Source organism: Pseudomonas sp. NPDC088885, from assembly GCF_044750025.1.
Classification (GTDB): Bacteria; Pseudomonadota; Gammaproteobacteria; order Pseudomonadales; family Pseudomonadaceae; genus Aquipseudomonas; species Aquipseudomonas rustica.
This window is the reverse complement of the sequence record NZ_JBIVJB010000026.1, coordinates 22,352-63,395: the sequence shown is the minus strand read 5'-3', so window position 1 is coordinate 63,395 and position 41,044 is coordinate 22,352. Positions and strand designations below refer to the sequence as shown.

The 41,044-nt window shown below is 55.9% G+C and carries 37 protein-coding genes and 5 pseudogenes; 10 read left to right on the top strand and 32 right to left on the bottom strand.

The window, feature by feature from the left end; translation table 11 throughout:
* Both ACIP1X_RS13725 and ACIP1X_RS13720 read left to right on the top strand, forming a co-directional pair.
* A pseudogene (locus tag ACIP1X_RS13725) lies at positions 1 to 148 on the top strand (gluconate transporter); the annotation flags it as partial.
* 68 nt (positions 149 to 216) lie between these two features.
* Positions 217 to 341: pseudogene (locus tag ACIP1X_RS13720) on the top strand (transcriptional regulator); the annotation flags it as partial.
* A 54-nt stretch (positions 342 to 395) separates the two neighbouring features.
* On the opposite strand, the gene ACIP1X_RS13715 reads toward ACIP1X_RS13720, so the two are convergent.
* The 5 genes from ACIP1X_RS13715 to ACIP1X_RS13695 all read right to left on the bottom strand — a co-directional run bounded on the left by ACIP1X_RS13715 (position 396) and on the right by ACIP1X_RS13695 (position 5,450).
* Positions 396 to 1,340 carry an alpha/beta hydrolase gene (locus ACIP1X_RS13715; RefSeq protein WP_400752786.1) on the bottom strand — a complete coding sequence of 315 codons (945 nt, stop codon included), beginning with the start codon at positions 1,338 to 1,340 and terminating at the stop codon, positions 396 to 398.
* Between the two features lie 77 nt (positions 1,341 to 1,417).
* Entirely contained in the window at positions 1,418 to 2,440 is a 1,023-nt protein-coding gene (locus ACIP1X_RS13710) for a transketolase family protein (RefSeq protein ID WP_400752776.1), read from the bottom strand.
* Positions 2,437 to 3,285, bottom strand: a complete 849-nt coding sequence (locus tag ACIP1X_RS13705; protein ID WP_053123166.1) for a transketolase — start codon at positions 3,283 to 3,285, stop codon at positions 2,437 to 2,439. The genes ACIP1X_RS13710 and ACIP1X_RS13705 overlap by 4 nt, the downstream gene beginning before the upstream one ends.
* Before the next feature lie 17 nt (positions 3,286 to 3,302).
* Positions 3,303 to 4,601, bottom strand: a complete 1,299-nt coding sequence (locus ACIP1X_RS13700) for an MFS transporter (protein WP_053123164.1) — start codon at positions 4,599 to 4,601, stop codon at positions 3,303 to 3,305.
* Positions 4,602 to 4,700: 99 nt separating this feature from the next.
* Positions 4,701 to 5,450 carry an SDR family NAD(P)-dependent oxidoreductase gene (locus ACIP1X_RS13695; RefSeq protein WP_053123162.1) on the bottom strand — a complete coding sequence of 250 codons (750 nt, stop codon included), beginning with the start codon at positions 5,448 to 5,450 and terminating at the stop codon, positions 4,701 to 4,703.
* Between the two features lie 195 nt (positions 5,451 to 5,645).
* On the opposite strand from ACIP1X_RS13695, the gene ACIP1X_RS13690 reads away from it, so the two are divergent.
* Positions 5,646 to 6,563 carry a LysR substrate-binding domain-containing protein gene (locus ACIP1X_RS13690; protein WP_400752783.1) on the top strand — a complete coding sequence of 306 codons (918 nt, stop codon included), beginning with the start codon at positions 5,646 to 5,648 and terminating at the stop codon, positions 6,561 to 6,563.
* A gap of 72 nt (positions 6,564 to 6,635) precedes the next feature.
* On the opposite strand, the gene ACIP1X_RS13685 is transcribed toward ACIP1X_RS13690, so the two are convergent.
* The 4 genes and pseudogenes from ACIP1X_RS13685 to ACIP1X_RS13670 all read right to left on the bottom strand — a co-directional run.
* Positions 6,636 to 7,310, bottom strand: a complete 675-nt coding sequence (locus ACIP1X_RS13685) for an HAD family hydrolase (protein WP_400752771.1) — start codon at positions 7,308 to 7,310, stop codon at positions 6,636 to 6,638.
* 86 nt (positions 7,311 to 7,396) lie between these two features.
* Positions 7,397 to 7,579 (bottom strand): hypothetical protein, encoded by a 183-nt coding sequence (locus ACIP1X_RS13680; RefSeq protein ID WP_400752769.1) that lies wholly within the window; start codon positions 7,577 to 7,579, stop codon positions 7,397 to 7,399.
* A 257-nt stretch (positions 7,580 to 7,836) separates the two neighbouring features.
* Positions 7,837 to 8,157 (bottom strand): hypothetical protein, encoded by a 321-nt coding sequence (locus tag ACIP1X_RS13675; RefSeq protein WP_053123158.1) that lies wholly within the window; start codon positions 8,155 to 8,157, stop codon positions 7,837 to 7,839.
* A 294-nt stretch (positions 8,158 to 8,451) separates the two neighbouring features.
* A pseudogene (locus ACIP1X_RS13670) lies at positions 8,452 to 8,710 on the bottom strand (short chain dehydrogenase); the annotation flags it as partial.
* 184 nt (positions 8,711 to 8,894) lie between these two features.
* Between ACIP1X_RS13670 and ACIP1X_RS13665 the strand changes: the two are divergent.
* Positions 8,895 to 9,134: a hypothetical protein gene (locus tag ACIP1X_RS13665; protein ID WP_042559149.1), complete on the top strand. Its 240-nt coding sequence runs from the start codon at positions 8,895 to 8,897 to the stop codon at positions 9,132 to 9,134.
* 569 nt (positions 9,135 to 9,703) lie between these two features.
* Here ACIP1X_RS13665 and ACIP1X_RS13660 read toward each other — a convergent pair.
* From ACIP1X_RS13660 to ACIP1X_RS13635, 6 genes are all read right to left on the bottom strand, one after another.
* Positions 9,704 to 9,922 (bottom strand): hypothetical protein, encoded by a 219-nt coding sequence (locus ACIP1X_RS13660; RefSeq protein ID WP_053123318.1) that lies wholly within the window; start codon positions 9,920 to 9,922, stop codon positions 9,704 to 9,706.
* Between the two features lie 129 nt (positions 9,923 to 10,051).
* The gene (locus tag ACIP1X_RS13655) at positions 10,052 to 10,822 is read right to left on the bottom strand and encodes a transporter (protein WP_400752780.1); all 771 of its coding nucleotides are present in this window, start codon (positions 10,820 to 10,822) and stop codon (positions 10,052 to 10,054) included.
* Positions 10,823 to 10,991: 169 nt separating this feature from the next.
* Positions 10,992 to 11,510 (bottom strand): hypothetical protein, encoded by a 519-nt coding sequence (locus ACIP1X_RS13650; protein WP_400752764.1) that lies wholly within the window; start codon positions 11,508 to 11,510, stop codon positions 10,992 to 10,994.
* A 50-nt stretch (positions 11,511 to 11,560) separates the two neighbouring features.
* A complete protein-coding gene (locus ACIP1X_RS13645) occupies positions 11,561 to 12,856 on the bottom strand; it encodes an OmpP1/FadL family transporter (protein ID WP_400752762.1) in 1,296 nt (431 codons plus the stop codon).
* Between the two features lie 151 nt (positions 12,857 to 13,007).
* Positions 13,008 to 13,679 (bottom strand): DUF3313 domain-containing protein, encoded by a 672-nt coding sequence (locus tag ACIP1X_RS13640; protein ID WP_400752759.1) that lies wholly within the window; start codon positions 13,677 to 13,679, stop codon positions 13,008 to 13,010.
* Between the two features lie 86 nt (positions 13,680 to 13,765).
* Entirely contained in the window at positions 13,766 to 15,796 is a 2,031-nt protein-coding gene (locus ACIP1X_RS13635) for an alkyl/aryl-sulfatase (protein WP_400752757.1), read from the bottom strand.
* A gap of 427 nt (positions 15,797 to 16,223) precedes the next feature.
* Between ACIP1X_RS13635 and ACIP1X_RS13630 the strand changes: the two genes are divergently transcribed.
* Complete coding sequence (locus tag ACIP1X_RS13630) at positions 16,224 to 17,045, top strand: alpha/beta fold hydrolase (protein ID WP_400752754.1); 822 nt, start codon at positions 16,224 to 16,226, stop codon at positions 17,043 to 17,045.
* On the opposite strand, the pseudogene ACIP1X_RS13625 reads toward ACIP1X_RS13630, so the two are convergent.
* Positions 16,994 to 17,107 (bottom strand): annotated as a pseudogene (locus ACIP1X_RS13625) (DUF1206 domain-containing protein); the annotation flags it as partial. The gene ACIP1X_RS13630 and the pseudogene ACIP1X_RS13625 overlap by 52 nt on opposite strands.
* Before the next feature lie 839 nt (positions 17,108 to 17,946).
* Positions 17,947 to 18,309 carry an antitoxin Xre/MbcA/ParS toxin-binding domain-containing protein gene (locus ACIP1X_RS13620; protein ID WP_400752753.1) on the bottom strand — a complete coding sequence of 121 codons (363 nt, stop codon included), beginning with the start codon at positions 18,307 to 18,309 and terminating at the stop codon, positions 17,947 to 17,949.
* 253 nt (positions 18,310 to 18,562) lie between these two features.
* Between ACIP1X_RS13620 and ACIP1X_RS13615 the strand changes: the two genes are divergently transcribed.
* A complete protein-coding gene (locus ACIP1X_RS13615; protein WP_400752750.1) occupies positions 18,563 to 18,973 on the top strand; it encodes a hypothetical protein in 411 nt (136 codons plus the stop codon).
* Positions 18,974 to 20,256: 1,283 nt separating this feature from the next.
* On the opposite strand, the gene ACIP1X_RS13610 is transcribed toward ACIP1X_RS13615, so the two are convergent.
* The 8 genes from ACIP1X_RS13610 to ACIP1X_RS13575 all read right to left on the bottom strand — a co-directional run bounded on the left by ACIP1X_RS13610 (position 20,257) and on the right by ACIP1X_RS13575 (position 29,929).
* Entirely contained in the window at positions 20,257 to 20,697 is a 441-nt protein-coding gene (locus tag ACIP1X_RS13610) for a TetR family transcriptional regulator (protein WP_400752748.1), read from the bottom strand.
* Positions 20,694 to 22,574: an integrase gene (locus tag ACIP1X_RS13605; RefSeq protein WP_400752745.1), complete on the bottom strand. Its 1,881-nt coding sequence runs from the start codon at positions 22,572 to 22,574 to the stop codon at positions 20,694 to 20,696. Before ACIP1X_RS13605 ends, ACIP1X_RS13610 begins: the two co-directional genes overlap by 4 nt.
* Positions 22,571 to 24,250 carry a hypothetical protein gene (locus ACIP1X_RS13600; protein WP_400752744.1) on the bottom strand — a complete coding sequence of 560 codons (1,680 nt, stop codon included), beginning with the start codon at positions 24,248 to 24,250 and terminating at the stop codon, positions 22,571 to 22,573. The genes ACIP1X_RS13605 and ACIP1X_RS13600 overlap by 4 nt, the downstream gene beginning before the upstream one ends.
* Positions 24,250 to 25,395: a tyrosine-type recombinase/integrase gene (locus ACIP1X_RS13595; protein WP_400752742.1), complete on the bottom strand. Its 1,146-nt coding sequence runs from the start codon at positions 25,393 to 25,395 to the stop codon at positions 24,250 to 24,252. Before ACIP1X_RS13595 ends, ACIP1X_RS13600 begins: the two co-directional genes overlap by 1 nt.
* Positions 25,396 to 25,535: 140 nt before the next feature.
* Entirely contained in the window at positions 25,536 to 26,699 is a 1,164-nt protein-coding gene (locus tag ACIP1X_RS13590; protein WP_400752740.1) for a DUF4350 domain-containing protein, read from the bottom strand.
* Entirely contained in the window at positions 26,696 to 28,243 is a 1,548-nt protein-coding gene (locus ACIP1X_RS13585; protein ID WP_400752738.1) for a DUF4129 domain-containing protein, read from the bottom strand. Before ACIP1X_RS13585 ends, ACIP1X_RS13590 begins: the two co-directional genes overlap by 4 nt.
* Positions 28,230 to 29,207: a stage II sporulation protein M gene (locus tag ACIP1X_RS13580; protein WP_212543905.1), complete on the bottom strand. Its 978-nt coding sequence runs from the start codon at positions 29,205 to 29,207 to the stop codon at positions 28,230 to 28,232. The genes ACIP1X_RS13585 and ACIP1X_RS13580 overlap by 14 nt, the downstream gene beginning before the upstream one ends.
* Positions 29,204 to 29,929 carry an RDD family protein gene (locus tag ACIP1X_RS13575; RefSeq protein ID WP_212543904.1) on the bottom strand — a complete coding sequence of 242 codons (726 nt, stop codon included), beginning with the start codon at positions 29,927 to 29,929 and terminating at the stop codon, positions 29,204 to 29,206. The genes ACIP1X_RS13580 and ACIP1X_RS13575 overlap by 4 nt, the downstream gene beginning before the upstream one ends.
* 180 nt (positions 29,930 to 30,109) lie before the next feature.
* On the opposite strand from ACIP1X_RS13575, the gene sbcB reads away from it, so the two are divergent.
* Positions 30,110 to 31,540: an exodeoxyribonuclease I gene (gene sbcB / locus ACIP1X_RS13570; protein ID WP_400752736.1), complete on the top strand. Its 1,431-nt coding sequence runs from the start codon at positions 30,110 to 30,112 to the stop codon at positions 31,538 to 31,540.
* A 97-nt stretch (positions 31,541 to 31,637) separates the two neighbouring features.
* On the opposite strand, the gene mvaT is transcribed toward sbcB, so the two are convergent.
* Positions 31,638 to 32,015, bottom strand: coding sequence for a histone-like nucleoid-structuring protein MvaT (gene mvaT, locus ACIP1X_RS13565; protein ID WP_007933316.1), 378 nt, complete (start codon positions 32,013 to 32,015; stop codon positions 31,638 to 31,640).
* Between the two features lie 337 nt (positions 32,016 to 32,352).
* Here mvaT and purU point away from each other — a divergent pair, with 337 nt between their 5' ends.
* Together purU and ACIP1X_RS13555 are read left to right on the top strand one after the other, a co-directional pair.
* On the top strand, positions 32,353 to 33,201 hold the full coding sequence (gene purU, locus ACIP1X_RS13560) for a formyltetrahydrofolate deformylase (protein WP_007912774.1): 849 nt from the start codon (positions 32,353 to 32,355) through the stop codon (positions 33,199 to 33,201).
* A gap of 85 nt (positions 33,202 to 33,286) precedes the next feature.
* The gene (locus tag ACIP1X_RS13555; RefSeq protein WP_400752733.1) at positions 33,287 to 33,463 is read left to right on the top strand and encodes a hypothetical protein; all 177 of its coding nucleotides are present in this window, start codon (positions 33,287 to 33,289) and stop codon (positions 33,461 to 33,463) included.
* Between the two features lie 73 nt (positions 33,464 to 33,536).
* Here the strand turns inward: ACIP1X_RS13555 and ACIP1X_RS13550 are convergent, their stop codons facing one another.
* The 5 genes and pseudogenes from ACIP1X_RS13550 to ACIP1X_RS13530 all read right to left on the bottom strand — a co-directional run.
* Positions 33,537 to 34,532: a YbhN family protein gene (locus tag ACIP1X_RS13550; protein ID WP_400752730.1), complete on the bottom strand. Its 996-nt coding sequence runs from the start codon at positions 34,530 to 34,532 to the stop codon at positions 33,537 to 33,539.
* Complete coding sequence (locus tag ACIP1X_RS13545) at positions 34,529 to 35,305, bottom strand: DUF2334 domain-containing protein (protein ID WP_400752727.1); 777 nt, start codon at positions 35,303 to 35,305, stop codon at positions 34,529 to 34,531. The genes ACIP1X_RS13550 and ACIP1X_RS13545 overlap by 4 nt, the downstream gene beginning before the upstream one ends.
* The gene (locus ACIP1X_RS13540; RefSeq protein ID WP_400752777.1) at positions 35,298 to 36,389 is read right to left on the bottom strand and encodes a glycosyltransferase family 4 protein; all 1,092 of its coding nucleotides are present in this window, start codon (positions 36,387 to 36,389) and stop codon (positions 35,298 to 35,300) included. Before ACIP1X_RS13540 ends, ACIP1X_RS13545 begins: the two co-directional genes overlap by 8 nt.
* A gap of 221 nt (positions 36,390 to 36,610) precedes the next feature.
* Positions 36,611 to 37,375 (bottom strand): methyl-accepting chemotaxis protein, encoded by a 765-nt coding sequence (locus ACIP1X_RS13535; protein WP_371262383.1) that lies wholly within the window; start codon positions 37,373 to 37,375, stop codon positions 36,611 to 36,613.
* A 93-nt stretch (positions 37,376 to 37,468) separates the two neighbouring features.
* Positions 37,469 to 38,500, bottom strand: a pseudogene (locus ACIP1X_RS13530) (cache domain-containing protein); the annotation flags it as partial.
* A 186-nt stretch (positions 38,501 to 38,686) separates the two neighbouring features.
* Between ACIP1X_RS13530 and ACIP1X_RS13525 the strand changes: the two are divergent.
* Positions 38,687 to 40,174 (top strand): helicase HerA-like domain-containing protein, encoded by a 1,488-nt coding sequence (locus ACIP1X_RS13525; protein WP_159812540.1) that lies wholly within the window; start codon positions 38,687 to 38,689, stop codon positions 40,172 to 40,174.
* A 143-nt stretch (positions 40,175 to 40,317) separates the two neighbouring features.
* Here ACIP1X_RS13525 and ACIP1X_RS13520 read toward each other — a convergent pair whose 3' ends face one another.
* On the bottom strand, positions 40,318 to 40,773 hold the full coding sequence (locus ACIP1X_RS13520; protein WP_053123114.1) for a DUF721 domain-containing protein: 456 nt from the start codon (positions 40,771 to 40,773) through the stop codon (positions 40,318 to 40,320).
* Between the last annotated feature and the right edge of the window lie 271 nt (positions 40,774 to 41,044).

Genomic DNA, 41,044 nt, shown 5'->3' with positions numbered 1-41,044 from the left:
GAACCATGCGGGCTTCTGGATGGTGAAGGAATCCTTCGGCATGACTATGGGCGAAGCCACCAAGACCATTTCGGTGGTTCAATCCATCGTAGCCGTGGTCGGTTTGATTGTGGTGTTGATGTTGAATGCAGCTCTCACGGTGATTTGAGTCAGGATCTGTTCGCAGGTAGTTACTCTGCCCGAGCGAGTTAGCCGAGGGTGGGGGATAGAGTTACGATTAAGGTCTATAAAAACCCTCACACTGGTGAAGTCGTCGAAACCAAGGTGGCAACCACAATCAACTGAAAGAATGGAAAGCTGAGTACGGTTTCACCACCGTTGAGTCCTGCCTGACCAAGTGATTTTGGTTTGAATACAAAAGGGCCCAATTGGGCTCTTTTTAGTGTGCAATACACCTACGCGCTTGCTATGAAACGCCGCAATGCTCTAATGATATCGAGTGCTGCCTGGTCAGTAATGCGTCCAGGATTCTGGTCGAACATGTGTGGAGCCCCCGGGTACACATGATGCTCTAAGGCTACGCCTGACCGAGAAAGTCTTAATGCAAAGGTGACGTCTTCCTCCAGGAATAAATCCAGAGCACCTACCGATATATAAGTCGGTGGCAAATCCCTCAGGTCTGCCTGCATCGCAGGTGAAAACAATCCTACTCTCTCATCATCAAGTTCATAGTTTCCGCGAAGGCAACTCCAGCAGAATTGGTTGGCGTTGGGCTGCCAGCCAATTGTGCCCGTGATGCTGTTCTTGTGAAGTGAGTCCTCTATGCCCGAGCGGTAATCCAGCATCGGATAGATTAGGACTTGGCCTGCGATGGGGTATACACCTCTGTCTCGAGCAAGGATAGACAGGGCAGCTGCCAAACCACCACCAGCAATGTGCCCCATTACGACCAATTTGCGAGTGTCGATATTGAGGGCGTGCCGATTCTCGAATAACCAGCCAAGAGCCGTGTGGCAGTCTTCGAGGGGAATAGGGAAGGGATGTTCGGGCGCAAGGCGGTAGTCTACAGCGACTATGACCGCCTTCAGCTCCTCAGCCAGATCGGCCAAATAGTCATCTGCCATTTCAGGTTGCCCGAGTACAAAACCGCCTCCGTGGATGTAAAGGATTACAGGAAGAGCTTTGCGCTCCGCTACGACATCAGGCCGGTGAAAGCAAAGGCGCAAACCCTCCCCGTCGTGAGTGGTCGTCCAAAAGATTTCACACCGCGCTAGTTCTGACGATTTGAACGTCGCATGGACACGTTTTCTGATGGCAGGCAGCGTATCCAGCGTCCACGTTTCCTCGCCAGGAGTCAAAAAGCTTCGGAAAGCGGGATCAAGCAGCTCATGTGGTTTCAACGTTCCGCCCCTTTTTTTCATGTGAGGAGGCGCCTCAAATCGAAGCGCCCTTCACGATGAACTACAACAAGATGGAGCTACAACCAGGCTTTGATTTCCGCACAAACGGCTGGCGTTGAGATGCCATATCGGTCGTGCAGAGTCGGTAGTGCGCCAGCGTCCAGGAATGCGTCGGGTAAAGCGATTTGCCGGAAGGTAGGCGTCACTCCATTACGCAGAAGTAGGCCGGCAACAGCCTCGCCGAGTCCACCGATAATTGAGCTGTTCTCGGCGGTTACTACCAGGCGTCCGGACTTGCGGGCCTCGGCCAGGATGGTCTGCTCATCCAGCGGCTTGATGGTTGGGACGTGCAGCACTGCAACATCGATACCGTCTGCCTGGAGCTGCTTTGCCGCTTCCAATGAACGCATCGTCATTAGCCCCGTAGAGATGATCAGGACATCGTTACCAGTGCGCAGAGTCTTGGCTTTGCCAATCTCGAATTTGTAGCCGTACTCGTCCAGCACCAACGGGACATTGCCACGCAGTAAGCGCATGTAGACCGGGCCTTGATGCGCAGCAATGGCGGGCACGGCCTGCTCGATTTCCAGTGCGTCGCACGGATCGACGATCATCAGGTTTGGCATAGCGCGGAAGATCGCCAGGTCATCAGTGGCCTGGTGGCTTGGGCCGTAACCGGTGGTTAATCCGGGCAAGCCGCAGACAATCTTGACGTTAAGGTTTTCCTCAGCGATGGCCATGCAAATGAAGTCATACGCACGGCGCGATGCAAACACCGCATAGGTAGTGGCGAACGGTACGAAACCTTCCCGAGCCATACCTGCAGCGGCGCTCATCAGCAACTGTTCGGCCATGCCCATTTGGTAAAAGCGATCCGGGTGAGCCTTGGCAAAGATGTGCAGGTCGGTGTACTTGGACAGGTCAGCGGAAAGGCCGACGATATCTGGGCGCTGATCCGCCAATACAGCCAATGCGTGTCCGAACGGGGCCGACTTAGTCGCTTGGCCTTCAGAGGCAATCGAAGCGATCATCGCCGAGGTGGTCAGGCGTTTTTTGATTGGCTCGCCAGTTGAAGTCGGCGTGTTAGCGGCGTTGCTCATTGGTCTTTTCCTTCTTCAAGGTTGCTCAGTGCCAGATCCCATTCGTGCTCTTCCACGCGGATGAAGTGGGTTTTCTCGCGGTTTTCCAGGAACGGCACGCCTTTGCCCATTTTTGTGTCGCAGATAATCACGCGGGGTTGGGCGGCTGGATGATTGCGCGCGGTATCGAAAGCGGCGACGAGCGCATCAAGGTCATTGCCATCGACGCGCTGAGTGAACCAGCCAAACGCCTGCCAGCGATCAACGATGGGTTCGAACGAGAGGATTTCGCTGGAGTAACCATCGGCTTGCTGGTTGTTGACGTCGACGATGGCGATCAGGTTGTCGAGTTTCCAGTGCGAAGCCGACATCACAGCTTCCCAGGTCGAGCCTTCATTCAACTCGCCGTCTGAGAGCAGGTTGTAAACGAAGGAGGGCGAGCCCTTACGCTTGAGTCCCAGACAGGCACCGACCGCGATGCCAAGGCCCTGACCCAGGGAGCCACCAGTGATTTCCATGCCCGGGGTGTAGGCGGCCATGCCCGACATCGGCAGGCGGCTGTCATCCGAGCCGTAGGTTTCCAGCTCATCGAGCGGGATGATTTCAGCTTCGATCAAGGCTGCATAAAGCGCAATGGCATAGTGACCGATAGAGAGGTAGAAGCGATCTCGCTCTTCCCAGTCGGGATCTGCAGGCCGATGGTTCATCGCATGGAAGTAGGAGACTGCCAGCAGGTCGGCAGCACCGAGGGCCTGGCCAACATAACCTTGGCCTTGAACTTGACCCATTCGCAGCGCATGGCGGCGAATGTTATGCGCGCGTTCAACCAAGGTCGTGGATGAAGCGAGTGAAGGATTAGTAGTCATGGTGAAACTCCATTAACTCAACGATTGACCAAAGCGGCGGGGATGCGCAGTACCAGAGCGGCGCCTGCGAACAGCACACCCGTGATCAGGTACATGCCAATGGCACTGGAGCCGGTGATAGTGGTGATCCAGCCAATCAGATAGGGCGAGCAGAACCCGGCAAGGTTGGCAAAGCTGTTGACCGCTGCGATGCCGGCGGCGGCGGAAACGCCTCCGAGTAATGTGGTCGGCAGCATCCAGAACAATGACGTCGCAGACAAAATGCCGGATGCGGCGAGGCAAAGGCTGAGGATGGACAGCGTTGGATTACCGCCCATTAGTGCCGCCAAACTTAGGCCGATTGCGCCGGCAATCATCGGCACGATGAGATGCCAGCGGCGCTCGCGATGTTTGTCACCACTGCGTCCCACCAGCAGCATGGCGGCAATGGCACAGAGATAGGGCAGGCTGGTCAGAAAGCCGATGTGCAGAGGGTCGGAAACGCCTGAATTACGCACCAGAGTGGGCAGCCAGAAGGTGATTGCGTACTGTCCCATCACCACACAGAAGTAGATCGCAGCCAGTAACCACAAACGACGGTCGCGAATGAATTCGCCGACGGAGGCATGGGTGACTTTCTGTTGGTCGTCTTCGGCCAGTTCTCGAGTGATCAAGGCTTTTTCTTCGTCGTTGAGCCAGGTGGCCTGATGCACCCCGTCCTTCAGGTAGCTCAAAACCAAAAGACCAACGACAACGGTCGGCACGGCCTCAAGAACGAACATCCATTGCCAGCCCGCCCAGCCATGCATGCCGGCGAAGTGATTCATGATCCAGCCGGAGAGGGGGCCTCCCACCATCCCCGACAGAGGAATGGCGATGAACCACAACACGGTCATGCGTGCGCGACGATAGGATGGAAACCAGTAGGTCAGGTAGAGCAAAAGGCCAGGCGCGAGACCGGCTTCGGCAATGCCTAGCAGAAAGCGAAGGGCATAGAACTGCCAGGCGGTTTCGACGAAGGCAAACATCGCCGAGACGATGCCCCAGGTGATCATGATGCGTGCGATCCAGACCCTCGCACCGACCTTGTGGAGAATGATGTTGCTGGGGACTTCACAGAGGAAATAGCCGATGAAGAACATGCCAGCGCCTAGTCCATAGACCGTTTCGCTGAGCGCCAGATCGTTCATCATCTGCAGCTTGGCAAACCCGACGTTGACGCGATCAAGGTAGGCGCACAGGTAGCACAGCATCAGAAAAGGCATCAGGCGCCAGGCCGTTTTACGGTAGGCATTGGAACGCACGGACGAAACCGCTTCGAGCGACAGGGTTGTCATGATGGTCTGATCTCTTGTTTTTATTGACCGCCGGGACATCAAGCCCGACGTGTCGTCGATCCAGAACCGCACGGGCCGCGCAGGCCCGCCCAGGTGTACTCAGTGAATTAGCATGCCGCCGTTCACATCCAGCGTGATACCTGTGAGGTAAGAGGACAGGTCGCTGGCCAAGAAGAGGGCTGCGTTGGCGACATCCTGTGCGGCGCCGAGTCGGCCCAGGGGAATACCGTCGATGATCGCGTGGCGGCGATCATCCTGCATCAGGCCCCCAGTGATGTCGGTGTGAATCAAACCAGGGGCGATGGAGTTGACGCGAATATTGTCCGGCCCCAGTTCACGTGCCATGGCTTTGCCCAGACCCAATACGCCAGCCTTCGCCGCACTGTAATGAGGGCCACCGAAGATGCCGCCGCCGCGCTGAGCAGAAACGGAAGACATGCACACAATGCTTCCGGAAGATTGTTGGCGCATGACTGGAATCACGGCCTGCGACATCAGCAGGGTACCGCGCAGACTGACGTCGAGCACCTTGTCGTAGTCTGAAGGGCGTATGTCCAGAGTCTTGAGTGGCTGAGTAATGCCGGCATTGTTGACGAGGACGTCAATGCGACCGAAATGCTCGATGATTTTGGCAACGACCTGCTGAACCTGCGACTCGTCAGCAACGTTGGCCGCCAGACCGAGATGACCTTCGCCTAAGGAAGCAGCGGCATCACGGGCAGCGGATTCATCCAGGTCAAGGATCACGACGTGAGCGCCTTGTTGCGCAAACGTGGTCGCTGTAGCGCGGCCAATGCCACGGGCAGATGCGGCACCAGTGATGATTGCGACTTTGCCTTGGAGAAGCATGGAGGAGTACCTCAAATTGTTTTTATTGGGTCGATCCGTCAAGAACCGATGACTCAGCTTGTTCTCCAAGGGTGGTCTGAGCAATAACGCGAATGTCACTCGATGCTGAAAAAAATTCAGCACTCGTCAAGGCAGTTGTCAGGTGATTGAATGAAAGACAAATCAAATAATCGTCAAAAAATGCAGTGGGGTGCCATGCGCACAGATGCTGATACACCAATCATCCTGCCACCGCTGAGAGCAATTCAGGCCTTCGAGCAAACGGCGCGCTTCGGAAACGTTGCCAAGGCAGCTGAAGTATTGGATTTAACGCCATCAGCTGTTAGCCACCAGTTGGCCAAGCTTGAGGGGATGATTGGCAGGCAATTATTCGTTCGAGCGGCCCGTGGTGTCTCCCTCACTCCGGTGGGGGAGCAGTACCTGAAAGAAGTCTCCGGGATCCTACATAGCCTTGCAGTGGCAACCGAACGCGCGGCCAGCGATGTCAGTCTCGATTGTCTGCGGCTGCACTCATCGCCCAGCTTCGGCCTGCTCTGGTTGATGCCGCGATTGGAAGCGTTCCGTGCAAGTCATCCCGATATCCAGCTCAACTTGTCATGTTCTTACGAGTCACTGCACTTCAGCCGGGACAAGATTGATGTGGATATCCGCCATGGGATGCCCAACTGGCCAAGCTATGAGGTTCGCACGGTTCAAAATGAAAAATTCGCCGTACTGACATCACCGAAATTGCTGGCGCTACGACCTGTCCGAGTGGCGTCGGATCTACTCGATTGTGATTTGGTACTGTCTGAAGCCACACTGCTGAAGTGGCCACAATGGTTCGCCCAACATGGTTTGGCTCGACCGGAAAGACCCTACACATTGAGTTTCGACCGATCCTATATGTCACTTGAGGCCGCTAGCCACGGGCTTGGATTCGCGTTGGAGAGTACGCTGCTCGCGCAAAAGTACCTCGCGTCCGGAGCGCTAGTAGAAGTTGCGCCAGAATCCCTCAGCGCTCCAGTGGCCGCTCACCATTTAGTCTTCCCAAAGGCGCATTCCGGCTTTCCGCGTGTGCGGCGCTTTTTAGAGTGGATGGAAAGTGAGTTGGGACATGAATTCACGTATTGAGTGGCGCGTAAGAATCTTAGAATAGAAAGTAAGATTCCGTGACTGTACTCAAGCCGCGTGCCTGCCGATGGCTCACGGACGGGAAGCCACCTCATCCAAGTGCCGCAGCAGTCCCAGAGGATCCTCGTAGACGCGGAGTGCACCAGCACGTTCAAGCTCTCCAGTGTCGTAACCACCAGAAAGCAGCCCTATACCCGTTGCCTTACAGCGGCGTGCGGCAAGCATGTCCCAGATGGCGTCGCCTATCACCAGGCAATCTTCGATGGGTACATTGAGTTTGCTTGCAGCGGCGGGGAAAAGGTCGGGATCGGGCTTGCCATACTTCACGTTATCACGGGTGATGAGATTGACCTCCGCGATATCCACGCCCAATGCCTTCAGATTGATCGCCGCAGTGTCCATGCCACCGCTGGTCGCAATACACCACTTGAGCTGATCGCGGTTTAGCGTATCGAGAAGCTCTACAGCGCCAGGGAGAGCGGTTATCTGGTCTTGCAGACCCTTGTAGGCTTCAGCATGTTTATCGCTGAGTCTTTTAGCTTGGTCTGGTTTGATTTCCAGGCCGGTCTCACGGGCTAACATCTTGAGCATCAGCCCGCCGCTCATACCGATTTTTCTGTGAATTCGCCACATGGCCAACGGTATGTCTTCTGAGTCGAGCGCGGTTTTCCACGCGAAAACATTCTGGTAAACGCTATCAGTCAACGTGCCATCAAGATCAAATATGAATGAGGTTTGCTGGCGCATACGTGACACCTCCGTAAAGCAAATTTCAGGTAGTAGATGTCGCGTATTGGAAATATGGGTCGCATCGAACACCAAGGGAGCTGACGTTAATCCTTGAGTCTTTCCAAGTCGGCTGGGCCGGGTTCCACACGTGGTTCGTCGCCAAGAAACTCATCTTCCCTAACAACTCGTTCGTCATCTGTTAAGCCTGTTTCTGACACGTCTGAGACGAGAGCAGAATCTTTCAGTGCTTTGCTGTTTTTGGATGAAACGGAGTTTTTTTCAGTCATGAGATTTCTCCTCGACGCTCGAAATTTGAAGCGTTCAATTTTTCGAAAGCACATGGTCTGAGTCGTTCCGTCTTTCGCAAATTTCGAAACGCTGCAGCCGTAGAGCATGAATGGCAGTGCGGTTTGCTTTGCCTTGCTTCCGCTTTTTCGACGAGGTTTTTAGCGCGAACAGATTTGGTTCAAGTAGAAAAAGGGCCCTTGAAGGTCTTTTTTTATCTGCCGGCAGTGTTTATTGGAAATTTACCTTGAGCCAAAGGTTAATCAGACTCACGAAGCAAGCTGAACCATTCAGCATAAGGGGAGTTAGTGACCCGGAATCTATTGAAATCAGGACTGCCATCAGCCCACCAAACAGCGCCCCGCTCACCAAGCGCTACTTTGGCCACTTGTACCTTCTCCCAAGCGCGCTTTAGCTGCGATTCGTCCTCCGAATCTTTCGCTTTCTTCACCTCGCGTCGAGCTGCCATGAGTGCATCGACAAGACGCTGGCGCACGCCCTCTTCCAATGACGGGTTTGAACAGCGCCACAACTGCCCTTGGACAACGAAGTAACGACCGTCAGGGGTCACAGGATGCATTTTCTCACCTCTGATTTTTCCAAGGGCGCTGTACCAGGGAATTCACGAAGGACGACTACCTCAGCTTTCGGATAGGAAGGCGTTTAGCTTGTTTGACCCCAAAGAGTATTCCCAGTAATAGCGCTGCTCCCGCCGCCAGGAGTATGGGATAGGGATGTTTACCCGACATCCAGACGCCCTCAACTCCTTGTTGAACGCTTGTTGAAGTAGGGCGATGTCCCGATGACGATGGATTACGACTGATCGAAATGTCAGAGGGATCGATCTCTGCTTCGTAGGGCATTTCGTTCAAAGGTAAACGCGCACCGTCTGCAAGAATGAGGGTTAGGTCTTCTACAGTGCCGGCGAGTCGATTGGGGAATACTGGCTCACCCGTGGGATCAAGCTCATCGTAATAAAACTGCTGTCCTTCCAGCCAACCAATCGCCGTCATCAATTCGGGGCCAAGGTAATATTTCCCGTCGAGGAAGAAGCCTGGGAAATGTCGTGTGCGTTCGAGACTTTCTACGATGTAACGCTCGCCTGCCTTCATACCGGTTGCTGGGTTAATCATGATGAAGCCCTCAGATTCGCTGGTGTTGCGATAGAGGATGGGGTGTGGCGCAACGTTCCATCGAGATGACTGAAAGGCTGAGTGGCGGGGAGGTGACGGTCGGTAAGCCAATAAATCGAACACTCGAAATACAAACCCTCTCCAAGCTACATGCCCCCACCATTGAGGGTACTGAGAGGTGTGTATGAATAGCGATCCAAAGCTGCAAGGTGGGATGGGTGAGGATGACCCTATGCCGACATCGCCTGATCCATTGAGCCCAGGCCGCACCGAAGTTGATCCAATGAAAGAGGAAGGAGTTGACGAACTTCCGGATAACGAAGGTGAGCGCCCGCTTGATGATGACGACGTCGGGCTCGACCCTGAGCGTGTGCGGGAGGAGACGGATAATGCGGTGATGGATAATCAGCAGGATCCGCGTTAATCCTCGGACACCCCTTGCACAATCCTCAATTGAGTTGGCCAGGGAGGGCAAACTCGGATGGAGTGCATGCAGAACTGGACAGTTGATTACATATTTGGCGCAAAAAAAGACCCGCGATGGGGGACGGGCCGGGAATCACTAAAGGAGCTGTCACAACCGTACACCTGCAAATGTGAAATTATCGTGACGGGTGTTTCAGCGTTTTTCAGAATCAAGACTATTCAAGGATACGGGAGTGGCCTCCTGTAGCGAGCTCGGCAGCTGGTCTTCCAGTTTGGGGAGAGCTACTTCTACAAGGGGCCACTGGGTCGCGAAGCTCTGATTTTCTGTCGAAGCAGAAAGCTTGTGATGCAGATATTGGATGTGCTGCCTCACAAAATGAGCTGAGTAAGCTGCGGTTGAGATGACGACCGCTACCCCTAGAATGGCAATCGTCCTGAAGGCTGACATGGAGCTTCCTTATGTACATCAGTCAACTCAAGCATAGTGCGTGCATTGGAAACGCGGCACAAGATCCTCGAAAGCCAACCCGGCTTGATCATGAATTGCATACAGAACGAGGTCGAACCTTACGATTGACGTAGACGGAGGATTGCGTCGGTAATTCCCTGAGCATTTTTGTCGAGCGTTTCCATCGCTGCATTTGCGTTGGCTGCAGCGTCTCCAGCTCCATGTTCAGATAGCCACTTCGTAACCTCTTCAATGGCTGCGCATATTGCATGCTGGTTGTGGAGCAGCAGTGTGAGCGCGTCTGCTGTATTAACGTTTGCTTCAGAGTTGGCTCGCATCGTTATCGTCCGTAATAATTGATTCATTGACTCTGTCCATCGGTTGCGAACATGAACTACACACCCGTTCAATTGATTCCCTAATTAACGTGATATCAGCTAACAATGGAGACCGGGCTCTCAGTTTTTTTAGCGTGGAAACAACATCGTAACGGCAAAACGAAACCCCCAACCCTGCGGCCCGTCCTCCGGACTATCGATCCAGTAACGGGGCCCGGCCTGCACTGTTAGCGGCTGACCCCCGATCTTCAACAATTGAGTGACTGTCAGATTCACCGGCACCGACCATTCGCGAGATTGCCAATTGTAAGTAGATTCGGTATTCACGCCCCACGTGGTCAATGTGCTTGTGGTGTAGGAGAGGAAAGGCTGTAGGAAGGTCTGATTGACCTTGTCCTTATCGTTTGGCGGGCTGCCGTCTAGGCCCCAGATGTGATTAGCAAGTATGCCGTGAGTCCAGCCATTTTCCTGTTTCAACGCGACAACAGTCGGGCCCGCTCCCCACTGCTCGCTACCGAGTAATTCATCGCTGCCCGTAGGAATCAAGATCGCGGGGCCAGCACCGAGTATCCAGCCGCTTTCGGTAGGTTGTTTAGGAGAGAAGAAAAAGCTTTGCGTGATATCACCAACGCCGGACTTGTCCGCTGCACCGTTAGGCGCCAGACCATGTTGATCGATGACCGGTAAGATGGTGCGAGAAATGAGGTTCCAATCGTCGTTGAGTGTGAATGGAAGCACAGGTTGGATATTTGTGACGCTGTGCATGCCCTCACCGGTGGGCCCCATTTTTTGATCCCAGTTGTACTGCACTGGCAGGCTGTACATGGCCGCTACGGGATTGAGTGCTTTTTTGGCCAGCTCTGCAGAATCCTCCGCTTCGGCGATAGGCATAAAGCACATCGAAGCGATCAAAGCCGGGTACGTGTACTTCAATTGAGATTTGATTTTCATTGCTGAGCACCTGGAATCGGCGAAAAAACGCGTGATGTGGATACGGGTTTAGGTGTTGATGGACATTGATTGGAAAGCGCCTATGGAGCCTTTTGCAATACTCAATTTATTCGACGTTTCACGGTTCAGAAATTGGTGTAGGTAGAGGGCCCAAAAACATTCTTTTCAAACGGCCACGCCCTAATGCACGTGCCAACTCCGACATGACGCAATACACAAATATCAGGGTAATGAGCAGAATCTGCACTGCCCAGAATTGAGGCCAGTTCATGGACGCCCACAACGCAGAGTTAGCATCCATGAAGGATGGTGCCTCTTTCCAATATTCGTAGAGTCGTTCCAGATAGTGAACAACCAACGCGACCAAGGCGTACATGACGGTCTTCCAACTGACATTCCAGATCAGTGGCTTTTCAGGAAAGCGATTAATGAAGGGAAGCATATCAGCGACTAGGACGGACTTCCCGAGCACCAACGAGGCGAGCAAGATCGAACCTGAGACTGGAAGCGAAACGCCCGTGCCCTTCATCATAAGTGCACGGATGGCGGCTACGATATGCAGTATCACGAAGAAGAAAATGGTCGGCGGTATCGCCTTCATTACTTCGTGCTTTATAGTTTGCATGACAGCTTTCATATTAAACCTCCAATAGTGCCGCAGACGCATCAGAGAATTGAAGTATCGTCTCAGAAGCGCCAGTTCGCTCCACCACCAATGATGTGCAAGGCCGAATTACGGTAGGTTCCCGAAAGGCTGTCGCCCGAGCGCGCCTTCGTTTGCTCGACCTCCATATCTCCCAGCCAAACCAATGTATAGGCCGCGTGTATGTCCAGCCCTTCATCGACTTGGTAATTAATACCTGTGGCCAGACGCCAAGCTTCCCCCATAGGGTTGTCAACGGTGCGGTCTTTATCGTCGACCGCCGAAGTGTCGTAACCTACACCCATGCTCCAGCGTAGCTTTGAGGTCGCCTGATATTGGGCCCCAACAGAAGCGTGCCAAGTATCCTTATACTTCCGGTCAGCGGAACGGCTTACGTCGGCAGCGTTGGCGTCAACTTCAACCCCGATGTTGCCAAACTCGCTCCAGTCCTGCCAACCGAGACTGCCCAGCAGCTTCCACTGCGGATCGAGATCGTGCGCGACACTGACCACTACCGTCTGCGGAACCGACATGTCCAATTCCAGAGAGTCAACATTCAAGCGGCGTAACGCTGCGTTGATGATCGGGTTATCGACTTTGCGCACGTCGGGCTTATCTTTGAACTCCAAGTCGATTTTGCTGGTATAGGCGAGACCAATCTGGGTGCGCTCGCTCAGCCTGTAGAGTAAACCGAAGTTAACCCCTACTCCGACGTCGGTATCCTTGTACTCAAGCTGACCATCAGGGCTATCGCGCAACCCAAGAAGGTTGTTGTTGATAGCTGTCTCGTTCCGGTAATAGCCGTACATGATGCGGGGGCCGATACCAATGGAGAGGTCATCTGTGAATTTGTGTGCGAGCGTTGGTTGAAATGAGATGCCGATGATCGCTGCTTCTTGGTTGAAGTAGCGACCAGCCCAGTCATCGTCATAATCAAGTGCTAGCCCAAAGTTGCCATACATGCCGAAGCCAATGGCGGAGCGGTCATCGATTTGATGGCTGATAAAAAAACTGGCGCCTGGCAGGTATTGCAAGGCGTTGCCGCCTTCATTGCCGTCGAACTGATTGCCACTGTCGCGAGAGAAACCCAAATCACCCAGAATGACCTGCGCATTTGCGCTGATCTGGGTGCCTGACAACTGAGTAATACCCGCCGGATTGCTCATGAGCACGCTGGGATCGGTTGCGAGCGCTGCGGATCCTGCATTAGCCAGACCATTACCTTCCTGCCCCGCCTCATAAACCAGGATACCGCCTGCACAAGCGTCCCCTGTGATCAAGCTCAAGCCTAAGGCCAATGTAGAAAAGCCAAACCTGCCGGAGTGATTGTTTCGAAACATACGCATCCTCTGCGAGGGGTCATGCCCAGACGAACTTCGCTTCTTTCTATTGAAGATCAGTTAGAAATTCGGTCATCAGTATCGTGTCTGCGTTGTAGATAGCGCATTGGTACGCTGAAGTTCGGCAGAACAATCTGACGACCGGATTCCATTACTTGTTCTTGAGTAAATGGAAGGATTTGGCAATATCCTGAGCCCACACATCTAGCACGGCTTTAAAGTCATTCGCCTGCATGACTTGGGCGGAGTTATCCAGATCCGCACCCGCGCCCTTACGCACTACTTCTGCGACCACTCTGCTATCACTACCGTCGAGAAATGCAGCTTCGGTCGCTAGGCTCGTATCTTGGTCTCGGATACCGGTCGCCGCACTGACGCCTGCTGCGACCAAGGCGATTGGGATCACCTCGTAAGGACGAAGGCCTTTGGTTTCTGCGCTCACAGCTGTGATAGCTGGTCGCACCACAAGTACACCTGGGCCAGGTGCGGAGGCTAAAGTTAGCTCCCGCGAAAATGCGTTTTTAAGGGTTTGATCGTAGTATTGGGTGATGCCTTGCAATGTCTTCAGCGGCAATTTCGCCGTAGGTTGAGGTTTAGGATAGAGCTGGCTCGGTTCGATATAGACGCTGGTGTAGTGCTTTACATCCACTTTCGGATCAATCCAGCGCATCACAGCCGCTCCCGAAGGCGACTTGTCTTCTTTCAAAATACTATAGTCCTTTAAAAACCCAGAATACTGAGTGGGATCTACGTATTTATCGGCGCATCCGGAGAGAGCCACCGTCATTAAAACCAAAGATGCGGACAATGATTTGATTTGCATATGAATGCTCCAGACGATTCTATTCATCTTGCATGATGTCGGCAGCATTCTCACGCTGCCGACATTCAAACTTCACGGCTACTTTTTTAAGGCGTTACAATGTTGAACCAGAATTCGAAGTTGTCCATGTAGGACACCAGTTCCTCCAGTTTGCCTTGCGCACCGTCAACTTTGATATCACCGGAGGCTATTGCATCTTTCAAAGTAGTCTCCTTCAAAACGATCTTGTTAAGAGTGTCTCGAGTGAGAGTGATTTTTGCATCGGCGTCCTTGGCTTCAACGCCTTCAGTGTGATTGAGCACACCATTCTCCATTTCCACCGAGTATTTCTTTTTCAGGTCAGTGAAGTCGAAATTGAGCGATACACGTTTGCCATCTGCTTTTGACCCATCCAAGCGCATTGCCAGGAAGTCAAAGAACAAGTCCAGATCCATGGCTCGCACGGTGTCAGGACTGGCGGTATCAGGTGTTGGTAGCTTCATCACACCTTCGCGCAGCTCTTTGGCACCGGTGAGATAGAAGTTACGCCATGGCCCACTTTCAGCTTGGTAACCCAGTTGTTCCAGTGCGTCGGCTTGCATATTTTTAGCCGCTTGGTTGCTCGGGTTTGCAAACACCACATGGTTGACCACTTCCGCGACCCAGCGGAATTCGCCCTTATCGAAGTATTCTTTCGCTTTCTTCAGAACGGCATCTTCGCCACCCATCATCTCGACATAATGTTTGGCACCTTCCACCGGCGGCAATTCGTTCAAGGTTGCTGGGTTACCAGTGAACCAACCCATGTACAAAACATAGGTCGCTTTGACGTTATGGTTCACCGAACCGTAGTACCCACGGTTGGAGAACTTGTTGGCGATTTCCTTCGGTAGTTTGAACTGCTCCGCGATCTCGACCATGGTGTAACCCTTGTTGATCATGCGCAGGGTTTCATCATTGATGTAGCGGTACATGTCGCGCTGGGAAGACAGTTGCTCGCGGACTTCCTTGTTGCCCCACACTGGCCAGTGGTGCATGGCATACATCACTTGAACGTCGTCGCCCCACAGCTTAAGTGCCTCGTTCAGGTATTTCGACCATGGCAGAGGCTCGCGGATCTTCGCGCCACGCAGCGAGTACGTGTTGTGAAGGGTATGGGTGGAATCTTCTGCAGTGTTGAGTGCTTTCTTTTCCTTGATGTAATAAAGCATCTCGGCAGGAGCTTCACTGCCCGGCGCATAGAGGAACTGATACGTCAGGCCATCGATGACGCGAGTTTCGCCAGTCTCCTTGATGATGTCGGTAGGAGGAATCAGTGAAACCGTACCTGCCGACGTTGTGGTGCCCAAACCGGCGCCCAGTTGACCGGTTGGGGTAGGTGGCAGCAAGTTGCCGTACATGTAGCTGGCCCGACGACTCATTGCCGTACCGGCCATTACGTTCTCGGATACTGCATGCTCTACAAACCCAAGCGGAGCATAAATCTTCACCTTGCCAGCCTTCACGTCCTCTTCATTTACTACACCACGCACACCGCCGTAGTGGTCAACGTGACTGTGGGTGTAGATCACTGCCACCACAGGTTTTTTCGGGCGGTGTTGGTAGTAAAGATCCAGCGCGGCCTTGGCGGTTTCGGTAGAAATCAGCGGATCGAAAACGGTAATGCCGTCTTTGCCTTCAACGATGGTCATGTTCGACAGGTCGTAGTTGCGAACCTGGTAGATGCCATCGGTTACTTCGAAGAGCCCGGAGATATTGATCAGTTGGGACTGACGCCATAGGCTCGGGTTCGTGGTATCCGGCGCTTTTTCGCCTTCTTTGATGAAGTTGTATTTAGCCGGATCCCAGATCACATTGCCCGACTGACCTTTGATCACGCCGGTAGGCAGCGGCGCGATGAAGCCCTTGTGCGCCAGTTCGAATGAGGTTTTGTCATTGAACGGCAGCTCTTTGAGCAGCGCCTCATTGGCCGTTTTGGTGAATTGTGTTGCCGGTTTCGGCTTCTCAGCTTCCGCTGCAAATGCTTGGGATGCCAAGGCAAATGCCGTTACGAACGAGCACATTAGCCCTACGCCTCTGAGAGGTCGTGCAACCCCATGGGAATGAATCTGAGCTATTGAATTCTTCGCCAACTTCATCGTCCGTGCTCCTTGTTAGTCGGAATGCGCTAAACCTAAAGTGATAAGCGCAGGCACAACTAAAAGTAGTAGGCACTGGGAATTTGTCGAGAAGTCCATTCATTTCCTTACGTTACAGTCGCATCCCTAGGAAAAAAATGAGAACAGATCGACCATTTGTCACGAGGCTGTGGTGTTTGCAAGCCAGAGGTTTTTTTCGTTTTTTCCTCCCTTTTAGGGGAGCGCATTTAGCTAGATCGCGAGTTGAAGATAATGACGAGAACAAGACTCAAAAGCCTGTTGTAATTGGGGCAATATCAGCGTCCATCCTGCTTGATTCTTAAGGGAGAAGCCCATGGCCGATAAATCAGCGGCTGCGGTTTTCTTCGGAACTTCCCCCTAACTCTCCCCACTACTGCCTCCCCATTGCGTGCAGCAAGGAGAAAGCATGACAACGCACAGGCTAATAGCTAAGGGCTTGCAGTTGAATGTTTCTATCTGCGGTCAAGGCTCGCCGCTGCTTTTGCTCAATGGTTTAGGTGGCTTGATTCGTACCTTCGATCCGTTGCGCGATGAACTGGAAGACTTCACGACCATCACGCTGGACGTGCCAGGGGTCGGCAAGTCGCAAATGCCCCGTTGGCCCATTCGCCTGCCGCGCCATGCCGACGTGATTGCAGAGATGCTCCAGCAATTGGGAATCGACCAGGTGGATGTGTTCGGGGTGAGTTGGGGAGGTGCACTGGCTCAAGAATTCGCTCTTCGTCACCCGAGCATGGTACGCAGGCTGATCCTCGCAGCTACCTCCGCCGGCCCGGTTATGCTGGTGAAGCCCGCCGACATAGTGGATTTTTTTGGCAGCAGCAAAGGTGTCCAACTGGACAAGAGAGAGGGCTCGCGTAATTCGATACAGACACTACTGCGCTTCGGTGTAGTGAAAGGCATGCTCACCGTTAATCCGCGCGCTTATTACTACCAGCTCGCTGCATTGGCCGGGTGGACAAGCTTGCATCGGCTCTTCCGGCTGCGAACACGCACGCTGATCCTCACAGGCGAGCGCGACACCCTCGTGCAGGTATATAACGCGCATATACTGCGACGCACTATTCGCCGTGCCGAACTACACATTCTTGAGGGCGAGGGGCATTTTTTCGTGGTCACAAGCGCAAAGCGAACTGCCGAACTGATACGAGAATTTCTCTGCCAGCGGCACGATGACTTCGTCGAATCTTGCACTGCCAGCAAATCGAAAATACCGATGATCAAATAAAGCACTCCTCGGGCGGCGTACCTCCCCAGAGCGAGTATTACAACGCTGCGTTGCGCCGGCATAGGATCCATTTTCGAGAGTGGTTCAAGCGCAGACCCGCCTCGCTGATTAGGGTTCTTTTCCTCTGGGTATGCTGCAACATATTAACCCCGAAGGTCAGGGGCTGGATTACTTCAGCAGCTAGACACGACCTCACTTAATGTCCCTTAAAAGGGACACTAACCTAGCTTTTGCCACTTAGTGACCCAGTTTGGGGTCGTTAACGGATGTCTGTTTAGCGCTCAAAAATTAGCGCGGGGGAGCGCTGCGACTGAGGCCGATTCCCTGGTGCCAAAATCTGCTGTCTCTAAATGCATAGCGGAAAATACCGGTTCCCGGCAAGTAGAAGACAGCCTTGTTAAAATAGCTGATTGGAAATGGAGCAATGGGGGCTGGTCTAGTTCACAAGGCGGGGGCGAGCACGATCTAATGCTGTCCTGCCATCGCTCCTTCGAGCCTACGGCTCGGCTCAATACATCAGCAAGACCGCATCTCAACGCACGAATCGCTTCAGTGACCGTCGACTCGCTATCACTTTCCCCCGTATCTCGTCAGGGTCAATCGACATGCCGCCATCAGGTGTCACGCGGAGAGACTGCAGCTTATTAAGGGCAGCAACGAAGGCGCGATCCCTCGCTTGCTCTGAGCTAGATCTTTTGTCAGCCCACACGAATTCAACGCATCTTCTACACAAGTTCATACCGTTCTCCATTGACGTCGACTGCTCATCACAGAGCTTCAGCAAAAGATATCTGGGATCTACTACTCTCAGCGACGGGCGCTGATGTGCTGGGCCATAAAAGCTTAAGGCGCGGTGGTCAATCGGCATGCATTGACCACCTGGCCGGCTTCACCGCAGGTGTTAGGTGAGTGAGCGATTAGCCGCTAGATATTGGACAACTTGTTCGAGACCCGTTCTGCTTTTGATGAGGCCACGAGGTCGACTACACAGTCCACGATTCTCGCTGCCGAGCCAGTTTCTTGCATTTCGCTCGTCACCAACGGCTGCGAGTAATGACTGATACACCTCAACTAAAAGCAAAGCACGGCTCCACGCGTCACTGCCCGGACGAAGCAGTTCATGTCCATGGCGTAAAAGCTGCACCGAGGAAACATCCTCGCCTAAGACAGCTGAAAGTTCAGCGTCAGCAATCCCCAGCCCTTCGCCGGCCCGGATAAATGCTTTGCTAAGTACAGCGCTTTCAGCGTTCGAAGCGGATTTCATGCTCCACCATATGATCGGTGATGATTGGTCTGTAACGTAACTCTACGCTCTGTAACGCTGCTTACGTTACAAGTCAAAAGTTACGTTACAGTCTGTGATAAAACTCAAAAGGCAAGCGGAGCGCGCAGGCGTGCGGGATGTCAGCCCGAAGGGCCGAGACGTAGTATGCTACGGCTCGGTTTACGACAGCCCTCCGCCAACGGCGGCACGCCACTACCGAAGCCCAGCTTCAACCGACCTGAAGGAGGCTGAAATGACCCACGATGAACTCCGGAAGCTGGAAAGCGCCAGGCGAAAAGCCCTTCGGGAGATCGCCAGATTCCTTCCTGGTGATTCGGAGGCAGCCGACGCCTTGGCCATCCTTGATGAGCTCGACGATAAAGAGCTAAGCGGCGAATCCTTCACCGATAAGCCACTTGAGCTCAACGAGGTTCGTGACTCTGTCCCAGTGCAGCCTCACCAGTGCGGCCTCGACATAGTATTGGAAATGAATATTCCCCAGCCATGGAGAGAGCGCTTCCTTCAGGCGAGCATCGGATCAACGCGACTCCCCGAAGCGCCATATGCTGGCGACTGGGAGAAGTTTCTGCGCAAGTGGGAATCCGAGATGGCCCACCTTGAGAGGCATAGAGCGCTCAGAGCGGACGTTGATAGCTCTAGCTAAAACAAGGAGGCCGTGCGGGGCATTACCGAACATTGCACCCTACGAATGCCCCCCCCTGCGCCAGAAGCTACTCATCCACCGCTGCATCCTGCCAGCTATCGCGAGCGCCCCGTCTGTGTGCGATTAAGCTTTCTACGGCGTCGGTGGCTGATAAACCTTCGCGCTCCCGTACGAGTAAAAAATCCTGGTCAAGCATTGCCTGGTTTTCAGCTACCAGTCTTGGAAAGGGGTAACAGTATCAGCAGGCGAGCGCCCGTCAGAGGCATGCGACCTAACAGGGTCGACTAGAAAAATGTCTCCATTGGCCCGCTCTAGTAGAGCTACCCACAGCCCATGGGAAATGGTCGTGCGACTCTCATGTCGATGGCGATATGAGGGTACCCGCAGCAGCTCAGGAACTCGGCTAATGACGACTTCGCACACGACGCGGAGCACCTCGAAGGGAGCGTCACTCATCCCTATGACCGAGCTGTGCTGCTGTTTGGGTATAGATTGGTAGGGCTCGTCGATTTTGACCGGATATTCGCAAGCTAACTGTAAAACCAGAGCACCGAAGCGGTCGGCACTGAGCAGTGAGGCGAGGCCTTCGAAAGCCTCGAGCTCATGCACGTTGCCCCGTGTCAAAGCTGTCAAATTCCCCACACTTGCTCCGGCAGCTCGATAAAACTGTTCACTGACTCGCTCTCCTGCGGCTAACCACGCCATCCTGTGATCAAACATGCTGGCAACAATCGATTTAAGCTTCATCCAGCCAATGCAGTTAATGCATTTGAACTGAAAGGCAAGCGGAGCGCGCAAGCCGGCAGGCTGAAAGCGTGAGGATGAAAGCCCGCATGGCCAAGACCTGTCGTAGACATGGCTTGGTTAACGACAGCCGTCCCTGCTAGGGCATGACACCACTACCGCAGCGTTGATGATTACCGAACGGTGCGATGATCAAATGATCGGGACACAACTCCCTGTGCGCAAAGATCATACGTTTTGCGCAACGCTACCTCGTCGCCAGAAGACAGCCTCGGGTGCAGCATCTTGAGGTGCATCGTGTCGCGTGCCCTAAACTCAGGCCGCAGAGTGATCGTTGAGCTTAAGAAAGGCAGGTTGAAAGAGGGCGATTCAGCGATGCGGATGAGGATGAGGATGAGGATCTTTTCGCACCACATACACGAGGTTGTAGGAGTTTCAGGTGGTAGTCCGTAAGTCCGTATCTGAGGGGGGGAGGTAACTGCCATCCCCACAGCGACCGATATTTGGATTTTTTTGATTTCCATTAGCGGAGGACTTCGTCAGATGCGAGATTTATCTTTGCGGGTAGGCGAAACCATTTCAACCACGTTTCGTTCTTTCACCTTAGCCTTTAGCGTCTGATTCTCGTACAGCAGTACCTCATTGATGGATGCGATAGTCGCGAGCTTGGCCCGAAGCTCCTCAATCTCATGACGGTAGCCCGCAGACTTCTGACGCTCAGCAATAAGATCTTGATGTTTGACATCCCGCATGGCACGACTGGATCGTCCCTGGAGCTCTCGTATAGCCTCTGCGATTGCTGGATAGTAATTATGGATGAGTGCCGTCGATACTCCGGCCTCACGAGCCACAGCGGCGATGGTCAGCTTTGTTTCGCCGCTACGAGAACGACCTTTTTGGATAGAATAGATGGCTAGCTTCAGATCCTTCGTTCGATCCACGGCAGGCTTGTAATTGGCTGATTTGTCCTTGCTCTTCATGCGCTTAGATCCTTTGGAGGCACGCCCAGCTGTACCAAAACCTCTCGGCAGCGCTTCAGGTCGCGCTCAACGCGTTGGCGACCTCCTTCACCAATGTCCTTGCAGTTCAGCAGTTCTTTAAGGTCATCGTAGAGTCGCTGGTAGATAGGCGCGTGGGCGTGTCCGATCACTGAATGGTCGCAACCGCTACAGCGGGTACGTTCAAGTGTATTGCCGACGCAGCCGTCGTTGTCCGCCGTACACCAAGCATGGCCATTGCTGCGGATAGCAGTGCTTTCAGCGATGGATTTCAACATCGATGCGTGATCTTTGAAGATCAGCAGATTTTGCGGCTCCCGCTGCCATCCTTTGATGGCGCGCCCGTAGCCTCCTGCCAACGATTCTTCCCCCATCCAATTGTCGACGACGCCTAGTTTGATATCTTCCAGCTCATCTTGGATTTCCATGTACAGCTCAAGATCCAGATGCTGTCCCCAGCTATCGTCCATGGCATAACCGAGCGTCATGTCCATTGACCAGTGAGCGTAGTGCTCCTTTAGGTAGCGCAAGTCGCCAAAACGGCTGTGCGCTGCGTAGTTAGCGAACTTTCTCCGAAATTGATGGCTGGCTAGGTTCCAATTCAACCCGCAATCGTTGGCGAATGCTTTCAAGAGGGCGCCCCAACCGCTGACCGATAGTGTGCGGACTTGGTTGCCCTCAGTCGTATAGACTCCTAGGAAAAGCGAATTACGATGTCTGTAAGCCTCAGCGATTTCTGAATCCTGCGGATTGATTCGACGCCGTTGAATGATTTCGTCGGCGATCATCGCTTGGAAGGGCGCAGCCCAGCGTTCCATAACGCGCAGAGCTCGCACTGCGGCCTCTGGGATCATCCAGTCATGAGTTCCTTCACCGGTTTTTTCGGATTTAGAACGCATCCAGTGATAGATCGTCCCCTCGTCGTCCTCAGTACGGCGGTGCGCTCCCGATTGCAGGTTGGACAACTCGTGATTGCGGCAACCTGAGGTGCTCGCGAGGACGATGTAGCAAGCCGTGCGCAGGTCTAAGAGTGACTTATTGAATATCTTCAAGCCTCCTGCCCAGCCCATGGCAGCCAGATGCCGGTTTTTACTTCGTATTACGTCAAAGATGTTTTGGGCCCCAACCTTCGATGCGATGCCCTTCAAATCATCGCGCAGGTCGAGCAATAGCTTGCCTCGTTCCACTTGCTGATGAGCCTTTTCGAACAAGGTGCAGAACACGTCATCCGGGATCAGGGGCGTTTTCCCTCCACTGACCCTACCGATAATTCCCGCTAAACCTTTTGCAGAGGTATCGGGCCAGGGATGTTGCAGTATTGGGTCGTCGGTGTATTGGCTGAGCTCATAGATCGCCTCTACCGCTTGGTAGCGATGACTTAGTGAGTCTAGCGACAGTGGCTTGCTCGATTTGGGGAGCCTATGAGCCCTGCAGGCCGCCAGATAGGTCGCTGCGATAATGGGAGTGACCGCACCCATATGTTCGATCCCAAGCATTTCCAAATGCCGCAAGAATGGGGCTGCACAATCAAAGTATATGCGAAGAGTCCCGCCCTTAGGCCGATCCGCTCCGCTACGCCCACGTCGCATATATCGATAGATGATCGCCTTCATCGTCGCGCGGAATGCCGGTGGCAGGCTGCCGAAGATGAGCTGCCTCTTCCCGGCCGGGATGTTGCTAGGAAAACCGTTAAGCTGCCAAATATCGTCACTGTAGCGGCTGAGGATGACCCATTGTCCGTCGACCTGGGTGGCGGTGATGATCAGGTTGTCGCGATCTGAGTCGGAAATCCCACGCACATCGCCAGGCTGAGCGGTGATTATCGACCAAGCTAATTCTTCCGAGGTGTTGTCACTCATGAAAAGACCTCCAGGCTGTCGATGAGATCAACTGACCAGAACGGGTGTGGTTGGATACGGGCGCGCTCACGAGCGGAATCAACTGCTGCAGCCTTGAATGTGCCACGACGCAGTCCTTCGGCGACGATGTAATGGTCTATTAGACGAGGGATGTGTGCGTAATCGCGAGCCCAGCGCCGCTTGTCCACTCGGGAGCGTTCACTCAGTACGCGGAAGTAGAAGCTAAAAAGTTTGTACAGGTCTTCGGCGGTCACTGCGTAGTGTTTACAGCGCAGGCAGTTCATGAAGTTCATGCAGGTCGCGCCTTCACGTTTTGGGGCGAACTGACCATTCACTGGGTCGCCACAGCGACCTAGAGGAGTGTCTTTGTAGGTCGCGCCGATGGTCGCAGTCAGCAACTCCTGCACTAGCATTTCTCCCATGAACGTCCAGTTTCGTCGGGCATCCTCACTGGGCGCTAGATAGTTTTGATCGGCTACCCGTGGGGTGTTGCCAAGTGCGGAGGCGGTGGTGGCGAGATCGCCATCCGTCAGCTCGAAGATTCGGTTGGCAAAGGTTTTACGCAGGCGGGAGATGTTGATGCGCAGTGGATTTCCTTCGCTATCCTTTAAGGCATATTTGGCTACAAGGCGATCAATAGGTAACTCCAAAGAGTTGTTAACCAGCGTTGTAACTTGGCCTGATGAGTGTATCGAGCAGTTGCGGAACAGCCACACGCGTCCTTTGAGGTCATTCGGAGCCTCTGAATCCAATGGCTCAGTCAGCACCATTACTCGGCGGATCAAGCGTTCTACGTTGGTTCTGACGCTGGGCATTGCCTCTAGCAGACGCTCAGTTTTCGATTCAGCCCGCAAAACTACTTTACTTGTGTTGTAGCCTCGCCGCTTCCACAGCACCAAGAAGACGGAGTCCTCTTTAGGATGCGGGCGCAAGCAATTGCGGCCCATTTCCAGCAAGGGAGTGAGATTACGTCCAGTGTGTAGAGCTATGACAAGTAAGGCATATACCAACAGGTCGCTAGTGATCGGAGTGCCATCGATCCATATGGGTTTGATGCTATGTCGCAATGCCGCCGCAAATTCTTGCCGCTCGCGCTTCGAGAGCGCTATCTCGCCCTTCATCTTGCGGTTGGAGTTCGGAAATGGATTGCGGGGAAAAGTGGCTGCATCGCCAGATGCGATCAAAGGCAAGAGCCCACGCCGTGCAAGAGCAAGAAGAACTGCTTTGGTTTTTGAGTAGTAGTTTTTCTGAGTGGTAGTCGATGTGCCCCGTCCAGATAGGTGGCCAAGAAAGCCGTCGATAAGGATTCGGTTCACATCATTCAACGTTAAGTCGCGCTCGAACGCTGTCGCTTGGAGAGTGCAGTAATCGAGGAAAAACACCAATCCACAGTTGCAGTAGTTTACAACAGTAGCACCCGAGACAATGCCGTCTTGACCCGCCAAGAAACGCTCAATTTGACGCTGACAGGAGTAGGTGATGGCATCGATTCCTGCACCGTACCATCGGGCGAAATCGAATCTCCTGAGGGAGCTTGAGTTGCGCCCAAAGTTAACCATAGTGATTTGCGGAGGGATAGCGTCGGGCAAGATGACCACGTTGCCTGCAGTATCGAGGCTGTGCTCGACTTGCGGGACGCTAAGGTCAGTCTTAGTAAATACTTTGCGCTTCCCCATCAGGCTGCTCCCGCCATTTCATTCAGCTCGTCGTCATACGCAAGCACGGCTTCATCGGCCATTTCGTTGATCAGGTGCAGATACACCATGGTGGTCTGAATCGAGCTGTGTCCAAGTTGACGCTGCAGGTACACCAGGGGATCGAGTCCGTTTTGAGGGTTACGCTGAAGGTTAACCAGGGTGTGGGTTGCGTAGGTGTGCCGCAGCATGTGCGTATGGACTTCAATTCCAGCTAACTTCCCGGTCTCGCTGATGATCCGGTTCAGGCTCTTGCCGGCGCTTCCGTAGGTCTCTCCGAGATGGTTGAGGAGCAGTGCCTTTTGGTTTTTGCTCAGAGATGCGCGCTCGCCTCGTACCTTGGACACGTAGCGGTAGATTTCGGCCATGAATTTGCGGCTGACCCAGATTTTCCGTTCCTTGCTACCTTTGGTCTCCATGCCGGTACCATCGCACGGGTCAAGCTTAATTCGGAGATTGCGCTCGGTTCGCCCTGCTTTGTCAGGGTCAAAAACATATGCCACTGGAAAGGTGGCAAGTTCGTTACGACGCAATCCCGTATGCAACGCTAACCGAATCATCATCCGGTGGTGTGGGTTCTCCGCTGCCGCCAGGAGCGACTTGGTCTGGGCCATGCTCAGGAACTTGGGCAATGGCTTGTGACGACGCGGCATCACGTCATTCACCAGCGCTTTACCTCCACTGGCACCAACATGCTCCAGGAAGCTGGGCTCGTGCGTTACGGTGCGCTCTTCATGGCCGAATGGCAGGCGCTTGACCCAGCCTTTATCCAGGGCGAACTCGTAGAACTTGCAGATGTACGTTAGTCGCTGGCGAGTAGTGTTCCGGGCCAGCCCGCAATTCTCTAGGCAGTAGTCTCTGTAGGCAGCAGCAAGGCTTTTGGCTTCACCGCGATCTACGTCTCGCCAATCCAGATCATGGGCTTGCAGGAAGCAGAAGAAGTCGTACAGCGCCCGTCCGGTATTCGGCCAGGATTCCTTTGAACCAATGGCCCCACGAAGGAGGTAGTAGCGGAAGAATTGGTTGGCTTGGCTGCAGCTCTCCATGGAGTCCCACAGCAGAATCGGAAACCCTTGATAAGGTTGCCCGGCGATCACCAAATCTTTGGTTCCCCAAACAAGTTCCATCTTTCACCCTGTTGCCGACCAATCAATCTGAGGCTCTGTCTGCGTGGATGGTGTGAAGGCTGCTACTGCAGCCCTTCACTCCCAATCCTCAGAGCTATGATTTAGATATCACATAGATCTAACTGTCGCAACGCTCCAGATCATAGCGTGTTCCTCAAGGTTTGCAGGTGGGCGACCTGACGGCAGAACTCGGCGCTGGACAAACGCTGGTTCGGAACCGGACTCAGGGCCTGGCTGATGGCGCGGGTGGGCTGGCGGGTCAGGCGTGACAGTGCCAGCCATTGTTCGGCAACGTTCAATCGATCAAAACCGGGATGGCGACGGCGCGCGCGACGCAACACGTCTTGTTGCAAGGCTTGCAGCAGCGCTTGCTGACCGTTGTGGCGCAGCAGGAAATCCGCGCTGGCACGCAGGTGTTCCTGCAATTGTCGGCGGCCGCTCGGCGCTGGCGCCTGAAGCGGGCCGTGGCGCACACCGACATGCCACAACCACAGGCCGATCAAGGCGAGCAGGGCGACGATGGCCTGCGGGAAGTAGCGCCAGAGCAAGGTCAGCAAACCGTCGTGTTCGCTGTTGTAGATCAGCGTGACGTCGGTGTCGGCGCTCAGGTACCAGAGCAGCCAGGCATTGTCGTATTGAGCGATGGTCTGGCTTTTCCACAGCTCGGCGTCAGTGACCACGGTGATCGAGCCGAGGCTGTAAGGCAGTTGCATCATGTGCGTGGCTTTGCCGCTGTTGGCCCAGGCTTGCGCGAGGTTTTTCGGGTCGTCGAGGTGGAAGTCCGTGTCGAAGCCGGCATAGGCCGGCGCGTCTTCATCCTCCACATACAGCTTGGTCAATTTCGGGAAGGGGTCTTGCTCAAGGTCTTTGGGCGGATCCTTGAGATCCTTGCTCAGGGATTGATGCAGTTGCACGCGATCGAGCAACAGGTCGTTGCTCTGTTTGGTCTGCTCATCCCACAGCGATTCAGCGACGAACACCAGTCGCCCGCCGGCCCGCGTCCAGTTCAACACTTGCTCGACCTGGCGTGGGGTCATGCGTGAACGGTCGTTGAACAGCAGCAGCGTGTGTCGGCGTGGGTCGATATCCGGCAGTACGGAAAGGCTTTCGGCATGACTGACTTTGAGGCCGCGCTCACGCAAAAACATTTCCGCCGCCAGATACGGATTGGCTTGGGCAGCAGGGGACGGGCCGTGATCGACTTCTTCCTGATAAGGCTTGGCCTTGAGAAACAGAAACACACTCAATGCGATCAGCAGTGCGACGAGCACTGCGCCGACCCAGCACAGGGTACGGCGATTCAACGGGCAGCTCCGTGGCCAAACAAGGCGCGCCAGCCGTCGCACAATTCCTGTTGCAGATGCGCAGCCGGGACTCGGTGCCCGTAGGCCATGTTCTGCCAGTGCACAGTGAGGTTGCGACTAAAAGCGAGCAACTCCGGTCGTTGCAGTTGTTCTACACGCGCCAGCACCTGATTTTCGGTGTCGGCAGGTTTCAGCGTCAGATCGAAGTCATGCAGCAGATGGCTGAGCAGACCGCGATAGAGCAGGCTCAACGCCGCGCGCGGTTGGCTGAGCCAGAGTTGTTCGGCGCTGGCGGCGATGTCGTCGGGCAAGGTTTCGCGGTTCAAATCCAGACCGAACGCTTGCTGCGGCACCGCTCGTTTTGGCAGCGCTGGCAGTTTCGGCCGGCGACTGACGAAGGCCCGGAGAAACTCGCGGTAACGCCAGATCAGCCAACCGATCAAGGCAATCAGCACACCCCACAACAGCACCTCGATCAGCTTGGCCAGCCCATTGAAGTGTCGACCGTCGAGCCAGCCCAGCAGGGTTTTCAACCATTGCGGTGCGTCGCCGGGTTTTGCGTCTTTGGCCGGCGCTGCCGGGTCATCGCCAAAACGGTAGCGGGTGACCGATTCCTTGTTCTTGAACGGTGGTTGTTCGAGCAAGGCCTTGATGCTGTCGTGGGAGGCCTGACTGGTCAGCGGCTGATTTAACAAACGCGGTGCATCCGGACGGCTGTCGGGTTCAGCCGCCCAGACCGAGGGCACATTCGGCAGCACCAGACAGATCGCCAGTAACAGACCGAGCACGCCGTTGTTCAGGCGCTGGCGCAAACGCCGGAACACCAGTTCGATGTCCCACGCTTCCAGTTGCGTGCGGCGGTTCAGATACAGGCTGAATCCGCAGGCGACGTAGATCGGTTCCCACACCACCAGCACCAGCGCATAAAAAGCGTTGGTCAGGTGTTCGAGCCAGCGCCATTCGTGATCGGCCGAGAGAATCAGCGACTGCCAGTCCCAATCGGTTTCCACTTGCTGCGGCAGCAACAGATAGAACAGCACCATCAAGCCGATCCACAGCGCAGTCTCCAGATGCACGCCAATGATGGTCAGCCATTGCGCCGCGCCGGCGTTGCGCTGCAACAGCACTTGCAGGCGTTGTTGGCGAGCGTTGCCGTCGAGGCCTTCGAGTTGCACCACCGGCAGCAGAAAGCTGCGGCTGAAGCTCAAGCGACGCCAGGTCAGGCTGGCCAGCAGTTGCGGTTTGAGCAGGCGCGGCCATTCGCGCAGTGCTTGTTTGAGGGTGGGCGTTTCGCCGAACAGCGCTTTGGACAGGATGTACAACGGCAGGCGTTCGTACGCCGGTTTCAGCCACCAGAAAATAAACACGGCCAGCGTCGGCGAATCCCAAAACACCAGGCTGAGCAGGGCGAACAGCGGCAAGGTGACGATCGCCCAACTGGTCATCAGCAAGCGTCGATGTTGCTGACACATGAGCACGCCCAGATCCATGGCTTCCCAAGTCGTGCGCGGGCGGATCACCACGGTGGCGTCACTCAGGCGCATGGCGTGTCCTTCCGGCGAACAGCAGATAGCACGCGACCAACGTCCAGAGTCCGGCGCCGACCAGATATTTAGTCAGCGGCGCGACACTGGTTTTCGACGACCAATAGGCTTCGATGAACGCCGCGATCAGCAGGAACAACATCACCCCGCAGACCAGCAACACGCTTTTGCGCGCCGCGCGTTTCAGGGCCTCGGCGCGGGTCAGGCGCCCGGGCGCGATCAACGCCCAGCCGAGTTCAAGACCGGCCGCGCCGGCGAGAGCAATCGCCGTCAGTTCGAAAGCGCCATGGGCGATGACGAACGACCAGAAGGTCTGGCCGAAACCGATCTCGGTCAGATGCCCGGCCACCGCGCCGATGACCAGCCCGTTGTAGAACAGAAAGAATGCGCTGCCCACGCCCATCAACAATCCACTGGCGAAGGTCTGAAAGGCGATGCCGATGTTGTGCATCACGTAGTAACCGAACATCACCCAGTCTTCACTGGCTGCGCGTTCGGCGGGGCGCCCGAGGTGGCCGGCGACGGGGTCGTACATGCCTTGCATCTCGCGCACTTGATCGGCGGGAATCAGGTTGTAAACGAGGTCGGGAAACACATACACCAACACCCCGACGCCGATCAGGCTGCCGAAAAAAAGCAGCGCGGCGACCAGCACAAACGGCCATTCGGCGCGCACCAGTCGCGGGAAATCGGCGAGGATAAAACTGAGCAGGTTGGCGCCAAGGCGACTGCGATGGCGGTACAGCTGTTGATGGCCGCGCAGCACGTGTTGCTGCAACGAGTCGATGAGGAAACTGCTGTAGCCGCGTTCCTGCGCCAACGCCAGATGTTGGCAAAGACGTCGATAGGTTCTCGGGAATCCGGCGATTTGCGAGGTGTCCTTGCCGCGTTCAAGGCGTTCGAGGGCCAGCGCAAAACGCTCCCATTCGGCCTTGTGGCGACTTTCGAAAAGGCTCTGCTTCATGTCGGGCCCAACAAACCGCGCGCGATGCCGTTGAGTTCGGCAACGGCTTTGGGCGCGGAGATATGCAGCGGCTGGGCGAGCAGGGCGGCCAGTTCATTGACCCGCGCCGGTGACAGTTCGCCCTGACGTTCGGCAAAACCGAGCACTGCACGTTGTTCGCTGAGCGTCAGCGGCACGGGCGAGCGCCGGGGTTCGGCGTCAGGCAATTGCGGGCGCGTCAGCGGGCGTTCGCTGTAAACCACCAGCGTGCCGGCAGCGATGTCGCCGAGGCGTTTGAAGGTCGGGTGTTGCAGGCAACTGAGGCTGCCGAGGAAGTAGCCGAACGGCAGCAGATCAACGAAGCGCAGCAGATTGCGCAACAACGAGGCCGACCAGCCAACCGGCGTGCCGTCATCGTGCACCACGCGCAGGCCCATCCACTGTTTGCCCGGCGAGCGTCCCTGACGCAGCACTTCGAACAGCACCATGTACCACCAACTGATCGCAAACAGCAGCAGCGAACCGAGGCCCATGCCGAGCTTGCCGAGGAACGCCAACGCGATAAACAGCACGCCCATGATCACACCGCGAATGCCCAGATCGATGGCGAACGCCACGGCCCGTACCATTAACCCGGCAGGGCGCAGGGGCAGGTCGATGCCTTCCGGCGTTTCGACCTGATGCCGCGTATCCAGCGGCGGGGCCAGCGGTGCTTTCCTTGGCGGTGCTGTGGGCTCGAGCATGGGCTACCTGATGTCGCCTGTTCTGAGTGCAAGTGCGTCCGATGCTAGCAGCCTCTCGGGGGGGAACGACATAACTATGTATGGCACAGCATGTGTCGCCAGGTGTTTGAATGTTTCAAGACTGGCCGCGACGGCGGTTGAGCGCCTAGACTTTGCCGATCTTCAGTTCAGGATCCGCCCGTGACTTCAATCTTCTGGTACGACTACGAAACCACTGGCATCAATCCGCGTAACGACCGCCCGCTGCAGGTCGCCGGGATTCGCACCGACCACGAGCTCAACGAAATCGACGAGCCGGTCAACCTCTACTGCCAGCCCAGCGAAGACATCCTGCCGCACCCGGCGGCGTGCGCAATCACCGGCATCACCCCCAGTCAGCTCGCCGAAAAAGGTTTGAGCGAAGCCGATTTCATGACCCGGGTTCACGCGCAATTGGCCGCGCCCGGTACGTGCGGCGCGGGTTACAACTCCTTGCGTTTCGACGACGAGATGACCCGTTACAGCCTGTATCGCAATTTCTTCGATCCCTACGCCCGTGAATGGCAGGGCGGCAATAGTCGTTGGGATTTGATCGATGTAGTGCGCGCCGCTTACGCCTTGCGCCCGGACGGGCTGGTCTGGCCGACCGATGACGAGGGCCGCGTGACCCTCAAGCTCGAACGCCTGACCGCCGCCAATAACATCGATCACGGCCATGCCCACGAAGCGTTGTCGGACGTGCGCGCGACCATTGCGCTGGCGAAACTGATCCGCGAGAAGCAGCCAAAACTCTATGACTGGCTGTTTCAGTTGCGCAGCAAACAGAAGGTGATGGATCAGATTCGCCTGTTGCAGCCGCTGGTGCACATCTCCGGACGCTTCTCGGCGGCACGCAGTTATGTCGGCGTGGTCATGCCGCTGACCTGGCACCCGAAAAACCGCAACGCGCTGATTGTTTGCGACTTGCACCTCGATCCACAGGGCTTGCTCGATCTCGACGCACAAACCCTGCGCCAGCGTCTGTACACGCGCCGTGACGATTTGCTTGAGGGCGAATTGCCGGTGCCGCTGAAGATTATTCACATCAATCGCTGCCCGGTCGTCGCGCCGTTATCGGTACTGCGCGCCGACGATCAGCAACGATTGGGTCTGGACATGGCGCTTTATCAGGAACGCGCGCTGCGGCTAACTGACGCACAACAAGTTTGGAAAGATAAAATCGCGGCTATTTATGCCAGCGAAGATTTCACCCCGAGTGAAGATCCGGAACAACAGTTGTACGACGGATTTATCGGTGATCGTGATCGGCGTCTGTGTGAGCAAGTGAGAAACGCTGACCCGGCACATTTGGCACAAGAGCAATGGCCGTTCGATGATGAACGTTTGCCTGAATTACTCTTTCGATATCGCGCACGTAACTTTGCCGATACGTTGAATTCTGAAGAACAGGCACGCTGGAAATTATTGTGTCAGCAACGTTTGTCGGCCCCGGAATTCGGCGCGCCGAATACCTTGAAATCTTTTAGCGAGGCGGCCGAGCAATGGTTGCTTAGTGCTACGCCAGAGCAGAGCGCAGTGCTCAATGAATGGCAGAGTTATGTCCAGGCATTGCGCAAACGTTTGGGTCTTTGAAATCGAACATGTTTGTTACTAAACGTCAGGCATAAAAAAACGCCAGCATTCGCTGGCGTTTCTTTTTTCGCGGATCGCTCTGCGAAGGCGTTGCGGCTTAGCCCAGCAGGGTAGCCCAGCCTTCAACCACGTCGCCGCCCCACTTGGCTTTCCACTCTTTCAGAGTTTTGTGGTTGCCACCTTTGGTTTCGATGACTTCGCCGTTGTGCGGGTTTTTGTATTGTTTAACTTTGCGAGCACGCTTGGTGCCGGTAGTTTTTACTGCGCCGCCGCGTGGTGCTTTGGTTTTCGACTCTGGGTCCAGCAGCGCGATGATGTCACGCAGAGACTTGGAGTATTCGCCCATCAGGGTGCGCAGTTTGCCTTCGAATTCCAGCTCGGTTTGCAGTTTGTCGTCTTGCGACAGGTTCTTCAAACGGGCTTGCAGCTCTTTGATAGCTTCTTCGGTGGCGCGATATTCGTTGATCAAGGACATGATTACTACCTTAGTAGAATGCTGAATGACAGGGGACAGTGGCGCAATAATAGTCAGGCTGTTTCATCAAGTAAACATTTAACCGGGGTTTTTATTTAAATTAGTTACGAGAAATAGCCGCAAATTGATTGTTCAGTTAAATAGTGTGAAGCCGTCAGCACAGATATTCACAAATGTCTGTTTAACAATGCCAGCAAAGCGCCATCCCTCTGGCGTTTGTTTCCGTCAAAAAAGTGTGGGTATCAGGCGCCGACCACGCCAGCGCTCATCAATACTGCAGTTTTCCCGCGCAGTCGCTAGAATGGCGGCCTTTGCGAAGTTCTGGAGTCTTCCCCTCATGCGCACTTTTCGTCTGGTGATTTCTTGCCCGGACCGCGTTGGCATCGTTGCCAAAGTCAGTAATTTTCTGGCAGCCCACAATGGCTGGATCACCGAAGCGAGCCACCACTCGGATAATCAGGTGGGTTGGTTCTTCATGCGTCACGAAATTCGTGCCGATTCGCTGCCATTCGGTATTGAAGTATTGCGCGAGAAGTTTGCGCCGATCGCCGAAGAGTTCTCGATGGACTGGCGCATCACCGACACCGAGCAGAAGAAGCGCGTAGTGCTGATGGCCAGCCGCGAATCGCACTGCCTGGCGGACTTGTTGCACCGCTGGCACAGCGATGAGCTGGATTGCGAAATCTCCTGCGTGATTTCCAACCACGACGACCTGCGCAGCATGGTCGAGTGGCACGGCATCCCGTATTACCACGTCCCGGTCAATCCGCAGGACAAGCAACCGGCGTTCGACGAAGTGTCGCGTCTGGTCAAACAGCACGACGCTGAAGTAGTGGTGCTGGCGCGTTACATGCAAATCCTGCCGCCGGACATGTGCCGCGAATACGCGCACAAGGTGATCAACATTCACCACAGCTTCCTGCCGTCGTTCGTCGGTGCCAAGCCGTACCACCAGGCGTCGCTGCGCGGCGTGAAACTGATTGGCGCGACCTGCCACTACGTGACCGAAGAGCTGGACGCCGGCCCGATCATCGAGCAGGACGTGGTGCGTGTCAGCCACAGCGACAGCATCGAAGACATGGTGCGTTTCGGCCGTGACGTCGAGAAGATGGTGCTGGCCCGCGGCCTGCGTTATCACCTCGAAGATCGCGTGCTGGTGCACGGCAACAAGACTGTGGTGTTCTGATCGAACACACGCAGGCTTGAAAAACCAAGGGTCTGGGCGTTCAATCGCTCAGACCCTTTGTCGTTTAAGCCCCGAGGAAACTTACATGAGTGATCCACTGGACAAAGCCACGTCCAAAGCACCGGCGACGTTGGGCGAAGGTTGTTTGAGTCGCTACGACCCCGAGGACATGACCCCGGAGGATGGCACCGAGTTTCCCGGTGCGGCCGAGTTGTGGGAACAACTTAAACCGGAGTCTGATGATGAAACAGTGGATGTCTGAAAAGATCGCAGCCTTCGGCAGCTCCTACAGGGATCGGATTTCAATGTAGGAGCTGCCGAAGGCTGCGATCTTTTTACGTCTGCGGCACCTTCATCAATTTGCGCAACAACGGCCGCCCCAACATCATCAAAAACACCGGCCCCCCCACCAGCAGATAAAAGTAATACGTCACCACCCGCCAAATCAGAATCGCCGCCGCTGCGGTGGATTTCCCCACCATCGGCGCCAGCAATGCCGCCGAAGTCAATTCCGCCGCCCCCGCGCCCCCCGGCAATAAACTGAATTGCCCGGCCCCCAGCGACAGCATCTGCACCAGAAAACTCCAGGCCCACTGCAAGTCCGCGCCCAGTCCGCGCAACGCCAGATACAACACGCTGTAACGCAATAACCAATGCACACACGTCAGAGCGAACACTTTGATCAGGGTTTGCCAAGGCAACTTCAACGTGTCGGTAAACGCCGCGAGAAAGTGCAGCAACTTGCGCGCCCAGCGACGGCGAGTGCCCGGTTTAACGTTCATCCTCACCAACAAGCGGCCACTCAAGCGAATCAACGCGCGGTGATAACGCGCAATCAACACGCAAGTGAACAACCCGCCAAACAACGAAATCGCGCTGACTGTCAGCAACCACTCCAGGCGATCACTCAGATGTTGAAACAACGCATAAATCAGAATGCCGCTGAGGGCGCAGAGAAAGAACAGCAAATCGCTGAGTTGATCCATGGCAAACACCGCGCTACCACGGGCCGGACGCACACCGCAGCGGGCGAGCAACGCCATGATGGTCAACGGCCCACCGCTGCCACCGGGCGTGGCGCAATAAGCGAACTCGGCGGCCATCACCACGCCGAGGCTTTTCAGCGGCGTGACGCGGTCGCGCTGATCGCCGAGCAACAAACGCAGGCGCAGGGTATTGATGCCCCAGCAGAGCAGGATCATGCCGAACATGATCAGCAGCCATAACAGTGGAAAACTTTGCAGGCGCGCCCAGGTTTCGCCGCCACCGAGCACCACCGGAATCAGCACCGCCGCGAGCAGGCCGATCAACAACAGAATGCCGCGACTCATGCAGCGGATCCCAGTTGACCGCGCTGTTGGGCGAGCCAGTGGATTTTGGTCATCGGTACGCGTCCTTCATTCAGTAGTTGCTGCAAGGTGTGCAGCCAGTAATCGCGGGAAAAATCGTGGCGCATGTCCACAGGGTGCAAGCCTAGCCGAATCACCGACGCCTGGCGCCAACGCTGTTGCCGCTGCTCGCTGACAATCTTCGATAAACCGCGACGCCAGGCGCTGCGGGCACTCCAGACCAGACTCGGCGCGTCGATGGCGGAGAAACCCGGCAAGTGATAAAGATGCTGTGGATCACTGGTGTAGCTCAGCGGTAATTCACGCAGGGCTTGGCGGGTGCCGTCGCTCATCAACCACGCCGGGGCGACGAAACCGTGCAACGGCCAGTCGTGGCGCTGGAACACTTCGATGCCATCGCGCAGACGGGCGAGGGCGGTTTCGCGGGATAAACGATAGAACTCGCCTTCGTGGGTGTAAACACGGCGCATGAACCAGTCGCGCGGACTGGTTGGGCCGGGTTCCTGATCGTCATGGAAAAAACCGTGCAAGGCCAACTCATCGCCGCGGGCAACACGCTCATCGAGCAGTCGGCAAAACGCCGGATGTTCGTTGAGGGCGTTGCGCCGATGGAAATCGGGGACGACCAGCCAGGTCATCGGCACGCTGCCCAGTGCGTCGACGGCTTCGACAAACGGTTGGTAATCCGCCCACGTCGACGGTGCCACGTCATGCAGCACCAACAACACGGCGGGGCGATTCAGCGCCTCAGCCATTGGCCACCTTGGGCAGCGCATGGCCGAGGACGGCGTGATAGTGGCCGAGCAGACTGTCGACCACCGTGTCCCACGCGTAATGCTGTTCAACGTGCTGTCGCGCTTGCTCGCCCAGTTTCACAGTGCCGCGACTGAACACTTCGCGCACGGCATTGGCCATCGCCTGTGGATTATTCGGTGCACAGAGCAAACCGCAGGATTCGTTGACGATCTCTTCAAATGCCCCGGCCGCCACCGCCACCACCGGAATGCCGCAGGCCATGGCCTCGAGAATCACCAGGCCGAAGGTTTCCTGATCGCCGGCATGGATCAGCGCATCGGCGCTGGCCATCAATTGCGCGACGCGCGGTGCCGGGCAGAATTGATCAATCACGCTGACATTGTCCGGCACCACGGCGGGCATCGACGAGCCGACCAGCAGCAAGTGATAGCGCGGGCCGAGGCGTTGCATGCATTTGAGCAGCACTGGCAGGTTTTTCTCTTTTGAACCGCGTCCGGCGTAGATCAGCAGGCGGGTGTCGTCGGCGATGCCCAGTTGTGCGCGCAGATTCGGGTCGCGGGCCTCGGGGTGAAAGGTTTGCAGATCGACGCCCAGCGGTTGCACGAAGACATTGCGCACGCCGAGGCCGATAAGCTTGTCGGCCATTACCTGACTTGGCGCGAGCACGCGGTCGAAGTTGCCGTAAAGCTTGGTGACATACGCTTCGACATTCGGCGTAACCCAATGGCCCATACGATTGCCGACCAGCAGCGGCAGATCCGAGTGATAAAAGCCGATCACCGGCACATCCAATTGCCGTCGGGCATCCAGTGCCGCCCATGCGGTGAGGTAGGGGTCGCCGACTTCGATGAGATCGGGCTGCAAATCCTGCAGGACGTTTCGCCACGGCGCGAGGCGCAGCGGGAAGCGATAACCTTTGCCGAAGGGCAGGGCGGGGGCGGGAACCGTGTAAACGCCGTCGTGTTCGCCGAAGCGGGCGCCGGGGATCAGCAAGCTGTGGCGAATGCCGGGTTTGAAGCCCAAACGACGATGTTTGGCATCCAGATACGTGCGCACGCCACCGCTGGCCGGGGCGTAAAACATGGTGATGTCGGCGATGTGCACGGTGAACAACCCTCCGCTGCGTGGTACTCCCTTGGTTGACCTATGTGCGCAATGGATGGTTCGGTCGGGAATGCGCGGAGGGTGTCAGTAAGGTTTTATGTTGCTTGAAATGACGCTTTCGCGAGCAAGCCCGCTCCCACAGGAGAATGCATTCCAATGGTGGGAGCGGGCTTGCTCGCGAAGAGGTCGGCAGTCGCGCTTCAGATCCGGAAACTACCCACCAACTGCTTCAACCGCGAAGCCTGCTGTTCCAGATCCGAGCACGCCCGCAACGTCGCCTGCAGGTTTTCGACCCCTTCCTGATTCAGCGTATTGATCTCGGTGATATCAACATTGATCGACTCCACCACCGCCGTTTGCTCCTCAGTCGCCGTCGCCACTGACTGGTTCATCCCGTCGATCTCGCCAATCCGCAAGGTCACGCTGTTCAAACGCTCGCCGGCAAGGTTGGCAATCTCGACGCTGTCCTGACTGTGACGCTGACTTTCACTCATGGTGCTCACCGACTCCCGGGCGCCGACTTGCAACTCCTCGATCATCGTCTGCACCTGCTGCGCCGATTCCTGCGTGCGATGCGCGAGGTTGCGCACTTCATCCGCCACCACCGCAAAGCCGCGCCCGGCCTCACCGGCACGCGCTGCTTCGATCGCGGCGTTGAGCGCCAGCAGGTTGGTTTGCTGGGAGATGCTGGTGATCACTTCAAGGATCTGGCCGATGTTCACGGTTTTGCTGTTCAGCGATTCGATATTGCTGCTCGACGCACTGAGCATGCTCGACAACTGATTCATCGCCTTGATGCTGCGATCCACCACTTGCTGGCCGTCTTCGGCGAGGCCACGCGCATCGCTGGCCTGGTTCGACGCCTGCGCGGCATTGCGGGCGATTTCCTGAGCGGCGGCGCCAAGTTGATTGATCGCTGCGGCGACGCTGCTGGTGCGCGAGGCTTGCTGATCGGAGTTGTACATCGACGAGTTCGACGCGGCGACCACGCGCAGCGCAACTTCGTTGACTTGCCCGGTGGCCGACGACACTTCGCGGATCGAGCCATGAATGCGCTCGACGAAACGGTTGAACGCTGTGCCCAACACACCAAATTCATCGTTATTGACGATGGTCAGGCGTTTGGTCAGGTCGCCTTCGCCGTCGGCGATGTCTTCCATGGCGCGGGTCATCACGTGCAGCGGCTGGATCAGAATGCGGATCAGCATGCCGAGCAGGGCAAGGATGATTGCCACCGCGATCACCGTCGCAATCACCGCCGAGGTGCGGAATTCGCTGAGCATGGCGAACGCTTGATCTTTGTCTACCGACAGGCCGATGTACCAGTTCACCGACGGCAAGCCTTTGATCGGCGCGAAGGTGACGATACGGGTTTTGCCGTCGACAGTGACTTCGCTGAAGTCGCCGCTGATGCGCGGGGTGTCCTGCGGGAAGGCGTCTTTCAGTGATTTCATCACCAAGGCCTTGTCCGGGTGCACGAGGATCTTGCCGTCGGCGCTGACCAAAAACACATAACCCATGCCGTCGAAATCTCGGGCGGCGAGGGTGTCGATGAGCGATTGCAGGCTCAGATCGCCGCCGACCACGCCGACGCTTTGGCCGGCCTTTTTCGAGGCGGTGGCGATGGAGATGATCAACTGCCCGGTGGCCGCATCGATGTACGGTTCGGTCAGGGTCGACGTGCTGCTGCCTTCGGCACCTTTATACCAAGGGCGCACGCGCGGATCGAAACCCTCTGGCATCTTCGTGTCCGGGCGGATGGTGAAGTGGCCGGTGGCGTCGCCGAGGTAGGTGGCCATGAACGTCGAGGTCAGGGTTTTCTGTTCCAGCAGGCTGGCGACGTTGGCGGGCTCGGGGTTGATAGAGATGTTCTGGGCGGCGTTCTCGATCAGCAAAATGCGACCGTTGAGCCAGGTTTGAATGTTTCCGGCAGTGACTTCGCCCATCTCGTTGAGATAGTTGTTCAGGTCATCGCGGATCGCGTTGCGCTGCAACCAGTCGTTGTACAGCGTAAACGAGGCGAAAGCGGCGATGACGATGAGGGCGGCGGCAAGCAAAATTTTATGGCTGAAGCGCAGATTTTTGTTCATGGCTTGGGGTTCCGCTAAGGTCTTAATGTCCTGGGCGTGCTTTTATAAAGGCGCGCACTATGGGCAAGGGTGAGTACACGTGAATATTTCCGTCTCTCCTTAGGGAAATGTCCTACCGACTTTTCAGCCAGGTTCACGTTTTATCTATCGGCCAAAGCGAATCAAAGATTAACCATGGGTGACAAAATGCCTGACTCATCGCAACTCGTAATCGGCGCCGATCTCACGGGGCAACCGATTGGCCAGGCCATGCGCCTGGCGAACCGTCACGGGCTGATCGCCGGCGCGACCGGTACCGGTAAAACCGTGACCTTGCAGCGTCTGGCTGAAGCGTTCAGTGATGCCGGCGTGGCGGTGTTCGCCGCTGACATCAAGGGCGATTTGTGCGGCCTCGGTGCCGCCGCCAACCCGCAGGGCAAGATCGCCGAACGCATCGCTGGCATGCCGTGGCTCAATTACACGCCGCAGGCTTATCCGGTGACCTTGTGGGATATCCACGGTGAATCCGGTCATCCACTGCGCACCACGCTGAGTGAAATGGGCCCGCTGCTGATCGGCAGCCTGCTGGAACTCACCGACAGTCAGCAGTCGGCGCTGTACGCGGCGTTCAAGGTCGCTGACCGCGAAGGGTTGTTGTTGCTGGATCTGAAAGATCTGAAAGCGCTGCTCAATCACCTCAAGGAAAATCCGCAGCTGTTGGGCGAAGACGCCGCGCTGATGACCACCGGTTCCAGTCAGGCGCTGTTGCGCCGTTTGGCGACTCTGGAACAGCAAGGCGCGGAAGCTTTGTTCGGCGAGCCGGCGCTGCAACTCGAAGACATCCTGCAACCGGCCGCTGATGGCCGAGGGCGTATTCATTTGCTCGACGCCAGTCGTCTGGTGCATGAGGCGCCGAAGGTTTATGCGACGTTCCTGCTGTGGCTGCTGGCCGAACTGTTCGAGCAGTTGCCAGAGCGCGGTGATGCCGACAAACCGCTGCTGGCGCTGTTTTTCGATGAGGCGCATTTGTTGTTTGGTGATACGCCGAAGGCTCTGCAGGAGCGACTCGAGCAGGTGGTGCGCTTGATCCGTTCGAAAGGCGTTGGCGTGTATTTCGTCACGCAGTCGCCGGCGGATTTGCCGGATGACGTCTTGGCGCAGCTCGGTTTGCGCATCCAGCACGGCTTGCGCGCGTTCACCGCCAAGGAACAGAAATCTCTACGCGCGGTGGCGGACGGCTTCCGGCCGAATCCGGCGTTCGATACGTTGTCGGTGCTGACGGAGCTGGGGATCGGCGAGGCGCTGGTCGGCACGCTGGCGGAGAAGGGCACGCCGGAAATGGTGCAGCGCGTGCTGGTGGCGCCGCCGCAATCGCGGATTGGGCCGTTGACCGAAACCGAGCGCACCACGCTGATCGCCGGCTCGCCGTTCAAGGGACGGTATGACAAGCCGATTGATCGCGAATCGGCTTATGAAATCCTCATGGGCCGCAAAGGCCTGGCGCCGGAGGCTGAGACACCTGCCGGAAAACCTGCGGCTGAAGAGCCAAGCCTCGCTGACAGAGCCGGAGAGTTCCTCGGCACCGCCGCCGGGCAGGCACTGAAATCCGCCATGCGCCAAGCCGCGAACAACCTCGGCAAACAATTGGTACGCGGCCTGATGGGCTCTTTATTAGGCGGCAGCAAACGCCGCTGATCCTGAACTGTTGGAGATCTAAATGTGGGAGCGAGCCTGCTCGCGAAAGCGCTGTGTCATTCAACCTTGATGTTGCCTGACACGGCCTCTTCGCGAGCAGGCTCGCTCCCACATTGGAATTGCATGAAGATTCAGAATAGAAGTCAGGACTTGTCTTTAGCGTGTGCCGCCAAACGCTCCAGTGCCGCACGCAACCCCGGATCACTGATCCCGTCCGCCGTCGCCTGAATCGTCGCCGCGGCATCCGTCGACAAATCCATGGTATTACCCACCACCGCGCGCTGAATCGTCGGCGGCTGCACCTTGAACAGAATCCGCGTCAAACTGGCGAACTCATCGAACATCTGCAATTGCCGCTGCAAACGCTTTTGCTGGTAACGCAGACGAGTGGCCCAATGACCATCGGTGACAATCAGCAACAGACTGCCCTCACGCCACGAGGCCACATGGCAATGCTCGCGGGCGGCGGGTTGCAGTTGGCTTTCGAGCAGGCGTTGCAAATGCCCCAGTCGTTGGGCATGGCCGAGGATGGCCTTGAGCGGTTTGGCTTCGCGAAGCAGAACGGCGGGTGCTCTGGCCGTAAGAGGGCGAAATGCCATGATCGAACACCTGAAGTAACAGAAGCGCCATGGTAGCAGAAAGCGGACTTTTCACTCGCCCATTGCAATTGCCCCTGCTTTACCCATTAAATCAACGACTAACTTCTTTTCCGTACGACTTGAAGTTGAGCAAAACGCCCCTATTTTAAGTGAGCCCCGTCAAAGCGCAGTGCCAGCATCGTGGAACATCGCCACTTTCCTCACCACCGTTTCCGGGTAGAATGCTCGTTCGCATGGGTCCATGAGTGGTGTTATGGCGAGTCACTTGTCG

Bases quoted from the DNA above. Each gene is read 5' to 3' on its own strand.
- ACIP1X_RS13680 (WP_400752769.1), bottom strand. From the start codon at position 7,579: ATGACTGAAAAAAACTCCGTTTCATCCAAAAACAGCAAAGCACTGAAA.
- ACIP1X_RS13555 (WP_400752733.1), top strand. From the start codon at position 33,287: ATGAGTGATCCACTGGACAAAGCCACGTCCAAAGCACCGGCGACGTTG.
- ACIP1X_RS13610 (WP_400752748.1), bottom strand. From the start codon at position 20,697: ATGAAGAGCAAGGACAAATCAGCCAATTACAAGCCTGCCGTGGATCGA.
- purU (WP_007912774.1), top strand. From the start codon at position 32,353: ATGCGCACTTTTCGTCTGGTGATTTCTTGCCCGGACCGCGTTGGCATC.
- ACIP1X_RS13545 (WP_400752727.1), bottom strand. From the start codon at position 35,305: ATGGCTGAGGCGCTGAATCGCCCCGCCGTGTTGTTGGTGCTGCATGAC.
- ACIP1X_RS13620 (WP_400752753.1), bottom strand. From the start codon at position 18,309: ATGAAATCCGCTTCGAACGCTGAAAGCGCTGTACTTAGCAAAGCATTT.
- ACIP1X_RS13575 (WP_212543904.1), bottom strand. From the start codon at position 29,929: ATGCTCGAGCCCACAGCACCGCCAAGGAAAGCACCGCTGGCCCCGCCG.
- ACIP1X_RS13525 (WP_159812540.1), top strand. From the start codon at position 38,687: ATGCCTGACTCATCGCAACTCGTAATCGGCGCCGATCTCACGGGGCAA.
- ACIP1X_RS13675 (WP_053123158.1), bottom strand. From the start codon at position 8,157: ATGCATCCTGTGACCCCTGACGGTCGTTACTTCGTTGTCCAAGGGCAG.
- ACIP1X_RS13550 (WP_400752730.1), bottom strand. From the start codon at position 34,532: ATGAGTCGCGGCATTCTGTTGTTGATCGGCCTGCTCGCGGCGGTGCTG.
- ACIP1X_RS13520 (WP_053123114.1), bottom strand. From the start codon at position 40,773: ATGGCATTTCGCCCTCTTACGGCCAGAGCACCCGCCGTTCTGCTTCGC.
- ACIP1X_RS13685 (WP_400752771.1), bottom strand. From the start codon at position 7,310: ATGCGCCAGCAAACCTCATTCATATTTGATCTTGATGGCACGTTGACT.
- ACIP1X_RS13580 (WP_212543905.1), bottom strand. From the start codon at position 29,207: ATGAAGCAGAGCCTTTTCGAAAGTCGCCACAAGGCCGAATGGGAGCGT.
- ACIP1X_RS13660 (WP_053123318.1), bottom strand. From the start codon at position 9,922: ATGCGAGCCAACTCTGAAGCAAACGTTAATACAGCAGACGCGCTCACA.
- ACIP1X_RS13635 (WP_400752757.1), bottom strand. From the start codon at position 15,796: ATGAAGTTGGCGAAGAATTCAATAGCTCAGATTCATTCCCATGGGGTT.
- ACIP1X_RS13595 (WP_400752742.1), bottom strand. From the start codon at position 25,395: ATGGAACTTGTTTGGGGAACCAAAGATTTGGTGATCGCCGGGCAACCT.
- ACIP1X_RS13640 (WP_400752759.1), bottom strand. From the start codon at position 13,679: ATGCAAATCAAATCATTGTCCGCATCTTTGGTTTTAATGACGGTGGCT.
- ACIP1X_RS13665 (WP_042559149.1), top strand. From the start codon at position 8,895: ATGAATAGCGATCCAAAGCTGCAAGGTGGGATGGGTGAGGATGACCCT.
- ACIP1X_RS13710 (WP_400752776.1), bottom strand. From the start codon at position 2,440: ATGAGCAACGCCGCTAACACGCCGACTTCAACTGGCGAGCCAATCAAA.
- ACIP1X_RS13700 (WP_053123164.1), bottom strand. From the start codon at position 4,601: ATGACAACCCTGTCGCTCGAAGCGGTTTCGTCCGTGCGTTCCAATGCC.
- ACIP1X_RS13615 (WP_400752750.1), top strand. From the start codon at position 18,563: ATGACCCACGATGAACTCCGGAAGCTGGAAAGCGCCAGGCGAAAAGCC.
- ACIP1X_RS13540 (WP_400752777.1), bottom strand. From the start codon at position 36,389: ATGTTTTACGCCCCGGCCAGCGGTGGCGTGCGCACGTATCTGGATGCC.
- ACIP1X_RS13600 (WP_400752744.1), bottom strand. From the start codon at position 24,250: ATGGGGAAGCGCAAAGTATTTACTAAGACTGACCTTAGCGTCCCGCAA.
- ACIP1X_RS13695 (WP_053123162.1), bottom strand. From the start codon at position 5,450: ATGCTTCTCCAAGGCAAAGTCGCAATCATCACTGGTGCCGCATCTGCC.
- mvaT (WP_007933316.1), bottom strand. From the start codon at position 32,015: ATGTCCTTGATCAACGAATATCGCGCCACCGAAGAAGCTATCAAAGAG.
- ACIP1X_RS13645 (WP_400752762.1), bottom strand. From the start codon at position 12,856: ATGTTTCGAAACAATCACTCCGGCAGGTTTGGCTTTTCTACATTGGCC.
- ACIP1X_RS13585 (WP_400752738.1), bottom strand. From the start codon at position 28,243: ATGCGCCTGAGTGACGCCACCGTGGTGATCCGCCCGCGCACGACTTGG.
- ACIP1X_RS13650 (WP_400752764.1), bottom strand. From the start codon at position 11,510: ATGAAAGCTGTCATGCAAACTATAAAGCACGAAGTAATGAAGGCGATA.
- ACIP1X_RS13655 (WP_400752780.1), bottom strand. From the start codon at position 10,822: ATGTGCTTTATGCCTATCGCCGAAGCGGAGGATTCTGCAGAGCTGGCC.
- ACIP1X_RS13630 (WP_400752754.1), top strand. From the start codon at position 16,224: ATGACAACGCACAGGCTAATAGCTAAGGGCTTGCAGTTGAATGTTTCT.
- ACIP1X_RS13535 (WP_371262383.1), bottom strand. From the start codon at position 37,375: ATGTACAACTCCGATCAGCAAGCCTCGCGCACCAGCAGCGTCGCCGCA.
- ACIP1X_RS13605 (WP_400752745.1), bottom strand. From the start codon at position 22,574: ATGAGTGACAACACCTCGGAAGAATTAGCTTGGTCGATAATCACCGCT.
- ACIP1X_RS13705 (WP_053123166.1), bottom strand. From the start codon at position 3,285: ATGACTACTAATCCTTCACTCGCTTCATCCACGACCTTGGTTGAACGC.
- ACIP1X_RS13690 (WP_400752783.1), top strand. From the start codon at position 5,646: ATGCGCACAGATGCTGATACACCAATCATCCTGCCACCGCTGAGAGCA.